Source organism: Acinetobacter sp. ANC_7511 (genome assembly GCF_056779975.1).
In genome coordinates, this window is record NZ_JBWYIY010000016.1 from 1 (window position 1) to 57,671 (window position 57,671).

The window sequence follows — 57,671 nt, forward strand, 5'->3', positions numbered from 1 at the left end:
TGCGTTTTGAATTATAGAACATCTCAATATATTCAAAGATATCCGATCTTGCTTCAGTTCTAGTTGCATAGATTCTCTTTTTAATTCGTTCTTCTGCAATCGTGATGGTGGACCTCTCGATTATCGTCTGGTAAACAAGCGTGTTTGGCATCCCCTGCTACGCTTTTTATGGCTAAAGCCACGTCGTGCTTATCAAACACGCCATACAGCAGCAACACTATGGCTGTCGGCAGGCGAGAACCCGGAATGGATCGCACGCCAATTGGGGCATTCAACCACTGAAATGTTGTTCCGGGTCTATAGCCGCTACATTCCAAATGTGACACGTCGTGATGGCAGTGCATTTGAAGCCATGCTGGAGAGACTAAATTCAAAGGAGCTAGCACATGAACAGTAAAGCTTTCTTTGGAGGCGTGGTCGTCAGCCCTGAAGTAGATAAGGTTGCCCGTGAACTCATTCATGAGTTACACATTCCTAGACTGCACAATCTGGCCTTTTTACTGGAAATCATTAAATGCTTCGATGATCATCAGGCGTTAAGACTCTGGTTACAGCGAATGCTGGATGAAGGACAAGCCCATTATGATGATTTGGCCCAACAGGCCCGTCTCCGGTTAATGAGTCTCGCTCACTAATAAAACAAACATAGAAGGTCATCCAATCAATGACCTTAGTCCCTCTATACCTATAAAAAGGTGAACATATGCATAAAGATATTTCAATTTGGATGCCACTCTATATTGGCGACCTACAGGCGAAATTTGCACGAATGACAGCAGAACAAATTGGTGCAGCACTGCTGTTAATGATGGATTTCTGGAAAAATGGTGCCATTCCTCACGACCTAGCTACTGTATGTAGCATCACGAAATTACCGCAGCACACCAAGGCTAAAACTTTGTTAAATACGCTGATGGCCCTGGAATTGTTTGAAGTCGAGTCTAAACAGATTCATTCAAATTTTTTAAGCAGTTTAAAAATCCAGGCATTGCAAAATCAGCAAATGAAATCTGATAAAGCTAAAAATGCAGCTCAAGCACGCTGGAATAAGTCCGCAAGTAATGCTCAAGCATCAAGTAAGCAACCAAAAGTAAATGCTCAAGCAGCTTCTGAGAAGAGCCCGAGTATTACTCAAGTCATGCTTGAACCATGCCCTTCATCTTCATCTTCAAATTTTGAAGAAAAAAATGAGGATTTTTTAGAAAATTCCAAATGGATTTAGGAGAGTGATCATGAATATCATGCTTAAAACACTCCAGTTTCACGCAAAATCAACGGAAATACTCTGTCCTACCCATCATATACCCCTGATGGAAATTGCAGGTCACAGGCTCTGTAAATTGTGTGCCAAAGAAACTGTTCATCACTCACATGCAGCCTATAAGGATGAACTGCAACAGCGATTGCTACAACAGAAAATCAAAAACTCAGGGCTCAATAAACGCTATCTGGACCGTGGCTTCAAGAATTTTGTAGTTGTATGTCCTGCTCAAGACAATGCCATCAAACTATGTCAGGCTTTTGCACAGCAGATTATTTCTGGCCACAATCCGAACATGTTGATGATTGGTACACCGGGTACAGGTAAAACCCATCTGAGTGCATCAATTATTCGCAACATTCTGCATAACAGTACAAAATCTGCACGCTACTATACCAGTGCAGAAATTGCTCAAAAAATGATGGACACCTGGTCAGATGCTTCACGCTCTGAAAAGGAAGTCATCGACCATTTCTCCAGTTTTGATTTATTAGTGATTGATGAATATGGTCTGCATGACCGGCATGAAAAACGTCTGGAGATGGTACAGAAGGTGTTGTATAGTCGTTATGACAACATGAAATCTACCCTTCTGATTTCCAATTTCACAGTCCAAAATATGCAGCGGGATTTAGGTGTAAGATTATGGTCACGGTTACATGAAAACAATCTGATTATAATACCGTGCTATTGGGATGATCAACGAAGAATAGGACAAGCTTAACTCTCAGTTAAGCCAATTATCTTGCCGAGATAATTGGCATTTATTACAAGAATTACTTACAGAATATCTCACTTGCATAAGTATAACTGAAAATAATACTTCTAAGCTGCCTATTCGGCAGTGAACACCTTTCGGGAGTAGCGACATGCGTGGTTTTTTTTCTAAGCTGCCTACATGGCAGTGAACCAGAAGCAAAGCTGATCAGCTACGATAACAAATTTCTAAGCTGCCTACATGGCAGTGAACTTTGGTTCTGAGGGTGTGTCATCAAAGTTAAATTTCTAAGCTGCCTACATGGCAGTGAACTGATCTGATACAGGGATTAAGATTCTCTTTTTTTTCTAAGCTGCCTACATGGCAGTGAACTGGCTAAACGAACTTGCGATTCACCTGTAAACTTTCTAAGCTGCCTACATGGCAGTGAACGATCAGTTGATTTTATACAGTCTTGGTAAAATTTTCTAAGCTGCCTACATGGCAGTGAACTATGATTTCACCTCCCGAATTTTTTATTCTTTTTTCTAAGCTGCCTACATGGCAGTGAACTTGAGGGCATGAAGCTGATATTAAACCATCATTTTCTAAGCTGCCTACATGGCAGTGAACCAGCATTATTCAACGATGTGGAATACATCAAATTTCTAAGCTGCCTACATGGCAGTGAACCTTTAGTAATATTCGGCATTGATATTCTTCTATTTCTAAGCTGCCTACATGGCAGTGAACGCTAACTTGGCACATGACGGAATAATTTTTAGTTTCTAAGCTGCCTACATGGCAGTGAACTTTGAGCCAACAACCTAATGCATCTTTAATGATTTCTAAGCTGCCTACATGGCAGTGAACACCAAGACCTACAGATGGAATGGCTTCTAAACTTTCTAAGCTGCCTACATGGCAGTGAACATAGCTTGCGATACTTGCCGTAATTCCTAGAATTTCTAAGCTGCCTACATGGCAGTGAACGGTGAATACACCCAGTGATAAATCAACATTAATTTCTAAGCTGCCTACATGGCAGTGAACATCTTTTATGAAGGTTAGAGCGTGCTCTAGATTTTCTAAGCTGCCTACATGGCAGTGAACTATTACCAGCAAAGTAGCTTTTTGGCTTATTTTTTCTAAGCTGCCTACATGGCAGTGAACGTAAAATTCACCTTTTTTAATTTTATCATTTATTTCTAAGCTGCCTACATGGCAGTGAACTTCAAGGCCCTCCTGGTCCAAAGGGTGACAAATTTCTAAGCTGCCTACATGGCAGTGAACCTTTGGGAATTAAATCAGTCTCCAAGCTATATTTTCTAAGCTGCCTACATGGCAGTGAACATTTCGCATGGGAACGCGCGGTTTTATCCAAGTTTCTAAGCTGCCTACATGGCAGTGAACCCTAGTGAAAGCGCCAAGCTAAAATCCCTTAATTTCTAAGCTGCCTACATGGCAGTGAACCACCGTTCCCACCATTTTTTATATTACTAGATTTTCTAAGCTGCCTACATGGCAGTGAACTCATTTAAATACATCAGCTAGTATTCATGATTTTTCTAAGCTGCCTACATGGCAGTGAACCCTTCATGATGCAACAACTGGAGAGGTTGAAATTTCTAAGCTGCCTACATGGCAGTGAACCAGTATCGAAGTACTGTCCACCAGATACAGAATTTCTAAGCTGCCTACATGGCAGTGAACTCAAAGAACATATGACGAATTATTTTGCGAATTTTCTAAGCTGCCTACATGGCAGTGAACCTTAATATCTTGCCTTTTATACTATTGAATATTTTCTAAGCTGCCTACATGGCAGTGAACGAAAAATTTGTTCAACTAGATAAGCGCCCTTTTTTCTAAGCTGCCTACATGGCAGTGAACGTAGAGCGTTTGGTGTGCCTCCACAGTTAATATTTCTAAGCTGCCTACATGGCAGTGAACTTTCTAACAGTGCTGGGGGATTAAGTTCTTGTTTTCTAAGCTGCCTACATGGCAGTGAACGCTTGCTTTGGAGAAAGGTCAATTGTATTAATTTTCTAAGCTGCCTACATGGCAGTGAACATGATGTTTTAGTGAATATGGCATCATTTAATATTTCTAAGCTGCCTACATGGCAGTGAACGGTTTTTGTATTACAGGTCTTTTCCGTCTATAGTTTCTAAGCTGCCTACATGGCAGTGAACTGCTTGCCCTGCATGTTGCTCAGAAATTCAGGTTTCTAAGCTGCCTACATGGCAGTGAACTGCGGAAGTTGATGCTGAAGGGTTGAAAGGGTTTTCTAAGCTGCCTACATGGCAGTGAACAATGACTTTAACGCAAAAAATAAAGCTATAACAGTGATTTAACGCTTAAATCCCCTAAAAGACCCAAGTTTTAAACCACTATTATAAGCTATTGATTTTATTAAACTGTTAAAGAGTCAAAAAATATTGGGTTAAAATTCGGGTACAGATGATTCCGAACTTAATCCATAAGTACTAAAAACCTGAGTATCAGATTTTGTCGCAGGTTGCTTTTCAATAAACAATTTAAATCGTTTTTCACTTTGCTGTTCAGACGTACTTAAACTTTTCATTTCGATATACGGTAAATTGGTTGTGGTCACCACATTACTATATCTTGCTAATGCTTCATCAAAGCCAATATCACCACGCTTTACACGGTGACGTGCCAAACGCTGTGCATTGGTTTTCACTTGTTTGCGCTTGTAAATGGAATAGCCCTTAATATCGCTAGGTACTTCACGAATAGAGGTGATATGTACATAATCATTTAAGTCTAAGTCTTTATACTGCATCCATTTTCGAATATCCAATTTTTTGAAATCGGCTTCAGACTCAGCAAACAAACGTAACTTTGTACCAATAAATCCTATCCCTTTATCTTGATGAAAGCGATATTGAGGAAATGAAAATCCAATGTTTACTTTATTGTCGGGATTTTTAACTTCAACCAAAGCAAGATGTAATTGAGGGTAAAGCTGTGACCATAACTCATAAGGGGAAAACTTTTCATTTTCCATTAATGTCACTTCAATGTAATAGTTCATATTTCACTTACCGAATATTAGCAACATAAGCCAATCCCTTTTTACCTAAATAAAAAGAAGACACACCTGCATCATGAATCATTTGCTCCAACTCTTCTGCTCTTTCTCTAGATATGTCTAGATTGATTTCCAAGATGCCACTTGCTTTAGTTACTTTAGTCGGGGTACCAAGTGTCTTTTTTTTACCACCAGTTAAAGGATTCATAAAGTCACGAATACCATTAAACCCTGATGGATGAAATCCTGTAATATTTTGTTTTTTAGTCAAAAATTTTGAAGTATCTATACCAAGCTCTTCCAATTTTTTTAAAAACAAATATAAACAACCTGCATACAGTTTAATCGGGTAAACTACCCCCCTATCAATATATTCGGCATTTGGAAAATAAGAGTTTAATTTTTCAATTACTTGAGTAATTTTCTTATCTAGTTCAATAACCTGTATATCATTAAGATTTGATAATTCAGACTGTAAGGCATCTAATTTAGCAAGCTCCTTAGCCGTTGGGTTTTTACCAGCATTAATTTTATCTAAATAATTTTTTTCATGCTTTACAATTTCTTTTTCTAATTTATCTTTCCTAGAACTAACAAATTCATAAGATTCCATTTGAGCAATAATATTTAATCTTTGTAAAATATACTTTGGAGAGGCTACTCCTAAATCTTTATCGAAAATAAAATCATTATTTAAAATCTTTTCAATAAGTGAATTTAAATCAAAATTAAATCCTTGCCATAAATTTTGTGCATATGGACTAAAAAACAATGCCACCTCATTTGAAGGAACACCTAAAAAACTACTTTGACCAATTTTCTTAGCTGATTTATTAACTACAAAATTAGTTTCATATGTAATTTCATATTTATCATTAAATGAAATTTTATCTTCAATATCCTTAAAGTAATAAGGGTCATCATATTGTTCAGCACGAGCTTGATAAAGCTTACGCTGATCACCAATCAAGCGAGAAAGAATCCCCATGACAGTAGAAAAAGAAATTTCTCGCTCATCATATTCTTTAGCTTTTGATGTTGCCTTAAATTCACGAATATTATTCTTTCCAATAGGTAAATCATCTCTTCCTGTTAAAAAAGAATTCCGCCAAGAAGATTCATAGACAATTTGAATTTGCATCATAAGAATCACACCTGTCTAAAATATTGAGCATACTTTTCATTTTTAGAAGGATTAACTTTGCTTGGAGAATGTTTAATTCTCATCATATCCATAGCTTTTTGTCCATTATTATAATCAACTTCAATACCCTCTACATACATATAGCCTTTTGCTTGGCGGAAACTAAAATTTGTTAATATCTCTGTAAATGCATCAACTAATACATCTAAAGCTTCATCATTAAGTAAAATTCCAGCCTCCCCGCTATTAAAAATAGAACCATTACGAACATAATTTTTATGGTAAACGGCTTCAATATTAGGTCTATCATCAATTGATTTAATAAACTCGACTAATTGCTTAGCTAATTTTTCTCCATCTTTATCATTATCAATTTGTAAAGCTTTTCGCCCATGCTTTTCAGTTAAAGAAATAAATTGTAATTGCTCAATACTTAAACTCGCATAGCCAATATATTCGGTATCTCCAAAAGTAGTTTTAGAAAACATTGATGTACTTTTTTTTTCACCTGATTTAGTTTTCTTTTTTTCTTTGTTACCGGAGTTTCCTAACTGCTCATAATTCCCATTATGAGTCTGCTCGATAAAATCTTCAATTAACAACGGGCTTGTACGTTTATGCTCTGTTGAAGTAATAACATAGCCTCTAATTAACCCTGTAATGGAACATAATAATTTATCCATATTTTCTAGAAGTTCGGGGCTTTGTAAATCAACATATTCATCTCTGAATAAATGATGACGTAAACAATTTGTACTAATATATAATTCTGTTTTTTCAAAATTTACATCTTCAGGACGCTTAAACTTTGGATTTCCATCTTCCCAATAACCACGAATATTAGAATAACCTCTAAGTTTTGGCATTGAATGATTAGTTACTTTTTCCGTTTTACCATCAACAATTATCTCTAGTTCAGTTGAACCATTCCAATTAACAACCCCAAACCCTTTTGCTTTGATTTTAAAATCAACGCTTTTAATACCTTGTATTTTTACCATTTTATTTAACTTCCTTTTGCTTTGTTAAAAAATTAATTGTTTCCAATGAAAGTGAACCTATCGGTTGCTGATCACATACAGCGTAATAAATTGAGTGAGTATGACGTGCAGAATTTACACCTACTTTATCTAAATGCTCAGGTATATAACTTAGATAGATAGGAAAATCAGGATCTCTAGCTAAGTTAATAATTACATCATCACTAAAGGCTTTTTTCTCACCCATGATTTTATGATGTTTTTTAAACATATGTGCAACTAAGTCTTTATCACTTTTACGACTTCCATTTTTTGATTTCCCTTGTATTATATTTAGTGACTCAGTTAGATTATCGTATTCAGTTATATCATCTAAAGGTGGCTGATACGCATATTCATTTTCAAATACAGGCTTGGCATAATCGTTTAGGTTTAACTTAGCTAACTGTACAAAACGGCTATCCCCACGTAATGAATTTTTACTAATTTTCGTTTTTTTAGTGTCATTACTTTTACTTTTCAAAATTTTTATTGGTTGCGTCACTTTACTGTTTAAAAATTTAATACTTTCCTTTAAAGCCTGATCCATATCTTGTTTAACTTCAGATTTAAATCCTTTATTCTTCTGATAAGAGTAAAAATCTTTATATAACTTATAAACTTCCGATAATCTAAATACTTTTTCATTTAATTGATCTACCAAAAATTCATACCATGCTTTTGTTGTTTGTAAGCAATTTAAATTATTTAAAAATCTCCCTGAGCCTACTTGTTTACCTCTTTTGATATTTTCAGTAATCGCTACTTGTAATACATTGACTGTTTTACTATTTCCAAATCGATCCAACCTTCCCATTCTTTGTAACATGTTTTCAGGCGATGTCATCTCTGTCAGCATATGTTTGCTTGTGATATTTAATGATGCTTGAACAATTGGCCCACTACGTAAGACCTCAAACTTCTGTGTACCATCTTTCTTAAATGATTCATATACTTCATTAAACCAATGTTTTTTATCACTGCGTTTAAACTTTGCATGAAATAGTACGCTATTCTCATGTTCCTTTTGATAAATAAATCCTAACTGTGCTGTTGTAGCTGTATTAGAAATGATAAATGTTTGGTTTTTATAATTTTTATAAAATGGATTCCCATCTACTATTTTTTCGTTATAGTCAATAAATTTAATTTGGTAATCACGATCATTAAAAGAATCCATATTAATCAATTGATTTTTATTAAATTTTTCCTCTATTTCAAAACCTAGGACCTCATCTAAATAATGGTAATGAGGGGTTGCTGAAACTAATAATGCTGTTCTGTTCTCAATTTTTTGCATTCTTTTGTTTTTAATGAGTTCTGCGAATAATAGATTAAAAATTTCCATCCCTATATATTCATGATATTCATCAAAAATAACATGTGCCTGCATGAAAGGAATCAATGTATTTACATTGTTATGCGTTACGATTGACCCTAAAATTTGATCAATTGTAGTTACCACTACATCACCTGAAAATGCTAAAGGTTCTTTGATTAACTGCCCTTTTTCACTGAGATATTTGAACTCACCTGTCAAAATTTCCACTTTTGCATCTGGTAAATAGGTCTCTGTTAATTCTTGAAAAATTCCCTGACATACCTGAACTCTAGGACATATCCAAATAATTTTTTTTGCATCTTTTAATTTTGCCCACTCCAATGCAATTTTGGTTTTACCACAACCTGCTGGACCTGCTAGAACTGCAATATCACGCACATCTGCCAATTTCTGTGCAACTTGGTCTTGTTGAATAGATCGCTCACTACTTGGAAACTTGCTTTTTACTTGTGCTAGATGCTCAGTAAGATTCGATAATATTTCTTGTTCTTGTAACAATTCATCTAAACGTTTTTCAGCAATATATTCTAATAAATTTTGAGCAGATACTTTTTCTTTATTAGATATAATTCTATCAGCACTGATTACACAAGCTCTTAGAATGTTCATTTCAGCTGAAATAGTTATGGCTGAACGAATTTCTTCAGGTTTTGCTTCATTTATATCGTATGCTTTAAATTTTGGTAAATTATGCTGTTTAGCTAAAAAATCTGAATGTAGTTCTTGATCATCTACAGACCATGGTAGTAAATCAAATATATTAATATTATCCTTATCATAATTTTGAGAAATCTGATTTATTCTTTTTAATACAGTTAAAGCACTTTGAAAGAATTGATAAAATCTTTCATCATCTAAAGACGATTTATAGATACTATAAATGCTCTTAACATCTGTGAATTTATCATCTTTTCTATAAAATTTAGCATGATGCCAATAGATAGTATGTTTGAGTATATTCTTATTTGTAGTATTCATTTTTTTGTGTGAAATCGAATCAAAAAAATGAAAAATCAATAAAGAAAGCTCATTATGTGATGGGTTATCTTCTAAGTAATGCTTTTTATTTTTCACAGTATCAATATGCTGCCCATCTTCAGCTTCATAATCTTTATTTTTAGGATTTCTTAACCAATCTTGAAAATTGATATCAATTTTCCCTAAATCATGCAGACAACCTGCTAAAAATGCAACTTTAGATAAATCGTTATATTCATCGTTATCTACAACTTTTTTAAATAGTTGCTGTGCCAAATAACCAATTGCAAAACTATGTTCTGCGAGCGGTTGTAAATGGGTATTGGCATAAAATTCATCTTGTTTTGCTTTCATTGTAACTACATCCATAAATACATCTTTTTGCGTGCTATTTACTGGCACGACCCCAATGTTATTAAACCTATTCCGATTCCCTACAATCCACAGCAATTCACTACGACGTCTGCCCCGTATCCAATGACAACTGACCGCTGTACTTTTAGTCACAGTCTTACGGAGTAACTTCTTTACTGCTATTAGGCCTTCTTCGGTAATTACCGTTTGCCACGTGTTATCCCCAATCCGATCTGCAAACGCATCCAATACACGTCGGGTGCGTGGAATGGCTTTCATTTCACATTGGCTAATAAAGGTCACAATCATAATGCTTACTCGTCTACACCATGATTTCTGCAAGCTTGTGCTTTGGCTTCATCAAACCAAAATTGCATCCAACCTTGCATATACTCAGTTGGACGGTATTCACTTTGTGGTGTCATCCATTCAATTTCACAGCCCATAAACAAAGGCGTGCCACCTCCACCTGCAAAACCAACCAGAACACCTGCACTTGCGAGCATGCGCATTGCTGCTTGAGTAATTGATGTGCCTGTACCCAATAGAATCACTGTAGTATTGGCAATCGGAATATTCCAGTACTGATTTTCGTTTTTAGCCTCGGTCAGATAAAGAACTCGACCATCTTTCTGCATCACACGGCAATGTTCAAGATAGTACAAATTGGCACGTTTCGAATGTAATATTGCTTTTAGATCTGATGGATTAAGCTGTTCCATTCTTATCATCAATTATGAAGAAGAGTTGTCCTTAAAATATCCTTTTCCAATAATTATTTAAAGAAATTTCAGGAAATTAACGTCACATATTGACGCAGTCTTTTTCAAGAATTTGTGTGATTCATATAGCTAAAAATATTTTTAAAACTTAATACACTGGGGCAAATATCTTCTTCTCTTCCCCCCTAACCAAACTAAATACTCATTCTCTATTGCCTGCTTATACGCCCAGTCGGCAACCCGATACGAACGTTGCAGATCAGTTAGAAAACCTAATTGAGAAATCTCTCGAATAATGGATTGATCATGCAGATGATTACGCTCCTGCCACTGCTGCAGGAATTTTTCTGATGCCAAATAATTACTTTTTTGTGAGTTGCATTTTTCATCTGCCAACACAAAGTTATGTCCGGTATCGGCAGGATATAAAGACCATGGAATAAAATGATCCACTGCATATTTGGTTTTTTTTAGGCTTTTACCGCAATAAAAACACTGGCATTCTTGCAAATCAATCAGAAAGTCTGCGACCCGTCCGAGTTGGTTACGACTCGGTGCAAACATGAATTCATTCAGGTCAGGTAACCCATCTAATACAACTAAGTTCTGCTTGTTCAGTCGGACAAAATCAATCCAGCGCTTCTGACACAATTCTTCAATAATTTCACTGAACTGTCTCAAACAATACATCACTTTGGGTAAAAGCTTGAGGGACTGTTTGGAGTCTTCAAGGCAATAGAGAAATTCTACCGTTTGACCATTCAGATTCTGCAAATATACCACCGCATTTGCTTTACCGTTGTCGCAACTGTTCGCTTCAGCCTGTTCCAGTAAAGTACATCCTTTCTCAACGCGGCCAAGGTCTTGAATTGTTGCTGTGCATTCTGAATTTCACTGATGATCTTTGCCTGCGTACCAGTGCTTTGATGAATGGTAAAAGGCTCATACGGGTTAAACTGAAATGGTAGTGACTGTTTCCAGTACAGGTCAATAAACTTTTCAGCGATATCCTGATATTCCAAATGCAACACAGCACCGGTATCTTGACCCTGTTCAATAGCCAGACGCGTGATACTTATCAACAAAGCAAACTTATATGTCGAAGTAAAAGTCCCTGACTGCAATATCTGCTGAATATACTTCAAGAATTTCAGCTGTTCTTGAGGTGTTGGTATTTCAGCTGTACTAAACAACATGGCTAAGCCTGCATTTTTCTAATCAGGATATTCAACCACTCTTCTGTACGTTCTGGACGTTTATCTACTGTAATCCATTGCTGTAAAAGTAAAGCCTGGTCGATTTGTTTGAGTAAGTCATGAGCTTGCTGCTCATTTAGATCAGTAAAGCTACGCCCCTCTTTCTCACGATCTGTATTTCCATATTTAAAAGACATATAACACACACCATTTGGCTTTAATGCTTTAAGTATGCGCACCAGCACTTCAGTCAGGCGATCTCTTTCACAGTGCAAAAGAGAAGCACAAGCCCAAATCCCATCATACTTAGCTACTTCATTCAGCTCATAAAAACTTTGCTGACGTACCTCGATGCCTGTCAGCTCTCTCGCCTTTTCAACCAGCTCGGCAGAATAATCAATTGCCTCAACTTGATAACCTTTTTTCTTAAATGCCAAAGTTTCCCGCCCCGAGCCACAGCCCAAATCCAGGATCAATGCCTGTTCCGGCAAATATCTTAGAAATGGTGCGTATAGACTTTCCATTTCAACCTGATAGGTATTTTCAAAAAATGCTTGAGCATGTTGATTGTAATAATTTGATGTTTGATTCATTGTCTAAAAGCCAATATCTTATGTCAAAGAACATACTGATATTTCACTAGATAAGTCAAATGATCAGTCCTATGAATGAATCAAACTCTTATTTCACTGTATCCGGACAACTGAGATAGAAACCAAACTGGTCTTGTAAATGGAAAAAATATGGGCTTCAGATTTCGCAAGAGTATTAAAATATTACCTGGATTAAAAATCAATCTGACGCATAAAGGCATCAGCAGTGCAAGCATTGGCAAACCTGGTGCTTCTTTAAATATTGGCAAAAAAGGCACCCGAACCAGCGTTGGTATTCCAGGCACAGGCCTATCCTATTCCAAGCACCACCCCTATAAGAACAGAGCTGGCAACCAAGAGAATCCTACTCAAGAACAACAACCACTCTATACATCACATACCGAGCAACCCAAATCGAATGTCTGGATTTGGGTGATTTTTGGATTATTTTGTTTTATTGTCGGGGCAATTATTTTTTAAATTTAGCCATTCTTTGTACTCCATAATATCCACTGCTAGGCAAAATTTAATTCATTCATTACTATGGACGGATGTTAAATACAATAAAGGCTGCCGCTGATGTCTGATAATGACAATACTCTGGATTATGATGAAAATGATTTAATCGACTCTCCCTTATCTCAAGTTTTACAACAGGATAATGAGCAAGTTGAAATTCTCATTTATCGATTACCTGATAGTAAATGGACATTGGAAGTGGTAAACCAAAATGGTACTTCTACGGTATGGGATGAAACATTCCCGTCAGACCAGGAAGCTCTATCTGTCGCTTTAGATGGAATTAAAGCCGCAGGCGGTATTCAAGCCTTTTCCGAAATTAGTGACCTCGAAGCAAAGAAAAATATTTTTCCTGAATCCCTTACTCGCCATTAAAAATGAAGTTGCTGGCGTGGATCTGAATCATTATTTTCTGGATTCTTAGAACCTGTCGCGATGATAGGTTCACTTCACCCCAAACCCATCTAGGGTTGAAGGGTCAAAGTTTTCATCAAACATAAACTCATCTGCTCGCTCTTTTCTTAATGTCGCTAAGGCATAAAAGAAACATTTCTCACATAACTGCAATTCATATCTTTCCCCGTCATGCTTGGAACCATAGCCCCAATGCGCCGATAAAGTTCCAAACTCTAGTTTCGTTGATTGGTTGCATACATCACATAAAACATCAGTAATGACTTCTACCTTTTTCAATTCTTTGATCTCCATATGCAATTCCTTGTAAATCCAACTTAAACATTCTAAATATTTACTAAAAACATAATTCAATAGGGTTTTTAATTACCGCTAAAAAGATTAAAAACACTATATATAGTGAAATTTACAATTTAATAACACAATATAGGGTGCATAGCCCTTGACTCCCCTATAAAAAGTACGTGAATATTATAGTTTATTTTTAAGCCACTTGGCATAAATATGGGGAGACATCAGCATATTGTCTATAAAAAAAAGCTATTGAAAGTCATCGTGTATCTTCAAAAAACTTAAAATTAATGTGTTATCCAAAATGTATGCATGCGTACCAAATCTGGAAAGCTTTATTTTTCCAACTGAGTGATAAACAGCTAAGCTATCACTTGAATTTAACTTTTAAACAGAATATCGAAATCCCGCTCCTTACCACTAAAACACCTGATCACTATTTTTTAGTAGTCATTTCAGCTGGATCTATGCTTATTTTTACAATAAGAATAAAAATGAATTTAAGTTCAGAGCTTATGAGAAAAATAATTCCTACCAATTCACCATCCAGGCTTTAAGCGAAGTTAGGGCCTTACTGTGTTCCGGATTACATCACTCAATTCATGGCTTAGATATCATCGCATATTGGCTAAATGAACAATACTTAGTCGCACATCTTCAGGAAGTTTTCGGTCAGGAAGTTTTAACTATCAATCATCTACGAGAATTATCAGGGTTATCTAAATCCAAAAGTCCAGTAAGTTCTATTTCAAATTATGCTGGTCCACTTTCATTAGAAAAAATTCTGGCTGGAATATCATCATGAACGGATATAGTTACTTAGAAGATACTCAAGAATTAAAGCTTGAGCCGTTTCGAGAATTCTATCAAACACTAGCAGAAGCAAAGCTAGAAAGTTTTCAAAATTTAATCAAACTCAATGACTTAATTAAACCTACTGAAATTATTGAACTTAACAATATTATAACTCAAAAACTTGCAGACAAATCAATCAGTGAATATCCTCTTGTTCATTATCTTATTGCAGTCATTAATACGCCTTCAGCATATCAAGCTAATGCCCTGAAATGGGCCATTTTCAATACTAGATGTATTGAATTGCTTGATAGCAAAGAACATGCAGCCACCGTAGCAAATCTTTGTATGCGTTTTCGTTTAGCCAGCAAAAAAAAAGGAATACCATTGGCTTTATAACTCTCATTTTAATTGGACACTCTTTACATCTAAAACGAAATTTAAACGAAAAAAGTAAAATGATTCCTATGAAAAAAGCGGTTATTGCATTGAGTTGCTTAAGTATACTTTTGATGGCCTGTTCCTCGCTTCTTAATCTAAGTATTCAGAATTCACTAAAAGAAGTGAGAACATCAAAATTCCTAAAAAATGAAGATAAAACAAAAAAACATTGGTGGGATTGATGCAAATAGTAATGGTGTGCGTGATGATATTGAGGGATACATAAAGCTCAAATATGGGAATCACCCTGAATTTGTTAGCGTATATATGCAGTATGCACAAGAATTACGAAGAAAGCTGACTTTGGCTAGTGATGATCGTGAAGTCTATCGTAGAGCGTCACACGAAGTTAGTAGAAAAATGGTTTGTGCTGCGGAAATTGACTATAAAGTTGAGCCTGAAAAAATGTATCGGGACACAATGATCATTTATGCCCTGTCGGTGAATACCAAGCAACGTAAAGCTGAAAGTAATCGTATTAGCTCGTTGGTGAGTGGCATGGTATTCACATTACCAACTGAGGAACACTGCAAAATTAATGAATACGTTTATTAAAGTGTCCAATTTAAAGAAGAATGGACACTTACTATTTACTTGTTTGGTGTCACTTTATGCCGTAAAATGGCATTAGAAAGATCAAGAGGTGTTAAATGTCTAAGCTAATTAAAAAAAGAGTTCAATATACTGTGGATGAGGCAATCTCAGAATCAGCAGAGTACATAATCAAAAAAGTTGGGCTAACCCCTGCATCTGTTTTTAGTATGGTTATGGCTGAAATTGCTAAAACAGGTCGAATTCCTGTGAGTAATCAAATAAGTGATGATGATTTTAATACAGCACAACTCATAGCCCTGAGCCATAATATCCCGAGTGTAAAAGTATCCGATACAAAATCTGCTCAAGAGTTTTTAAATGATGATGGTGGATACTAATGGCAAAGGACTTGTATTGGGCTTACGTTGGTTTTACAGACATAGCAGATGGTAAAACCCGTCCTGTTTTATTTATTCGACAAACAAAAAAAGATTACATCGTATTCCGTTTAAGCAGTCAATATGACAACAAATCTGACTTTATTAAAAGTAAATATATTGAAATTACAGATTGGAAATCGGTTGGACTAAGTAAAAAATCATGGATTGATACCGTACAGACATATCAGTTGCCAATTGATAAAACAAAATTAACTTACATTGGTAAACTTTCTAAAAATGACTATGAACTATTAATTAATCACTTAGATTCTCAAATGAAGTGCAACAGAGATTAAATTATTGGAAAGAAGCAAGATAAGCTAGCATTGAGTGTCCGTTTTAATTGGAGGTTAATACATTTTGATAGTCAAGTGAATGAGATTCATGCACGCGTAGATGTCTTAAATAAATTCACAGAATTAGGTCGCCCTCATACCCAAGTTGTCACTTAAATATAAGTAGGTATGGTAGATTGTAATTTTTAAATATTTGTGCAACACAGCCGTTCCGATGATGTACAAGTTCGTTCTTTAATATTCCCCAGAAACTTTCAATTGGAGCATTATCGAAGCAATCTCGGTCTGAATAGATTAACGGAATTAGGTAGAACTTACATCCAAGGTGCCACTTAAATCTGAATGGCTTAGGGAAAACTCAGCTTTTAAATATTTATACAACAAAGCCATGAAAAGATAAGAAAAATTTTACAGCTCCCTTAATATGATTGCTTATAGCCAACTTAAAGAATTCAAGATCATATTTTGAAAATTCAATAAATATTTACTATAATAAATAAATATAGCCAAAATAGAAACTAATCTTTTATTTTAATACATATATGAATCAATATTGCACACTTCAAATTTTTCAAAATAACGAATGGCAAGATTGCGCTATCGTTGAATTAACTACTAATCAAGAGCAGGGCTGGAGAGCATCTACACGAACTTCATACTTATTTGAATATGCTATTGAACATATGGATTTAAGAGATGGTTATGCTCTATCATTCCAATTTCCAGTCAATGTACAAAACAACTTAGAAAACCAATGGCCAGCATTTCTCATGGACTTGCTACCTCAAGGCTATGGGCGAAAGGAGCTTTTAAATCAGCTGGGTTTTTCAATTAATGCAGAAGAACAAGCTGATTGGCCCCTACTGAAATCTGGGGCAGGTAATCCTATTGGTAATCTGCGAATTAAAGAAGCTTATGACTGGCTTCAAGATCATTTTCCGACAGTGAAACCTCGTGGATTTAGCCTAAGCGAAATAATTGAAAGGAAAGAAGATTTCATTGAGTCACTTGCATCATATGGCTTATTTGTTGCTGGTTCTTCAGGTGTTCAAGGTGAATGGCCTAAACTATTACTAACACAAGGATATGATGGTCTGTTTTATTTAGATCACAGTCTTCCAGATGAACTAGCGGCAAAGCATTGGCTAGTTAAATTTAGTCGTGGAAATGATCAAAAATTGGAAAAAATACTGTTACATGAAGCAATTTACATGAAAATAGCTCGGTATTTAGGTCTAAGAGTGTTCAAGGACTTGGAGCTTCACCAGAGAACGCTATTTATTCCACGTTTTGATCGCCAAATTATCAATGGTAAAGTCGAAAGAATTGCACAAGAAAGCCTAGCCTCTTTAGGTGGTAAAGCTGGCTTCGGCGTTAAAATGACACATAATCAAATCTGTACATTGATCATGGAATGTTGCTCATCACCAAAAGCTGAAATTTTTGAATATTTGAAACGAGATATCGCTAATGTTGCATTAGGAAATAAAGACAATCATACCCGTAATACCGCAATTCAACGTTTAAATGACGGCACAATTCAATTAACACCCCTCTTCGATTTTGCACCAATGTGGCTTCATCCTGACGGAATTGCACGTACTACACGTTGGGAAAAAGATGACCATGGAGGAATGCCTATATGGGGATCTGTCATAACGCAAATAGAAGAATGTACAGGAATAGATTCAACTGAAATTAAACATTCAATGATTCAACAATTGCCACTGTATGAAAATTTGCTCGATGAAATGAAAAAAATAAATATAGATTATGAGATTCTACAAAATAGTCATTATCGTATATTGAATATATGCCAACAGATTCAGGAGTTTTCTAATGGATAAACGTTATAAGCCTATGACGGCAATCGAGCAAATGAATAAACGCTTACAAGTCTTAGAAAATATAAATAACAATCCTGAGTGGCAAATTTACCAGATTGCATCATACATTAGAAAAGAACTACATTTAACATTAAATGAAATGAGTAAAATTACTAAAATAGCACCACAGACTTTACAGAAAATGGAGCAACCTGATAGTAATCCAACCTTAGATTCTATAAATAAGTTGTTAAATGCATTTGGTTTAAAATTTATTATTAAATCAAAATAGTTTAATTTAAATTACCTATAAACTAGATTTTGATTTATTTTCTAAATAGTCACCCCACCACTGCATCATATCAGCTCTTTGTTGAATATAATCTGCATGGTTATAACTAGCACGTGTTTTATTCTTATCTACATGTGAAAGCTGAGCCTCAATCCAACTATCTTGAAATAAGCCAGAATCATTTAAAATAGTACTGAATGTTGATCTTAAACCGTGTGAGGATAGCTCATTTGTTTTATATCCCATCTTACGAATGGCTGAATTTATTGTGTTAAAATGCAATGGCTTGTCTTTAATTTTTGGGCTGGCAAAAACATAACGATCGCCTTGTGACCACTCTAGTGCAGATCTAACAATGCTCACCGCTTGCGATGATAACGGGACTAAAAAATCTGGAATATCATAACCTGCTATCACTTTTCGACGATATTGCTTGATATGTAAAGCAGGTATTTTCCAAATTTTGTTGTCAAAATCAAAATGATGAGGTTCTGCAGACAATAACTCTGCCCCCCTGACTCCAGTATATAATTTAAATAGGATTGCTTTTTTTATAATCGGATCTGTATTTAGTTGAGTTATTCTAAGAATAAAATTAGAAATTTCTACATCTTTTAAATAAGGATAATTTTTCTTTAATTTCCCTTTCAATAATATTTTATTGAGACCATAAGCTTGATTATAATCACAGTATCCCATTGCAACTGCAAAATCATAGATTTGATTTAAATAGCTATACGCTTTTTTTACAGGTTCCTTAACTCCCCTATTTTCAATCTGCTTAATGACCTTAACTAAATCAGTTCTTTTAATTTTACTAAAATCTATATCACCAATAACGGGATAAATGTCATTTATTAAACATGTATTCGCCAATTGGATTACACCACCACGTGGTTGATCTTTAAATGAATTATTTGTTTTAAACTCTAACCATTCTTCACAAACAACTTTAAAAGTTTGAATTTTCTCCTGAACTAAATTTTGTGTAGAAAATTTAGTTGCCTTATAGGAGTCTCTGGCCACTCTAGCCTCTTTGAGATTCATCTCAGGATATGTACCTAGAGTGACTCGTGGTCTTTTACCCGTTTCTGCAACTGAATATCGATAACTCCAAGACTTTTTTCCACTAGGATCGACTTTTAAGCTTAAACCATCATCATCAGCTAAAAAGTAAATTTTTTCTTTTGGATATGACTTTCGTACTTGTGTTTCCGTAAGACTCATAAATTTTTATAAACCAGCATAATGATTCCCATTATCTTAATTATATCAAAAATAAGCATTATTATGTGATGCGTATATTACGCATCACATAAATATTTATATATATGTTTTTTATAAATATTTTTGTGATATTCTACATTGTAGTAACCAAAAAAGTAACCACTGTTAAAATCTGTATTAAGCAACAAAAATCAGTGATAGTTAAACACTATTCTGCAATGGGTTTGTTTTACAGACTTAGTAACCGAACCTTAATTATTTGAGGTAATATTTCGGTTCTGTCGCATTAAGTCGATCTTCAGCTACTATTGAATTTTGTAGGAGCTGAATATGTCACTAATCCAAGCTGATCCTAGACAGTATCGTGGACAACAAATCCCTCTAAATTCTTGAAATATTTCTGTTCAAAGGCTTCTGGGCTTAACCAGCCGTTTGCAGAATGTCTTCTGCTTCGATTGTAATAAATCTCAATAGTGCATAATCAATCGCTTGCTGTTTAAATTCAGGACTTGCTTGCCCTTTGCTTGTGCATACTACTGAGTTTTTGAATCAAACCAAATGGCAATATTTCCACGATTAATAAGTGCGCGGTTGTATGTAGACCAATTGAGAGCACGGTAAATTTTAGGTGTGGGCTTATTCATTTGAAAATTATATTGTGGAATAAGCCCTTAACGATAGGTTCGTGCAACAAAGCCAATTGAAACTGAAAGATTATACTGTAACTGATAATTACTGAATCAATTTTATGTATCCATCATAAATCAAAATGAGCTGTTTATCATAATTATTTGACTCAAAATTTGAGCCGAATATACACTATATTCTCATCACATTATTTAACTAGAAGAGTAATCATTATGTATGATGATTGGATATGGAAACAAGTTAACTGGACAGCCTTCACATGGGATGACTATAAGATCCTCCCTCTAACGAGACACATCCATCAAAAGGTCGGTATTTTACTCGGGCAAAGTCAACATAATCCTGAAAAAGAACACTTAACATTGGATAACTTAATTGCCAATCTTGTTTCTTCTTCTGCTATTGAAAATGAGACTCTCAATGTCTACTCATTACGATCGTCTTTAGCAAAACGCTTAGGTGTATCTCTAGAACAGCCTTATCCAAGCTCTGAACGTTCTGATGGATTGGCAGATATTATGTTCGATGCACTGAATAACTTTAACCAAGATTTGACGATTGAAAGATTATTCCAGTGGCACGAATGGCTCTTTAATGAAACTGATTGGACAATGCAACGGATTCGTGTTGGTCAGCTACGTGGACATGAGCCAATGCAAGTGGTTTCTGGTCGTATTGAGTATCCAACTGTACATTTTGAAGCCCCACCACGAATTGGGCTAGAGCAGCGACTTAATGAATTTATTGAATGGTTTAATGCAAGTAAATCCAATCATTTGCTTGATCCAATTATTCGAGCAGGTATTACTCATTTGTGGTTCGTAACTCTCCATCCTTTTGACGATGGTAACGGACGTATAACACGAACACTAACCGACCTTGCCTTAGCGCAAATGGATCAACAAAGTATCCGATTATACGCAATGTCACCTGTTATTTTGAATAAGCGAAAAAGCTATTACGAGGTACTTGAAGCCACGCAAAAAGGTGATTCTAATATCACTGAATGGCTATTTTGGTTTTTAGAAGCTCTTAATGAAAGTCTAGAGCAAACTTTAAAACGTATTAACAGAACACTTTTTAAAAGTAATTTTTGGAAAAAATACTCTGAAATTGACTTCCATGAAGGACAACGTAAAGTCTTAAACATACTGCTAGATGGTGGTGAAAATGGCTTTGAACATGGTATCAGTGCAGCACAATATCAAAAAGTTGCGAAAGTCAGTAAAGCTACAGCCACTCGCCATCTTACTGATTTATTAGAAAAAGGCTGTATTGTGAAATTAGAAGGTGGTGGGCGCAATACCAGATATCAAATTCATGCTTCATTGAATTAAATATGTAAGCATCCGGTGAACCCCATTGCCAAGTTTTAATGAGATTCATATGCCTTACAAAAAAAATCTGAGGTGGTGTAAGTTGAAATCAAAGGTAACTTCATCTTTATTTTGATAAAAATAAAGATGTTTAACCCATTTCGGCATCACGGCTTCGGTTGCGATTTTATTTTCTTTATTGGTTGCCCGATTGCTCACGCCAATGATGGCAGCTTATATGCTAAAACCTAAAAATAAGAGGGATGAAACAAAAAAACAGCCGGATGGCTGGGTTATGCGACACTATAAAGCCATAGTAAAATTTACATTAAATTGGCTTTGTTGCACAAAGATTTGAAATACAAAGCCCTTAATTGAGCCAAATTTAAGGCGTAACTTGGGTAAGTGGTCGACCTAATTCCGTAAATCTGTTGAGGACTGCTACACGTGCATGAATTTCATTCACCTGACTAGAAAAGCTTCTTGCCATTAATTTATCGCCTAATAATTTGATGCAATGCATCTTGGTTTCCACCAAACTGTGGCGATGATAGCCTGACCATTTTTTCCATAATGTCCTGCCTAAACGTTTAACTGTTCGAAGTAATTCATTTCGCGCTAGCGAACTGATCTTTGTATCTTTCCATGGTTTCGCATTTTTTCTAGGTGGAATCACCGCATGCGCTTGCCGATCTGCAATGACCTGACGACATTGCTTGGTGTCATAAGCTCCATCGGTATAAACAGAGTCAATCTGCTCATCTTGTGGAATCTGATCGAGTAAATCACCAAGCACTTGTGAATCACTCACATTATTTGTAGTGAGTTGAATGGCGCGTATTTGAAGGGTTTTGGCATCTATACCAATATGAAGTTTACGCCATTGGCGACGATATTCAGGTCCATGTTTCTTGAGTTTCCATTCGCCCTCACCTAGAAACTTCATGCCTGTAGAGTCTATGAGTAGATGCAGCCCATCGCTACTTTTTTGGTAGCTGATTGCAATATCAATATGCTTTTGTCTTCTACAAAGCGTACTGTAATCTGGTGCGGTCCAATTTAATCCGCAAAGTTTAATCAGACTTTGCACAAAGCCAGTGACCATACGTAAAGATAGATGGAATAAGGATTTAATCATTAAGCAGCATTGGATAGCTGCGTCGGAGTAGGTTTGATTTCGCCCTTGTTTGCCTTTTGATGGAGCATGCCATTGCGTAGCAGGATCAAACCAAATGGCAATATTTCCGCGACTCATGAGTGCTCGGTTATATGCGGGCCAATTGGTTGTGCGATAGATGTTGTGTGTAGGCTTCTTCATTTGAAAATTATATCGCTGAAAAAGCCTTTACAAATAGGTTTGTGCAACAAAGCCAGTGGGAACTAAATTAAGGCTTATAGGATAGCTTGGTAAGATGAGTTAGCCGAATTCTTACCTATAACTGTCTTTAAATCCATAAATAGGTGTCCACTTAATTTAGTGGACACTATCGCGATATTAATGGGTTAGAAAAAGTGGGGTTCAGCGGATGCTTACGATCAGGGGATCTAAAATTTTGAATAACAGTTTTAAGATTCTAGCAAATACATAAATCAAATAACTTTTGCATCATTCAACTGAATCTACTTCTTAAACATTGGACCAAAACTTATCCCATTTTCCTCTTTTGGTCGCTGCCAAGCATCAAACAAATTCACCAAGCAGTTTACCATACTCTTATTGGTACTCATTGAACCTATTGGAAAACTGGTCAGGTATTCAGCTTCTGAATCTAAGACATGCAAAATTACCACTGCAAATTCGTTTTCTACAACAAGCATTTCAAAGTTTCCAGCTAGCAAACCCTCTTTAATTCCATAGAAATATTTCTGATGGTCTTTTGCAATGATTTTGCGGTAATTAATAATGGATGCTTTATCTTGCTCATTATTCATAGGCAAAAAGCACTTTAGCTTTAATTCAACATTTTGTTTGTTCTTGAGCTGTCCCAAAGCACCAACAAAAGTGTTAAATCTAAGTGATTTTCCCCAAAAGGCATCATCCGGTGCCAACCAATAAATATTCTGAACTAGACGACCGGTTGCAATAATCTCTTTAATTTTATTGAGAATAAGTTTTGCGTTACCTTGGCTATAACATGGTCCTATAAACTGATGATTACTTTCATCTCCTGAGCTTTCAATAATATTTAAACTATTGAATAGTGCTACCGATGCCAAGAAACGCCCATCTTTAAAATATTGTTGTAAGTTAAATTCTTCAAATCCATCTAGATTATCTACGATGTCTTTAATATTGTTCCCTTTCTTACTTTGACCTAAAACCTGATAAGTTTTTTCTCTAAGTTCTTCACTCATAATAGAGTCAAAAACTTTAATTGCTTGTGGTTCTGCATTGGCATCAATATTAAGGTCAAGGGATTTACGTACCGTGCAGTCTTTGACTTTCTTAACCGTACCCATCTTATAGATGCTTGGTCTACCATCCATTTTTTTTAGTGTTATGACCTCATCTTCTACAAGTTGGTAAAATTGCTTCTGGAATCTATCACGCACAATGTTTTCACTGTTTGCAGCATTCGAGTTTGAAGCGATTAATTTCAAACCATACATATTATTGTCAGGCTTTTCCGGAATGAAATTGAAATTAGTTAACTCATACATCAAATTTTGAGTATGCTCCAGAATTGATGCCACTTTAGGTATTGAGTCTACAGTTGTGAAATATTTCATTGATTTATTTGTTAGATGGAATAAATCGTCCTTTTTTAGTTCAATTTCATTATTTGTAATAAGTTGATCCAATACTATTCTGGATTCTCTTTGATTCAACCCTAAAAAATTGGCAACACTATCTGCTGACATTGGGCTAATACGAAGTAATCTCATAATCATTGAGTCAATGAAATTTGGCATTTGACTTGATGTATAATTAAACTTAACTTCAAAGCGTTGCGCAGGGATTAGGATATCCACATCATGATATGGAATGCTGTAATTAGTCATGAGTGATTCCTCTACGTGAATTATTTCCAGTCTTAGCGTGTCGTCTTGTTTCTAATTTAGGATCAGCTATATATTGATAGTGATCTTTATCTCCTAATCGCTCATTGATATAGCTAAAAACTTCACCCAATGGAGTTTCTTGATGCTTTGGCATATTCCACAATCTTGATGCACCAAATATAACTAATCTATCCATAGCTCTTGATAAGGCAACGTTGATTCGATTTGGCATTTTCATGAAACCGATTTTGTTATCTTCACTGTTACGAGTAATGGACAGAATGATTATTCTATTCTCTTTACCCTGATAGCTATCTACCGTATCAATTTTCACTAGGTTCCTAAAATCCTCATTCCAAGACTTAGAGTTGAACTGCTTCCTCAAATGACGTTTTTGTTCCCCATACATACAGATAATGCCGATCGGTGGCTCATTCGGCTTAGATCTGTCTTTTAGCTCTTTCAATAATTGTTCATCTGCATGTATACGCTCTAACAAATCAATAATTTTACGAGCTTCGTGTTTATTGAAGAATGTAGTACCCACTCCATCACTGAATTTCTCTGAGGTATCTACCCATGTGACAGTTGAGCGTAATTCTTTAACAGTAGATTGCTGATAGATATGTGGCACCATGCGTACCATATCTTTTTGGTGAGAATGACCTAAAGGTTCGATAACACCAGTATTTAGTTCATCATCATAGAAACAAGCAGATACCATTTCCCCAATTGCCGGTGCCATACGGTATTGAACCAAAAGCTTTCCTTGAACTGTCTTACCATAAGGTGAGTTAAACAATCTCTCAAAATCACTTTTTAGATTAGCCTCAATACGATTTTTAGAGACCCCTAATTTACGACCAAGTGCTTTTGCATGTTCCGGTGAATAGAGTGGCGGTAATTGTTTATGATCACCAACTAACAGGATTCTTTTAGCCGATTGCATTGCAATAGCTAATTCAGACGAAATTGATCTCGCTGATTCATCAATAATGACCCAATCAAATGATTGGTTAGCGATGTCTATCGAATGATGTCCTATTCCCACACATGTACCACAAACAAATTGACGAGTTTTTGAAAGATATGTTTCATAATTTGCATTTGGACTATCTATTAACTCATCGTAATCAAACGCAATTTTTACAAGTGCTTTAGCGTTACTGGCAGCTTTACCATGCACTTCAAAAGCATCATCTAACATCTGCCAAATTTGATTTTCACGATCTAAAATTTGACGGCTATTTAAACCTACCAATGATGAATACAGCTCAGGTGAATAGCCCTTGAGTCTTTCAATAAGCTTGTCGGCTAGTTTATTCCACTCAGTTTTTGAGATTAGATTTTCTTCTGGCAATTCGCTTGAAACCAACATTCTTGATAAATGCCCAAATAATTGCACTTTTAAGAACAAGGCACATGCTAAGTATTTTCGATCAACACCAATGGACTGACTTAAAGATAAAATCCGTTGCTCCATTTCACTTAAAAACAGATTTTTATGTGTTGAAATGATCGAGTCTGAGTAAACATCTTTTAAGTTATTCGATACAGCACTTTCTCTATTACTGAAACGAACAATCTCCAACGGCGTATTCAAGCGGTTAGAATGTTTTCTAATTCGCTCGGCAGCTGTATTCACAGCTTCGTGTGATTGACTAACCATCAATACATTATTGACGTTCTGCTTCTCGAATAGGTAATGAACGAATGCAGCAATAAACTCCGTTTTACCTGTACCTGGGGGACCTTGGAGAATAGAAACTGGACCATAGTTGATAAGTTTACGAAAAGCTTTTCGTTGTAAATCATTCAGACTAACAACCACCTTGCCCGTTTGATCTGTTTGATCATATCTCTCAAAATCTTGGTCTGTTACCTCAATGTCATAACAAATAGGATTGATATTTGAGTCAGGTTCAAAATAATCAACTAAATTCGGTATATCCGATTGCCGTCTGAGAATCTGTTCTAGAGCATTTTTTCTTTTTAAGAATGATGACTTATCCGCTTTCGTGCGTAGGTATAAGACCTCACCTACTTTAATTTTATCCGCATGTTTAACACCCTTTACTCGCAACTCACCTGCTAAAGAGTGTTGAATATCAATGTCCCCTACACGGAATTCTCTGTCGTCACCATTAAAATCAATAGTTTTATGGATCAGGCTGATGATTGAGTCTTTAGGGAATTTGTCTAATACATCATTGTCATCTTCATAGCGTGCGATATAAATTTTATTATCAACAAACTGTAGTGGTTGCGATAAAATGATATAAGGTAACGCCTCTGTCTCCGTTTCTAAAATTGCTTTCCATAGCTTTCTAGTATCAATATTCAATGCAGCTAAATTTTTAACCTCATCAGTGAGGTCATTTGAATATTGATCTAAAATTAACGGTACATCAGGATTAATATTTTGTTCTAAACCCGATAAAATTTGAGAATCAACACTTTCTTCTTGATCATTTAATTGACTTGCAAGAACATCATCAATAGCAGTTACAAATTCTTCAAGTCCAAAAAGAAAATTAGAAAGATCTGAATAATCTGAACGGCCAACTGCATGTTGTACATCTAGAGCTACATTAATCTCTAGTACAGCTTGATCTACAATGTAGTGTGGCACCACATCCGACTCACGGACACCAGTGATAAATTTAATACTTTTACTTTCAGGATCTAAAATAAATTGTATAGAGCCACCAATACCTTGCATTTTAACAACAATGTCTTTGGCATTACGACCCTTTTCTAATGACACATATACACGTTTATTGTCGCCGTAAATTGTAAGTTCATTAAACTTATCTGGCACAGGCACTCGAATAGTTGGCGTATCACTATTACCTTGAGCAGTTTCAATACTATCCAATAACCGGTTAAGATCCCCTAGAGGATATTCATTTTCTTCAAGCTCTAATTTAACAGCGTCACTAATCCATCTAAAGTCAGTGCTATCTTTACCAATTTCGAAATCTAGGATGTCACATACTAATTTCATGATTGCGAAGTTTTGGCACTGTTCACTCGTTGGGTTATCAATGTGATCAGGATAGTATTCACATTCAGGATCTACTGTATGGTTTATATCTATGATGTCGTTAAATACAAAACTGTTTTCTTCTAAATTGAATAGAACATTGAAACTAGAAATTCTACCAATAGGTAAACCAAGTTTCTGCAAATGAAGAATTGCTTCAATTAAGTTGGCAGCCAACAATAGTCGGGTCTCATTTGTCGTATTAATTTCATTGGCTCTAAAACCATCTTGATATTCATTGACGATAAACAAGGATCTCGACTTAGTAGAAATGCCAACTCTTACAAGCTTTGGTAAATAAGGTAAATTCTGCTCGACTGTCTCATTAATACGTTCAAAGAAATGCTGATATTTGAGAATGTCACTCGATGTAAAATCCTCTATATGTACATCCGACCATTCTTTAACGAGCAAATCACCTGAGCGATATAAAATAACGTCAGGTTCCTCATCTTCATACAGCTCATAATCCTCTGGATAAGCTTTATGTATTCTATCCGTCGTAATGTATTGTTCTAATAATGTCGGATCAGCGCTAAACTCAACTGATTGTACTGGTCTATTGGTATTGAACAGGCGTAGCAATTGGGTTGCATCTTCAACTTCTAGATTGATAGCCTTTTTAACTAGATCACCTATCCAGTGTGAACTTTCAACACTAATATTGCTCAGTGACTTAGACGTTAACCGAATATTCGACCATAAATGCCATGCTAAAACAGCAAGCATATAAGTATCTTTCTTAAACATTGAAACATTCTCAAACTTTGAGCAAGACGTATCATTTAAAAAAGACAGTTCGGGTTGTAATTCACGAATATTATTATCAATACTTTTAGTATCAGCTGTTAAAAAGTGAGAAATTCCTACCTCTTTTTGAGGTGAGATCCAAATACAATGTGCATTAATATCTCCATGTGAAACGCCAATTTTGTGCATTTCAGAAAATTTGCTTAATAAAATTTGTATTAAATCTAGTTTATCTTCTTCACTTAGATTGTGGCTAATTGTAGTTATGAAGTCATTGAATCGAAGGTGACTTTGGCGATATTCAACCAACTCATTGTATTGTTGAGTGATTTGATCTTCCTCTGGCATGATCAAAGGAACAAGTGCCGTGTTATATAAATGGTTACTTTGCTTAAACTCAGCACTGATAACACGCTCATGATTCAGTAAATGAGCTCTAAGTTTAGGAGATTGAATACTCAAATTATGAAAATTTGCGAATTGCCATTGTCTTATAATCGCTTTGTCAGAACGAGATATTGTAGAGGTCGCCTCATACTCCACATAAAGCTTCTTAGGGTGAGAGATAAGCTCATCGTCCTGTTTATATTTATGCACAACAACCTTTTTAGGCGGGTTGTTTTTGCTTGTGAAAATCTTATCGATTAATTCAAAATCTTTGTATAGATGTTGAGCTTGTGGGTGTGGTTTGAACTCTTTATTAAAATTATTTTTGGTGGCAAATTTTAGAAACTTTTCTAGGCTTATTACGTGATTTAGATCTTCATCAGGCAAGCCAGAGAAATTAACTTTTCCGCACATAACAACATAAAAATGAACTCTAGGTACAAAACCTGGATTACCCTGAAATTTGTTTTTTAATACCTTTAATTTATTCATAAGAATGAATTGTTTTTGGCGTGTCAAAGAAACTGGTGACACACCCATATCACGATCATCCATATACCAATTGCCATCAGCTGTCTTGATCGACTTTCCATTCCAGTCTTTCAGTTCAACAATAATCAGGACACTATTGGTCACTAAAATTAGATCGAATTCCCCCTCTTTTTTTGAGATTTGATCCACCAAGGTATAGCCTGCATAACCATACCAAGGACTCACTTTTCTCATTTCATCTTCTACGCTAAAAGCTTCTCTAATCTTAGTTAATGCTTTAGTTTCGTGTTGATGAATACCATTTGCTTGAGTTTTAATAATTAAAGACATAAATATCCCACAAAAAACACATAAAAAATCAATCAAATTCAATAATTTAATTAGATTTAGATAGTTCTGAATATATAAAGTTTGGTATATGGTTATTGGCTTAGAGCAATACATATTGCTTTAGCTCAAAAATTAGGTGGTTTTTTTAATATCAGCCCTCAACCCTACTGGGTTTATTTTTTGTATGTGTGAAAAATATTCAAAATCAAATTAAAAGTAAAGTATTATTTTAAATATCTTTTATTTGGGTTATTTAGTTTTAACAGATTTGGTAATCCCAGTAATCCTCCCATAAATCACCGAAGTTAAAAGGGCTTTGTTGCACAAAGATTTGAAATGCAAAGCGCCCCTAATTGAGCCAAATTTAAGGCGTAACTTGGGTAAGTGGTCGACCTAATTCCGTAAATCTGTTGAGGACTGCTACACGTGCATGAATTTCATTCACCTGACTAGGAAAGCTTCTTGCCATTAATTTATCGCCTAATAATTTGATGCAATGCATCTTGGTTTCCACCAAACTGCGGCGATGATAGCCTGACCATTTTTTCCATAATGTCCTGCCTAAACGTTTAACTGTTCGAAGTAATTCATTTCGCTCTAGCGAGCTACTCTTTGTATCTTTCCATGGTTTCGCATTTTTTCTAGGTGGAATCACCGCATGTGCTTGCCGATCTGCAATGACCTGACGGCATTGCTTGGTGTCATAAGCTCCATCGGTATAAACAGAGTCAATCTGCTCATCTTGTGGAATCTGATTAAGTAAATCACCAAGCACCTGTGAATCACTGACATTATTGGTTGTGAGCTGAATAGCGCGTATTTGTAGGGTTTTGGCATCTATACCAATATGTAGTTTACGCCATTGGCGACGATATTCAGCTCCATGTTTCTTGCGTTTCCATTCGCCCTCACCTAGAAACTTCAAGCCTGTAGAGTCTACGAGTAGATGCAGTCCATCGCTACTTTTTTGGTAGCTGATTGCAATATCAATATGGTTTTGTCTTCTACAAAGCGTACTGTAATCTGGTGCGGTCCAATTTAATCCGCAAAGTTTAATCAGACTTTGCACAAAGCCAGTGACCATACGTAAAGATAGACGGAATAAGGATTTAATCATTAAGCAGCATTGGATAGCTGCGTCGGAGTAGGTTTGATTTCGCCCTTGTTTGCCTTTTGATGGAGCATACCATTGCGTAGCAGGATCAAACCAAATGGCAATATTTCCGCGACTCATGAGTGCTCGGTTATATACGGGGCAATTGGTTGTGCGGTAGATGTTGTGTGTAGGCTTCTTCATTTGAAAATTATATCGCTGAAAAAGCCTTTACAGATAGGTTTGTGCAACAAAGCCGATAAAATAAGTCATTGATAAATAGAGTTTAATATATAATAATCGAAAATAACTTTTAAAGCTACCTTCTTATATAATGTTAAAAGATCAGTTAGAAAAAGAACTTCCTCAAATTTTATTATCATCTGTACAAAACATCATTCATGGAAATCATGTTGAAGGTAAAGAACTCATTCTTGAACGTTCTGCTGTTTATCCTTTTAAATTGACAGTGACGATTGATTGGAACTTTACATCCGAATGGAATAATGAAAGGATTGCTGGAGGTAAACCCGCTTCAATACATAGTGGTATTCGTTTAAGTGATTTCGAGTCTATTCATGACAATCATGTTCATGATGCTGCTAATAATAAAATTAGACGCTTAGATTTTATTAATGAGTATAAAAATTTTGGATCTAAAGGTTTAGTTTATAATCAGAAAAAAACTATTCATGAATATCCAACACATTCTTATCAATATTATTGCGATAATTGTGGAGGAGATGGGGAATGTAACTGCTCAAATTGTTCAGGAAATGGACGTGTACAGTGCAACAATTGTTGGGGTGCAGGGCAAGTTCAAGAAAATTACACTGAATATAATAACTGGAATAAAACCTATGAACAGCATTCAAGATATGTATCATGTGCCCGCTGTGGTGGAGGGGGAAGAACCACCTGCTACAGTTGTAGTGGCTCTGGACGTCAGCAATGTTCACCTTGCTCTGGTTATGGTTATTTTACTTATTATCGTAGCACTTATTTAGTTGCTGTTCCTTATAATCAGTATCATGTCAATTGCCAAGAACATGCGCAAAAGTTGGTAGATCATCTTGCTGGATGTAATCATGATCATTTATATCAACATATATATTTTAACGGTTTTAATTATGAGCCAAATGGTCAATCTCATGAAAGATTTACTTATTATGGCGATAGCTTTATTACAGAGATTTTTACAAACTTACGTTCAATTCAACATCATATAGTAGGGTACAGTAACCCACCTTTGCCCTTTATTCGTTCAGGGATATTTGATCAGCTATTTATTGAAGAAATCACGGCACTTGAACAATATCAAGATAAGGGGGAAAAAATTCCAAAAGAAAAAGCTTTAAAATTTTTTAATGAATTTTCTGGACAACCTGTATTAGAACGTTCATTACGTGGTGTAGCAAAAGATCGTACATCAACATCGCAAGATCATACTGAGATGATTCGAGAGTTATGTTCTTATTTTATTACTCAAAATTCTGCACAGCGGTTATCGGATGGCATTAACGCAATTCTAGATAAAGTATCTCCTGCATATAATGGTCTTGTTTGGATTATTGCAGCATTAATTTACTTTGTTGCAGCAGGCATTTATATTGAATATTTTTTAGAAACATTCAATATTTCAAGTATATGGGATTTAATTCTTGAACTTGTTATTTTTTTATTTTTTACATTATTATACTATTGTGCATATAGTATTATCACATATTTACTCAGTATCACTGTATGTACTTATAAGAGTCGAAATATACCTGTAGAGTTTCGTCAAAAATTTAGGAATAATGAACCTTTTCTTGCTACTGCCTTCATAGGTTCATTTTTTGTGATCATTATGGGAATCTATGGCTATGCTGCTCATCATAAGACATGGTTGCCGAATGCTGGTCCAACACTTTTAAATTTATTATTTAAATCAGTTAATTATATTGTGCCTGATCAAATAGTACACAAATATTGTAAAGATGAAGATCCAATTTTACCTTATAGAGATAAAAAATTTATTTGTGGATCTAAATACTTTATTAATATAAATCAGTTAACAGATGGCACATATATTTTTGGTGATCCTAAAAGTAGAATTCAAACACTTCTTAGAAATGATAATCCTGAAATTATTATAGATGGCAAAATTGGACCAAAAACGAAAGAGGCAGTTGTAGAATATTTTAAGAAACGTAATATGAATTTTGATGGGAATTGGTCATATAATAAAATTGCTATACATATGGAGATTGATAATAGAGAATATTAAAATTATTCTTAAATAACCCGAATCCTGTTTAAGCCAATGCTTCACTAATTTTGATCATTGGCTTATTTTTATGGCAGAGCTGATAAGCACACAAAGTTGCATAAATACCTGCCAAATAGCCTTCAAGGCTTCTCGCTTTAGTCGTCACTAAATGATATTGACCTTTCAGTAAACTAAATAACCCGAATCGCGGATAAGGTTTTTTCTTTAAAATCATAAAATAACTATAATTTTATGATTAATTTTAATCAGTTTTTAGTGTTATCAGATCAAATCATAGACTTTTTTATGCTCAAACTGATGGATAAGTCTCAAGATGAATGATCTCACTTCCTTAAGCAGGATTCGGGTTAAATAAAGTTTCTATTTTATTCCGCTGCTTTAAATTGTATTCATCTGCTTTGGATAAACCCACAGCTTGCATGTTTTTACGATGATATGTAATTAAATCAATAGCTTTGTTCTTCAACTTGGATTTCAATTCCTGACTGATATATCCACGATCCGCATAGAGCTTTGTTTTTAATCCGTCTACCAACTGTTCAACTATTTTAATATCTGCTGTATGCCCATTGATAAAGCTATACGGACAATCTCTCCTGGTTGATTCATGATTAAATGCAGCTTACAGCCATAGAACCAGCCCATAGAGCTCTTGCCTCTAGATGCAATTTTAGCTAAAGATTTATGTCGCTGAATGCGTTGATTTTTACATACTGGCAGTGTGGTTGAATCAACCCATAAATAAGCATTTTGCTGATCTTTCATCAAAGCAAAATGCAAAGCATGTAATGCTAATTGATGTGATTGAATCAGATGAATCATGCATTGGTAACAAGGTAGGCTTTTAAATAAATGACTATTATCTTGTCTTAAAGATGCAAATAATGCTTTAAAGTTGTTGAAATGTGAACATTTATACCAAATGGCAATAAAGACGATTTCAGAAAGGCTCAATACGGATGAGCGCACTCTTAAGCGTTTTTTTCCTTGTTTTAGAAAATTCCAATAAGTTGATTCAAATTTTTGAAAGAAATCATCAATTGCACAGAATAAAGTAATAAAATCAAACATGGTGACTAGAGTTGTGAGTTTGGTGTGGTAACTCAACTGATGGCTCTAGTCATCTTTTTTTCAAGTCAATTTCTTATCCAAGATTCAGGTTAATTTAGGTGTGGGAAATATATGTGAAGTATAAGCTTTTACTATAGTTATTTGATTTATAAGCAGTATATAATAATAAAATTAGCCTTTTAGATTATACAAATAAATTTAATTAAAAACGATTTTAAAATTCGGTACGGTTCACTTATGAAAATTCAAAAACTCGTTCTAGCTACGATCCTTGGGGTTACATGTAGCATGTCTGCTCAAGCAGCAATACAGGTAAAATCAGGGAATAGCACAGTTGAAAAAATCCAAGCCCCTTTATTGAATTTACAAGCAAAAGCGACACTTTTAGGCTTTGCTAAGAATGAATATGAATTAGGTATGGCTTATTACGAAGGGAAAATTGTTCAACGAGATCCACAAAAAGCAGCTGAATGGTTGTTAAAATCAGCTAACAAAAATTATGCACCTGCAATGTTTGTGGTCGGTAAAATGGCATTGATTGGGGATGGCATACAACAAAATATTCAAGCGGGTAGTCAATTGATTCAGGCTGCAGCAAATAAAGGTGACAAACAAGCGCTGGCCTTTATTAACGAAAGTAAGCAATTAAAGGCAGTAGATCAAAAAAATAACGCAGTATCCAAAAATCAGAATATGCATAACGGAATGTGCTCATATCAAGATTTTTATATTCAATCAGCAGGTGATCACGATCGTGCAAAACAGCAGGGCAAGAAAGTTAAAGATATCGAAGAATATGTGAAAGGACCTTGTAAAATTAACATCACGTATAGCAAAAATAATCGTGTTGAAATTAATGCGAATTTCCGTGCAAATAATCAAAATTATGATGCCTATATGGTCACTAAATTAAATGATTCCTGTGATGACGGGATCTGTGGTATGGCGATCAATAGTCCTAAACAGCATCTTACGGAATACGATAGAATCACGTCATACAATAAAAAAGGTGAAGCAATAGATACCAATGAAGATGATGATAGACGATTATTAAAAACTCGATTTAAAAGTCATCAATCCTACTGTTTTGAGGCATTCTGGGCACATAGTGGAACTGTGTTCTGTATGAATTTGGAAGGGAATGATGTTTATCAACATGAAAGAGCTGTGCCATAGTCGATATTAAACAGAGTCAGATCCTGCATATACTCCGATATTCGCATAACCCAGTCCCAGGATGCTCAGCTACTTCATATTTTAGAACGTCACATCAGACGTTTACTGCAAAAATACAAAGCTCAAGGCCCAGCTCATTAGTCCATGCTGCACGTGGCCAAACCAGCAATTCTAGGCTTCCTGAAGAGCTCAGACTTAAGTGCCTCAATCTGGTCGCTGAACAATTCCATGGTTTCGGACCATATCATGGCTGCTGTAGTGGCTTATTGCTTGAATCCCAATAAGCCAACTTTCCCAAATATGCTAAAAGGCTAAGTGGATTTCATCGAACTCAGGTTAAGTTATTTCAGCTCTTCAAGAATTACAGAAGCTGCTATATCGTTCAAATCTTGACAGTCATTACCAGTCATTGTATTACCACGTACAAATTCTACTTTGCCATAACGTGAAATTTCATAATGACGTCCTTGAATTAAAGTATATCCGATAAGAATGTTACTTATATTTTGTAGATATCCCTGCATTCCTTGAAGATCATTAAAATTATAGGTGGAATCACTTGCTACTCTTCCCCATCTACTTTCAAGGTCTTTTTGTAAAGGAGAGTTAATTGGATAGGTATTTAAGTAAAAATATTCTTGATTATTTTCAACGCGTTGTAATTGTAAGCACTTTGAACCTGCAGGGAATACTTTATCCTTAACTTTTTCATAAAATTCATTATAAGTTAAGTTATATGGATTTTTAACTGTGCCATTCCATAAGCTAATATCTGTTGCTATATCTGGAAGCGTAATATCTGAAGAAAATTGATCCATATATTCTGTGACTTTTTTATGACTCAAATCAATTACTTTCCATGTAATAGTATGCTCTAACGTTGTTGGTTTAGAAGTTGCTGATAAAGGCTGTTGAATCCAAATCTGTTGATCTGGTGAAAGATTTTGTATTTGATAGTTTGCAAGATATTCTCCATAAATTGGATGAGTTGTGCCTGATTTATATAAATTATCATTTGTTACAGCGACTAACGGAGGTTCTCCTGATAGATCCATATAGTTTAAGTCAAGTCCAGAAACAGTTTTAAAGTAGCCTTTGCCATCAAAAAAGGTGGTTTGTTGATGTTCTACAATAGTTTTTAAGGGTGCTTGGCTATTTTCTTTATATGGATAAGGAAGGAAAGCTGACCATGTGGTCGTGTTAGAATTATTATTACCTGTATTATCAGCAGAGGAATTACCGCCTCCACCTCCACATGCAGTGAGTATAATTGCACTTAAAATTGCTAATGAAGTATATTTAATTTTCATAAAGAATCTCTAAATTATTAATTTATCATGTGAAATTTCTAGCATTTATATCTTAATTGTTTTTATCAAAAAATAAAGAAAATTCTTAGATTAGCATTTGAAGTGCAACACCATGTTGTTTGATCCTAGACAGTATCGTGGACAACAAATCCCTCTAAATTCTTGAAATATTTCTGTTCAAAGGCTTCTGGGCTTAACCATCCGTTTGCGGAATGCCTTCTGACCCGATTGTAATAAATCTCAATATAGTCAAACAAGACAGTATTCGCCTCTTTTCGAGTGGCAAACATACTGCCATGGACCACATGACCTTTCAATGTATGAAAGAAGCTTTCGGTCACTGCATTATCCCAACATGAGCAGTGTACTGTGCAAGACTGCGTGACATACTTTGAATACAGTTATTCGTTAATAATAGCGCCCTAAAATCACGACTACAGTACTGTGAGCCTGAGAAGCACTGCTTCGCAAGATAACCATTTCTTGGATCTCCAAAGATTAAAGTTACGTTATCTTTAGAGGGACGTGCTGTCCATTATTTTGGCTAGGATCAAGATATTTGTGCAACAAAGCCGTTCCTGAAAGGAAAATTGGTTTATTTGCGATATATTTTATTTAGGGTTTGTTGCATAAACATATAATACAATGATTTTAATAAGTTTTAATTTTAATTTACAATTAATCAATCGTTAAAATCATATGGTTATGAAATTTTTATGCAACAAAGCCCTTTTGACTTATTTCTTCATGTGTTTTTCTAGGCAAAAAATACTGCTTTAGACCAGCTACGGCGCTAAAACAGTATTTTTTAGAACAGAGATCTAGGTTAATCTTTGTGGAGCTTCATGATCAGACGCATTTGCTGTTCAGCAGGACTTGGTTCACCATGTTTCGCAATATATTCAGCCCTTCTTTGCATGAACTCCGCTTCTCTTTGTTGAGCTCGCTGTATTGATTCATCAGGCTGTTGTCGCGGTTGTGTCGCCTTATAATTATAGAGGCCGACACTACAGAGAATGAGAATAAAAAAAGCGATTTGTTTTTTAAGAACTTTATTCACTTGCACTCATCTCTATAAAATACCATCGCTTTTTCAGGCAGGAAAATTCCATTCTTTTTAAGAAAAATGACTCTGTTATCTTATTCATCAATATATTGATATTGTTAAATATTTACAGAGCCATTTCCTCATCATCTTAAAATACGACTACATTCAATCCACCCCTAGCCCCTTAAACACAGCATCCACCGGATCTGCATAGAAACTGGTCTGGAACTTGGTAAACAGTTCCACAGGAATCGTAGGGATATCTGCCGCACTACTCATTGGCAAAGCAACCTTCTTGGCACCAGCATCAAAAGCAACTTGCAGACATTCGGCAATACTTTCCACCGGAGTCACAGAGCCACCCAAGCTCATATCACCCAGTACCACCATCTGACTCTGTACCGATCGTCCTAACAGGCCAGAAGCGAAAGCCACTAAACTTGGTAAGGCAAGATGGCTGAGCGGTCCGGTATTCTGTAATTCAACCACATGTAAGTGGAAGTCATGTTCCAACACCTTACTGCCACCCGATATTCTGGATGCATTGGCCTTGAAGTAGTCAAATGCGATCTTGACCTGCTCCTTGGCACTGCTTGAATTCCATAAGCCTGATGTCGCCAATTTTCCTGAACCTTTGGTCACTTGAAGTTCTAACCGGTATAACCCCGGCATGCCTTTATTACTGAGCCCGATGGTATATAAGAAACCTGGCTTGGCTGGACCTTCGGGAATCAGTCCGCCACCACCCTGCTCTTTGACTGATACAAAATGTTCTTCGAGCGTCTCATTATCAATGTAGCTGAAATGAACATCATAGAATTCCATACCACCAATTTTCTTCAGCTGTTCTTTGACCCGACGGCGCACCTGCAGTGCATATTCCAGGCATTGCCGTACATCTTCTTTGTTAAATTGACCATGTGGGTAGAGCAGCTTCATCAATCCAGAAACCGTCTTGCGAACGGCAATCACATCGCGCTGATTCAGGTTATTCCCTAGCTTGAAGTACTTCTCAATGGCATCCGCAAAACTACGCTTACGCATTTCCCGGAAGAATTCAGCAAGATAATCAACGATTAGACCATAACGGTTGGTAAAGAATTCCGGACGCATTTTTGGAATTTCCCAACCCGGGATATAGGCATGAAAGCGATCAAAGAATGCTGAATCGATCATTGCTTCAGGGAACGGCGCCAAGAGATGGCTGGTTTTAACCAGAGATTCCACACTTTGGTTGATATTACCCACAAAAACCATCGAAGCTGAGGCTTCCATCTGTTCACGGCCACGGGCAAAAGATCCTGAGGCCATGTAGTCTTTCATGATCTGTACGCCATCTTTGTCCTTAAAGGAAATACCGGCAACTTCATCAAAGGCCACCACATCCCACAACCCCACCAGACCAATACGGCGGCTACTCATGTTATAGAACAGATTGGCGACAGTGGTTTGCCCACCTGAAACTAGAATACTATTCGGTGAACACTCTTTGTAAATATGGCTTTTCCCGGTACCGCGTGGTCCAAGTTCACAGACGTTATAGTTATTTTCAACGAACGGAACCATACGCGCTAATAGGTGCCATTGCACGTCCTCTTTTAACGAAGCCGGTTCCATGCCGATCGAACGGATTAAACTCTCGCGCCACTGATCAGTTCTTAATGTTGCTCTGCCACTGAAAAGTTCATCCATATTCATATTCGGCATTTGAATCGGCTTGAGTAAACTCACCCCAAATGGAGAATTGGTTTGTCCTTCTTCAAAATAGTAACTGAGCGTAGCAATGACCCAGATACCACCAACAAGTAATTTTTCATACTCTTTGACGATGCCTGCCGAGATTTCGGCATCTTTGATGCCCAGATTACTAAATGATGCTTCGTATTTGTCTTTACGCTCATTCAGTTTTACAGTCACCCGATCAATGACCTTATAACTGCCCCGTTCACGGACCAGGGATTTCACCTTCTCGGCTTCATCCGGTCGGACGTAGTTCTCAGCCAGTACGGTCTTTACGTTACGTAGTCCCTGTTCAATGATCTCTGGATCATCCGAGGCACAGTACATCCCCAGCAGGTATTCGAGTACATAGACCGGGACATTTGCCCCTTCTTTGATCAGTTTAGTCAGATCCTTACGTACCACCCGCCCAGCAAAGTGTTCATTCAGCAGCTGATCCAGTTCTTTATCGTTAGCAGATTCCATGTAGGCTACGCTCTATCGTTAATTCGTTATCAGGAGAAGTCATCGGTAAATGCCAGATCAATGGTGACCTTATAGCGTTGCATTTCGATATTCAGGTCTTTGTCCTTCAGTACCAGGAAGTAATCCTTCTTACGGTCAAAATCAGTACCGGATAATGACAGTCTGACCTGTTTGACCCGATCGGCAACAGAGTCGGTACTGCTATCAAAGGTCAAGGTTTCTTCACTAGATACTTTGATATCCCCATCATAAATGGCAATCGACAGGGTCACTGGCATGACCAGCTCACTGACAGCTTCAGTTTGCATCAAATCAAACTTCTGGATGTTATTGACCATTTTCAGCGTGGATTTGGTAGAAATGACCTCAACTTTACGCTTGGTCCGCTGTCCAGCCTTTTCACCACGCAGCTGTTTTACCGTTAGTACAGGCACTACGATTTCCTGAGGCATGATGCCGCCATGCACGAAACGTGAGCCTCCTACAAAATGGAAACGGTTCGCCCCTTTTGGAATCCAGAAATCAGTCGCAGATCGTGTGCCTGCCGTAGCTTGGGTTGAGCCTTTCCATGCTTCTTTGCTCTCTGGTAAACCATGCCCAATCACATAGCGTTTTTTGCTTTTCAATGTATTCGCAGGTTTTTCAGTCAAGCTTGAACGATCCGCAGATTCTAGTTTACTTTGCTGGAACAAGAAGCCATGGTCGGCTGTGATCAACAGGGTAGAAATATTGAAATGCATCAAGATTTTACGGCTAAGTTCGGTCAGTTCTTCAATGGCATGTTCCACCGCCATAAAGGTTTCTGATTCTGTCGAGGCACTGTCTCCCCGAGCATCAATCACGTTGTGATAAACGTAAATCAAATCATGGTCTTTGAGTGCTTCACGGCCTTCATCACGCGACCAACCTTTTACCGTTTCAGCGGTAACCGCCAATCCATTATAGGCCGCCAGAATTTTGGATCGTGCTGCAGTCCCTTTGCTGGACTGTCCATCTACTAAAACATCATCCCCTGCGGCCTCTTTGTACTCCAAAGTCTGATGCGGCAACAACGAAGCCATGCCAAGTGTGGTGTAACTTGGGACAACACCCAGCTGTGAAGACAAGGTCGCTTCAGAATAACGCTTTTCATTGATACGATCACGCAGCTCTACTGCAGCTTCATAGCGGAAAGCATCACTGATAATTACCACAATACGGCGTTTAGTTGCAGAATTCAGCAAGGGTTTAACATGGGTATCATAGAAATTCTGCTGATTTGGGATATCTGCCATTTTCCAGACATTCAAGCGTTGCTCAGCTTCTACACGCTCGCCCCAGTTTCGTGCCAAGTGGTCAATAAACCAGTAGGCATAGCAATTTTCGACTTCTTCATCGAGTTTTTTCAGGATATCGACATGCGCTCGCTGAGAGGCTGCACTGTAATGGCGATAGGCCATATCAAAACGATACAGCTCCTGCTCGTAGGCTTTATACAAGGCTTCGCTCGAGTCGAAATAGAAACCGGCATCAAACTGTAGTCGTAAACTGAACAGCTCAATCGCTGCCTGCAACGCTGTATAGACAGTGCGATATTTACGGCGTGTTGCATCATCCTTATGTTTGGAAGCCCAATAGCCATCCAGACGGGTAGAAATAACCGTTCTGAAATGTTCCAGTTCAGCTTTGGTTGCTGCAGGGATCTGGCTGGCCAGATCAACAATGATCTTTTGTTCAATCACTTCAAAGGTCATGACATCGAGCAGCTGCTCCAGATCAAAAGTCCCGACCTTCTCCTGGATCCGCAGTGCATTGGCCACGGTCTGGGAGAGTGTATCGAAGGTTGGGTAGTATTTGGAGCTGTCTCTCCAGCGCGACAAAAAGGCTCTGGCTGTTGCACGGGAGCTGACTGATGACATCACCAGTTCCTGAGCCCATAGCGGTATATCGCCCAAGCTTTCACAGAAACCTGTAGTCATCAAACGGATAAAGAACGTACCGAGCTTGAATGGTGCTTCCCCATTCAATTCTTCAACCGATGCGGGATAACCAATTTCCGCCTGTAATGCTGTGACTAAAGCTGGCACTAGTTGGAATTTTTCCAGTTCAGCAAAGGATTCCGGATTCACTTCCAGAGCCAGATTCTGCTGTACCATTTCATCTGCCAGTGCCAGGACAATATGCATCAGCTCGGCACTGTCGGCCTTGACCACAGCTGCAATCATGGCCATATCTAGATCCTGTGCATCTGCATCAGGCTGGATGTAGCGTTTCAATGTACTCAGACGGGCTTTAGCTTTAAGGAATTCTTCACGTTTGGCCAGATGTTCTCTTAGACTCTGCTGCTGTAAACCCAGCTCATTGAAAATAATCGAGAAACGATCGGCATAGAAGCTGCGAGAATATAGCTTGATGTCCAGTAGCCAGTCTTTTTCGGTTTCAGGCTCAGGGTATGGGAAATACAGCAAGTATTTGCCCTGCTGGTCTTGTAGTTCCAGTTTGAGCTTGATCGCCAGGCTCGACTCTTCTGCCATATTCAGAATCTGGACATCCCCCAGATTTAAAGCTTTTACTTCTTCGTTAAAGGACTGTTCAGCATCGTACCAGAAGACAATTCGGTGCTGTTCAGTATAAAAGGCTTGTTCCAGACCTTGCTGAAGTTGACTTAAATTCATTGCAGCACCTGTGAATCCACTTCTTTTTGCTTTTGTTCCCATCTATCCAATAAGTATTTTATTTTTGGATATGCTTTTTCAGAATTTTCTAGAATATCTTGTTCAATTGCTTTAAGTTGCTCGAGTTCGAATTTGATTTTAATTTCAGAACATTCAAAAACACTAATTAAATCAAAAACTTTATAATCATCATCAGAAGCAAAAATAGGCTTTAAAAGAGGATGATCTTCATTAGATTTTATTAAATGGTCATACGCATTTTCAGAAATGAGCACTCTTGGATAGTTCGCCAGTTTAGACTCTATGTAATAAGCCTCATTCATTGCTGGGCCAAACAATGCCCCTCCTTCCTCATGAATTAATTTTCCTAATGCAATTCCACCACGCAACATCATTCCTAAATTATAAAAAACCATAATTTTTATAAAATAAATGCATTTAAGTAGCAACAAACAAGATCCTGAGTCACTACTAGGACATGAAATAACCAATGAGTCTGAAAATTGAGTAATATCTAATGGAAATAATTCAGAGAGTTCATCGATGACATTTTCACCATATACATCAGATGCTAACTGAAATGGTTTATCAGGGTGAGCTAGAAAAACTGGAATCGTCCCATATATTCCTTTTTTTAAAGTGTGTTCTTTTAACGTATGAATAACCCTATAGAGTGCTTCTATCACTTTGCCATCATGTAATGACTGATCTATGGCAGATTGAAAGCCCAAGAGATCAATAAAACAAACTAGGCGTTCTTGATAATCCATTACTTGTCCCCCGTCACAGCTTTCACTTCAGCCAACAAGTCCCCAAACTTGCCGTAGTTCACTTTCACCCCATCATCTAGATCCAGTGATATACGCTGATCGGCATAATGACGCAGCTTTTCTTCAAAAGTACTGAGTTCAGCCTGTTGCTTATGCAAGTCTTGCAGTTTTTTCTCGATGCGTTTGATTTCAGCCGCAGAGTCACTGCTTTCTTTTGCTGTTTCCAGAGAATTAGCATAGGCGGACATTTTGGAAATCAGTGGCATAACGTATTCGGTACGCATACGCGCCAAGGTGCTTTCGTTATAACGATGCAAATACACCAACGCCTGGAAAGCCCCCTGTTTACCACTGCTGAATAGCCAGTAGATCGGGCGCTTTTTATAAGTCTGCATGTGATCTTTATAGAACTTGCTGGCGAGGTAACGGCGAATGGTGTCTTCAGCCGTTTCACTGGCTTTTTTATCTAAGCTTTCTGCGAGCCACTGCATATTGGCATCCAGTGTCTCTTTCCCCCAAACGGCAGTTAAGAACTCTCGAATACGGTGCGTTGCATCATCTTCAAACCAGTGCATTTCGGTCAATGGAATAATACCGTCAGCATCTGCCGGGAATGTTTGATAACGGCTAGCATCAAAGTCTTGATTACCTACATGGGCATAGATCAGACCTGGTTCATCCAGACTATAACGCCCCATCATGCAGCCAAGTGCATAAGAGACTAAACGCTGGCTGTCTTTTTCTCGGTCGGCACGGGTTAAAGTGATTTGTGCATCCGGTACATCTGGTGTCAGTTCATCCTGTAAACCATAAGCGTCAATAAACAGCTTATTATTTTCTTCTTCCAGACGTTTCATCTCAGCCACGGCGTCAGCATTTTGCTGTTGCCATGTGTTAAAAGCTTGTTCTAGAGTTGGTTGTTGAGTACGAATAATTGGATATTCATGAAAGTCGATTGAAGTTTCATAATGATCCCAATCTTGCTTTGAAATGTGCAAACATTTTTTAACAATATCATCAATTAATCGATTATAGGCTCCATCTTTTCCGCAGACAGGTAAATTTCTGATATCTCTTAATTGATAGTTTAATGTTTGATTAAAAACCCCTATCAATTTAGTTGCAACTGGTGTGTTAAATAGACCTAAGAAAAAGTTTAAGTCTTTTTCATCTTCAAAGAATATTGAACTTCCACCAACATCAAAAACAGCATTTTCAGGTAAGTATCTAAAACTTGGTAAAGAAGAAGTTATAAACCCCCAAGTAACTCCTTCCTTGTACCATAAATATTCAGGAATAATCCTTGGTACTTTTGAGGTTCTATAGTGGTGGATAGCCTCAGGGCTCCAATTCACTAAATTATCTAAATTTCCATACCATCTTCTAAAACCTCCTCCTTTTGCATAAAAAATCCATTTTTTATTTTTGCCAATTTTATTAGCATCGACTTCCCATAAAAATCTCAGAAATTTATTATTATCACCTGTTAAACATTGGCTACTTTCTTGTACAGAATATTTTGAAACAGAAGTATTTGAAAATATTTCTTTAATAGTAGAATTTGCCCAATAAGCAATTGGACTTCCAGGGATTTTCTTAAAGCCATCTGGTTGCGTATTATAAAACCATCCACACTTGGGATTTTTAATAGCTTCTAAAGTCTTCGGTGCTTGATTTTCTGAACCTTTAAAATCAGATAAACTAATGTATGAACCAGTAAATTCTACGATATGTGCTTTTGCTAATGTAAATGTACAAATTGGAACCGTTGCACCATCAAAACCAGAGTACTCTAACTGAATCAAGCTGGTAATTGTTGTATGATCAATAAAATATTCACGTAAATTTTCATAAGCAGAAATAAACATCCATACAAAAGGAGACATAAAACCAAGCTGCCCACTTTCTTTTGTTAGTTGTAAGTCTCGAATCATAAAAGCTGAAAATAAATCTCTTTCATAACCTTGATAGTTCTTTTTTAAATAGGTTTTAAGATTTGGATTTAAATATTTATTACCCATATACGGCGGGTTAGCAATCACGGCATCATACTGCTTACCGAGTAATTTAGCTTGCTGGACTAAAGGTAATAACTCTTGTGCTGACTGCTGCGCAAAAATATCCCCTGACGCTGCTGCTGTATTCAGCTTGCTTTCTAAATCAGGTAGTTTTTTAGCGAATGCTTCAGGGATTTGAATTAAAGAACCAAACGTTGAAGCATGTGCAAATAAATCTAGCAGTTCTTTTAAGTCTGCCTTCTCTAGACCTGTGCTTGCCAAATCCTGGCTAAATGCATCTAAACGTTCCGGCTGGCTATCCTGTAACGCAATGATATTCAGTTTTGGTGGATTGCTAAATAAACGGCGGTCATCCTCACGCGCTTTCATCAATAACGCAAAACTGGCCAACTGTGCCGCACGGGTATCAATATCAATGCCGTACAGGTTATTTTCCAGAATCAAACGTGGAATATCCCGACTGCGGTAGCCACGCTCTAAGTAAATTGCTTTTAAGCAATCATAGGCTTCCACCAGAATATGCCCCGAACCACAGGCAGGATCCAGCACCGTAATGCTTTCAGGGTTTAAAGTATCGCCATCTTCACTAATCCGCACATCAATCAGCTGTTTTAACTGGGCATTGACTTCATCGGTCTGTTCCGCTGGCTGAATATAGTATTCCCATTCACTGGCCAGCGTACTATCAGGCTGTGCCATCATCCATAAACGACCGACACTGTTCTGTACCAGATACTTCACAATCCAATTTGGCGTGAACAATTGCGTCGCAGCAGGAATGTCTTCACTTTTGACGACTTTACCAATCACTTGATCTTTCTTTTCAGAAATATAGAACTGATACAGCCAGCCAATAATCTGTACATCCGACCAGTCTTCTTCTGGAATGCTGCTGACCAGATCACGGATCAAGGAATCGGTTTTGGTCAAATTGTCAGGTAACAGCAACTCAGATTCATCAGAAACCTGTTCAAACAATAATGGCATGACCTGATTCAACGCATGACACTGCGCCAGTAACAGCTCTCGGTACAGCTCTTCGTCTTTGTTGCCATCCAGCTTTAACTCAGCCACACGGCTGGCATCTAAACCTGGTAGGTCAATATCCAGACACTCTTCCAGAATCTGTGGCAAGCCTGCACTACCATCTGCACTACTCAGTACACGGCGACCATGATCGAGTAAGCCTTTGCATTCCATGTAGCGAATCGCACAGAGACGGTTAAACCAGCTATAAGCAATATAATCAATCGTCTGCTCAAAACTGCTGGTTTGAATGCGTTTGATCAGCTTCTCACGAGATTTCATGACGGATAGCGGAAAAACCTGATCGCCAATCAGTAGCAAGTCGCCTTTCTGTTCTGCCGGTAAAATGCTGTCTGCGGTGATGCCGTATTTGGCGGCCTGCTTACGCATGGCTGCGATAAAATCGTTACGTGCTTGCGGTGCGTATTTTTTAATATTACTGGTATTCATCTTTAAACCTTTAATTAATGACTGATGCCGATATCCCTAACCCAAGTTAGCGAATACGCACACGCTTTTTATCACTCACAATTTTTTTCAATTCAGCTTTGAGTGCGTCTACAAACTGATCCACTGATTCTTCTGTTTCCAGGTAGACACTACTTGAACTTTTGCTGTAAATGCTGGCGACATCGACTTCCACCACAGGTTTCGGTGGCACTACGGCTATCGCAGGCTGTACCGGACTCGCAGCAGGTGCTGATGTAACTGGGCTGGAGGTGGTTGCAGTGTTGGTTACACTCTCTGCTTTGCTCTGAGCCAGTTGTGCTGCTTTGGCCTGACGCTGGATTTCCGCCTCAACTTCGCTCTCCAGCTCATACAAGGCTTCATCAAAACGCTCGACGGCGGTTTGGGTTTGCAGCATATAGATGGTGGAGAGGCTAGTTTCCACTTCAATATCCGTTTTCAGCAGTTGTAGTGGGCGTAATAGCTTGTTACTCAGCTCAGCGCTAACGATGCCACTGTTTTTAATCTCGGCTTCTAACTGTTTGATCTTGTCATCAATGTTTTCTATCGCCTGGTTGCGCTTTTCAGTCAGCAATTGCTCATTGACGCTTTCCACTGTGCGCACCAACTCTGCCACTTTATTTAACAGGCCATAGGGCGATTCAAGAGTGGCAATACGATGTAATTCAGACAGGGCTTTTTTTGCCACCTCATCACTGCCCAGCGCCTGTTTGTTTTTCTCAAAATGACGTAAGGCCTGTTGCAGTTGTTGCCAGCTTGGCATCTGATTACTGAAGAACTCATGAATGTCACGATAATCTTCTTCCAGATCCAGATAGTCGTCCTTGTTCTCGACCACGGCCTTAAAGAAATCGAAGCTGTCGCTATTGGCCAGCAAGCGCTCCAAAGTCAGAATCGACTTTTCAATAACCTTCTTGCCCGGGAACTGCCCGACATCAGTTTTACTCTTATACGCCTTAAAGTTGGTTAACCAAGTCTTAAAATGCTGCAAATAGAATTCAAATAGCTCTTTCTCAGTCGCTGGTCCCATGGCCGAGAATAGGTCTTGGGTGAGTTGGCGTGCCTGTTTCAACACCTGATCATCAGTCTGGCGCTTTTTAATGATCGACACATCACGGCGACGGCGACTGTTTTGTAAAGGCTCAAAGGCCTCTTTCAACTGTAAGCTGCCGCCATTTAACTGCAGAGAAATCCGCCCTATCGCAGCCAGCTGACCTACCAACAGTAAAATCTCAGCATCTGGCCAGCCATAAGGACGTTTGGCAAAACGATCCACCACATCTGACACCAGAATACGTTCGGTACCCGTTGCCCGTAGTGCAATGTACTGTTCCACTTCTTGTAGTGCTTTCGGGTTCGTCTGCCCGCCATCCAGAGACAATCCGAGCTGCGCCATATCATCCACAGTCAAGACGGCGTTCAGTTCACGCCAGGCATCCTGCTGATAGACTTGCAGATAGCTCAGTTTGGTATAAGTGTTTTCCAGCAAATAACGACAAGCCTCATCCAGCTTGGTGGTTGGACTTGAAGATGAAAGTTGTAGATGTTGACCCAAGGCATAACTTTCCGCGTCCAGCAACATTTCTTCGACCCGGGCACGCAGGCGTTTTTTACGCTCCTGATTCTCACGACCACGGTCTGCCAGAATACGGGAAATATCGGACTGAGTGCCATCATCATTTAAGCGGATGAATTTATTGGTTTTCAGCCAGCTGCGCAGTTCATTAAAGAACTGTTTATCGTCTGCCAGTTTAAATAGCACCTGCCCTTCGGCCTGAGTACTTTTACCAATACAGTAAGCTTCAGTATAGAGGTTGTATTCCGTATCCAGCGGAGAAATGATTTCAACTTTCAAATCGCTCTCATACCTGCCATCCAGGCTATGGCTATCTAGGAAACGACCAATCTGATAGTCCATCTTGTTGGCTTGATGGCGGTATTTGTTCTGATCGCGCAGTAAATCTTTAAAGATCAGATTGGCTAACTCTTTATTTTCTTCTGAAGCAGCTAAGTCAGTGGCTTTAATTTTTCGGGTGATATCGCGTTCTTCATTGGTCAGGAACAGGAACTCATCGCCATTGCGGGTAATCAGGCTTTCCTTTTCCAGACGCAGCAGGCTTTCTTCAATCCGCTTGCGTAATGCCAGCTTGTCTTCGTCAATTTTCTCAATCGACAAAGTCACCAGGTTATCCAAGGTCCCTTTGATGATATCGACATAGCGGATCATGAACAGGGTACGCAGCATCTGCACATCAAAACCATCCAGGGTCTTATTTTGCCCTGCCTGGTCGATGGTACGCTTCACTGCTGTATCCAGGAAGCCTTCCACTGAAGTATAGAAGCGGTGGAAAGGAACCAGGGCACCGACTTCATCTGTAGCAATCGCATTCGCGGCCATCTGGAACGCATCCAACATGGACCGTTCACCATAGGCCAAGTGTGCACCGGTCGCACCGACCTTACGAATTTCTTCAAATACTTTTTGCACCAGCTGGAAATGGTACGGCGCAAAAGGATAGTTATGGATAAAGCTGTCTGGACCCTCATAGTTCTTGAGGGTTGGGCCTGAACGGTCAAAGGTAATCTGATTTTTTAAGATATCGCCCTTTTGCTCAAACACCGATCTGAGCAATGCTTCAGCTTCTGGGGTTTTACGTAATAAACGTTTCTGGATGACTTCATCGGTATTGGAACTGGACAGTGATAACCGGGTTTTAAAACGTCCAGCAATCTTGGAGAAATCATTGGCTTTGGAAGAAGACATCTCACCTAAAACAGCATCGATGTCTGCCTGTGAGGTCACGATAATCCAAGCGCGGCCTTTACAGATCGTACCCAGGTTTTCAGTAATGGTTTGCAGTGTCAGCATCAAGCGGGTATCGCTGCCAATAAACTGCCCCACTTCATCGACCAGGAACAACATGCGTTGCTGGGGTCCTTTGCTGTCCAGGTATTCTTTCACCCACTGACAGAAGTTTTCGACCGAAACACTAAAGGTCTGCTCAGAATCCTCAAACCACTTGTGTGCAGCTTCTGCTGATAGGTTGAGTGCCTGAGAAATCGCAGTTTCGACATCATCCTGATAGAACTGATATCCGTCACGCTCCTCTAACCAGGACATGCCGCTGGATTCTTCAAAAGCCTGTTTAAAGCGTTCATAGACACCTTTCTGGCTCAGGTGACGTTCCATATGGGCAATATGTGGATGGTCAGCACTAAAACCCTGATACTCGTTAAACACACGTAAAAACACATTCAGGATCGGATTGCCATCATCGTTGGAGCTGGCTTTACTGTCGATGTTAAACAGGATGACATCGGCATGATGGCTGACCGCCTTGCCAATATCGGCACGGATAAATGCATCGCGGATTTTAGTTTCATCAAAGAATTCTGCAGCACTGCGTTCGTTACCTTCCGCGTCGCGTGCTACTTTATTGGCCAGAATATACGACAAGGTTTTCAGGAAATGTGATTTACCTGAACCAAAGAAACCTGAAATCCACACACCGACTCGGTTGGCAATCGAAGGATCGCTTAGATCTGTGCCATAAGACTGGAAAAAGTCCCGAAAATGCTTTTCCAGTTCATTGGTGACCACGTATTCATCGAGTTCCTGATATACCGTGGTATTGTCATTCTGGTCTGCCTTGACCACCCCGTTTATCGCACGATCTAATGGCTTGTAAAAAAGTTCTTTAATGTTCATCTCAATCCATTCCCCCGAATTCTTATTTCTATTTGTCGTGTTTAAGGCACTAATCTGAATGCTCTGTAGTAATTGTTGCTTGGAATTTTTCCAAATAAACTCATCGCTTGACCGTCGTAATAGCCTGGGTAAAACAGCACCACTGGCTTATGCCCCAGTAACGAATGCAAACTATTTAATAAGTGATGGGCACGTAACAGTGGCCAAACCGACCCTACCCCAGTCATCAACACAATATCTTGCGCATTGGTGGCATATTTACTCACCAGATACGGCGCGAACTTATCCATATGCAGTGGGCCCTTTAAGGCTTTGAGCAGCGCTTCATCGCCTTTGGCTTTTTGCATTTGAATGGCTTTATCGATGAAGTTACGCTCAGCCAGATAATCCACCACAGCTTGCAGCAGGTTGATATTCACCACCTTCAGCTGACTGTGTTTTTTCTCCAGCATCCCGTCTAGAAAATGCAGATATTCGCGCACTTTCAACTCATCTTCAGGTGCATAATCAAAAATCCAGAAGCCAATTTCATTGCCCAATCCTTGACCGGTGAGAAACTCGGTGGAAAGTATTCGCTCTGGAATCTGATTTAGACGCTCATGTATTTTTTGACTCATTGCTGCCCCTCTACAACTACCGCGTCCATAGCGACACTTCCATAGATCTTTTAATGCGTTGTTTATAATGTTCTTCCAACAGGCTACGCAGCTCTGCTCTGACGATCACACGCTGCAACTCCAGCTTACGGGTACTTTTTAAGTAACCGGCTTCTGCCAGCATGCGAAATACCACCTGCCCCATTTTTTTCTTGCTGGACTCTTTCCAATCACAGATATCCGGATCTCGTTGTGAACGCTCCTCCAAAAAATCGGACCAGATATAACTATCCAGATATTGAGCTTGAGAGATATAGGCATCCCTTATCACCGTTTCCATAAACTCAAGTAGCAAGAGATTGCGTTCCAATGCGCCACAAAAAGCCACCTGAGTCGCCAGCTCATCATCCCCATCCCGCAAAGCTTTCCAGAAATCAGGCTCTAAGCGCTCCAGACGCTTACGAATAGCGGTGGCATTGCGTTGAGCTGAAGCTGCGGTTCTTTTTTGCAGAATATTGTCAACCTGAATGGCCTGATGCCATTGTTCTGGAGTCGCCTCTCGTAATAACAGATCCGCGATCAGCCGGCTTTCACGCACCATCAGTGAGCCACCAATTAGGTCACTGTCATAATGAAATTGTTCTAACATAGCCAATCTCCTATGAAGCTTGATCAAACAGGTAAGACGACAGCTTTTCGATATCTGAACCTTGTAACACCAAGGGATATTTCAAGGCATCTTCCGCCTCAGCCAGCGTGATCGTGGCCTGATAGCGCTGCAAAGTATAGTGAGCCAGGGCTTTTTTCACCGGAATCTGTAATCTGCCATCAGGCATGCCGAAGTCTTTTTCGACTAGCGCTTTTTGAGCTTCATTCAATTTTGGATTAGGGATCAGCGTCAGTACAATTTCTTCATGCCATTGCTGATCCTGAGTAGGGTCTACTGACTCAATCGCCACCACAACAGGTGTGCGATCAATTCTGGAGAGTAAAAAGTCCTTAAACTGCTTGCTCTGATGGCAATAGGCACGGACATGCCAGCGAAAACCTGTATATACCAGGGTATGTGGGGAAATCATGCGTTCATGCCACTGCGGATTCTGCATGGAGGCATAAATCATTTTTAAAGTACTTTGGTTGCGGCAGGCACGCAAAACTTCCCGAATCACTTCAGGACGTACACTGCGATCAGGTAATTGAACTGCTGCAAGATTCGGTTCTGGCATCGCAATCAGGGCATGTGATTCACTGACCAAGCCCGAGAGCATATTGAGATATTCATTGATATGCGCTGTAGTCAGTACAGGCTGGAAGCTGGCTTTAGGCACATAACCCTTGACTGAGGGATCATGAATCAAGGCATCGGGGTTATACAGCGTATTATAGCGCTTGATATCCGCAGAAGCCTGCTGTCGACTCAGTCCAAACCAACTCATCAAACGATTGGTAACCAAACGACCTTCCCAGTATGCAAGGAGTTCAATGGCTCTCATTCTGAGAAGGACCTCATGCTTATCTGTCGTCATATACCAATCAGTCAAAAAATAGTAGTTTTAAGATTACCCTACAGCAAATATACAGTAAAGATTTTTGACGGTATTTTAAGGTAGTATTGCAATCACCAGATAAAAAATATACTAGTATCCTGATGATAGCCGTCAAAGTACGATCTCTAGCAGATCATGGATCCTGGTATAGCGCGTGAATTGAGCTAAGTTTTAGAATGAGAGTAATATGGGTTTTAGATTTCGTAAAAGTATTAAATTATTCCCGGGTTTTAAAATTAATCTGACCCATAAAGGCATCAGCAGTGCCAGCATTGGCAAACCTGGTGCTTCTCTAAATATTGGGAAGAAAGGTACGCGAACCAGTGTCGGCATTCCAGGTACGGGACTATCTTACTCTAAACACCAGCCTTACTCTAAAAAGACCCGTGTTCCACAACCGACATCGCTAGAACACACGGAATATAATCCTCAGAATTTAGAACAACCGAAGACAAAGATCTGGCCTTGGATTATTTTTGGAATATTGTGTTTTATGGTGGGTGCCGTCATTTTTTAGCAAGAACAGCACTGTATTTTGATCAAAAAAAATGCCCAGATGGATGAATGGGCAAACTAAGGAATTAATATCCTTCAGAAACTCCAGCGCAATTCTCGCTACTTTCAGTAAGCGACTCTGGCTCAATCATGATAGTCTGACTCAATCGAATCGAGGTAAATCGATCCATCACAATTGGAGCAGAAATTATGCTTGAATACATTCTTGAATGATGCTGAAAAGTCTTTGATTTTTAATTAATAAATAAGAGTATCCATGTCTACCCTCAACTTTACTTATTTTCAGATAGCAACCAATCGAGAGCGTTCATTTTTACAATACCATTATAATTCGCTTCAGTCCCTATCGTGTCTAAGGTAAGCAAATACTTGGGATACGAATCAGAAATTTTCTGTAATGGACGTAACTCTCGGCTGAGTGTCTCCTCATTGAGCGTTTCTAATGCCACTTGATAATAAGTTAAATTCTGTAAAGTATCGACAGCAACAAAATCAATTTCATATTCATCAACCCGCCCTACATAGACCGTATAACCTCGTCTGATAAGCTCAAGATAAATTACATTTTCTAAGATATGACCTTGATCAGCATTAGCATCAGGCAACATAATCCGGCGCAATCCGACATCAACTAAATAGTATTTTTCAGAGGATTGTAATAACTCACGCCCGCGTACTTTAAATTGTGCGGCACTATAAAATAACAAACTGTCCTGTAAGCCCTGAATATAGCGTTTTACTGTTTCAAATGAAATTTTAACCCCACTTGAAACAAAGGTATTTTTAATTTTATTGATTGAAATAGGTGAGCCTGTCACGCTTGCCAAATATCTTGCGACACGCTCGAGAGAGTTAATATCGGCAGTATTCAAACGGGGAATAACATCTTTAAACATTACACTGGCATAGACCGCTTGCAAGTAATCATAAGTTTCCTGCTGGCTAGTCATGGCAAGCGTATAAGGGAAACTACTGTGCGTGTACATGGCATACAAATCACGATTGGATAGTTGTTGGATGATCGGATTATTTTCAATATGCCACTGTTTAAATTCTTGGAATGACAGAGGTAGAACATGTTGCTCGATATAGCGTCCTGTAAGTAAAGTCGCAAGTTCTCCACTCAGAAAGAATGCATTTGAGCCTGTAATATATAAATCGATATAATCTCGAACATATAAAGAGTCGACTACTTTTTCAAAATTAGTAACATGTTGTATTTCATCTAAAAAAACATAGTTTTTTTTGCTTTTATCAACTTTAGACAGTACATAATCATGTAGTTTACGGTAATCGGTGAGTTCTTCAAATTCCATAAATTCGAAATTGATAGCAATGATGTTTTCGGCTTGTACACCCTGTGCTTTTAGGTCTTGTTGAAACATCGCCAATAAGGTGGATTTTCCAGAGCGACGCACACCTGAAAGTACTTTAATGACATCACGGTCTTGCCATGTATTCAGAAATTTTAAGTAGCCATCACGTCGAATATTAGCGCTTCTCATTATTTACACTTTGAATCTAAAGTTTTAATAAATTCTATCAAAGTTTAGAACCTAGATGTAAAAATATTCAATTTTAAAAAAAGTTTAAAGTTTAAGTGAAACATTCAAAGCTACTGTTGAAGCATGCAAACAGTAGATCTGATAAAAATCTAAATTCTGTCTTTTTAATTATTTTCCATGTCATGTTATGTCATTGATGCTGCGACTTAACTGCTATATAAATTAAGTGAAAAGTAAAATGAATTAATATGTTAACTAGAGTGGAACTCATTTTTGTTGTGCTGATGGTCTCAGCCTTAATCCTAATTGCTTATGAAATGCTAAAAGGTTTATTTTAGAGCATCTATACATTTTTTGATCAAAAAAAAGCCCACAGAGGGAATCTATGGGCGAAACTAAGGACCTTGACGGTCATTCAGAAACTACAGCTAGTTTCTGGTTGTGATTCTAGACTGAATTAAAAATAACCACATTAGCTGAATGTATCAAAAGTTAAATCATGTGATTAATCATTGATACATCTGCAAAAATGAGCTCATCGCTCTGTTGATTAATACAGTAATTCACCAAACAAATCCGCTCTAATCTCTTCCAGACTCAGATCTGATTTCATTCTATTACAGATGGGATGAACCAGCAGACCATTCTCTAGAACACCTTGCCCACCTACGGCTTTGGCAATCCGATGATCCGATTCAGTAGAATCAAGATAGATCAATCCATCACAAATGAGGCAAAAGTTATGATTACCCACCACAAAATTGTGCTTAAGCAGACTCTTGGTTAATGCCGAAAAGGCCTTTGGCTTTGACCGAGAAATTGGACTAATCGACTCCACATATCCCACCACATTCTTGACTACTGCATCATCATAACCACCCAAAAACCTTTCGACATAGAACTCGTTAAAGTTTATGTACTTGAAGGCCTTAGACATGGACTGAATAAATGTATTCAGGCATTTCTCATCATCAAAATCAACCTCCATTTCCAAGCTTAAGCAAATAAAGGCTTTATAGACAATTTGTAGCCGATCATAGCCCTTGATACCACTGCCGAACTTACCGACCGTTTCGGTGGTCGCCACGGGGAAATTGGCGATCAAAAACTCAATACTACGGCGTACCCAGGTGAAGTCCTTGAAACTAATCTTTCGATGATGAATCTGCATGCGGCTTTCATGAATTTCATACACAATTGAAAACCATGCAAGATCCGTATATTCGAGTGATAGACTCTCACCTGAATCTTTACCTTTTTCAATAGCTAATCGGCTTAGGCTAATCAGCAACGCAAATTTATAGGTGCTACTAAAACTACCCGACTGTAAAATCAGCTGAATATTTTTCAAGAATTTAAGTTGTTCTTGTGCAGCAGGTGTATGCGCATTAATCCTCTACTAAATAGATAATATAATTTGGATCATTCATTAAACATAGTCAAAGTATTCACCAAGTTTAATTCACGACAAAGCATGAAATTTGTCTGCTCGAATAACCTTTCAAACACTGGATGCCCTGATAATTGCTGAGTACCACGAAATGGATGATCTCGATATTCTGGCATTACCGGAAACTCTGCATTCCTCACTCTCAGCTCAAAGCTCAATGCATCAAACCAGTCTTTATCAAAGCTCTTGTCTTGAAGTTTAACCAGCTCGTTTGCCGCTACCGGGTACGTCACCCAGAGCTTACACATCATTCCCTGTTGCTCAACTTCCTTTGTATAGCTATCCGTTTCTGATTCAAGAACAGAAGAAATCATATTCGTGATCTCCCTGATATGCTTTTGAATGTTCTTATAAGCATTCAACTGAGGGTATCCCCTCTGCAGGGCAATTAACTCATTTAGGAACTTCCTTAAAGAATTTTGTGAGAGATTGTCATTGGCAATATCAAACGACTCCTTGTTACCGAAGTTTGAGCGATCTTCCATAATCATAGGCCCACAGATATAGATATTTTCAGGAATGGTCAAAGCATCTTCCTGATCGCTAATGGTGAGTAATCTGGACTTAAGCGAATGATTATCCCGGCACCATTTCTCGTAGAACTGAAGTTCTTTTAACTCAGGCGTTAATGTAGGTGTGTAAAAACTTCGGTATTTGTTGGTCTTAGTGCTATAGGTGGAACTGAGCTTATTTGCTGAGTAAACCGTTTGGGCCTTCTCTACCACAGCCTTAAGCCTACCTACCAACTCACCTTCAGTAGCAACAATTTTATAAAGAACACTATTCACGTCCTTCATAAAATCCCTAATCAAAGAAGCTAAACCCGGTTTATCACTGGCTTTATCCTTCACCTCACCAATTGGGATCATGGCGATCTGAGTTTTTTTGAAGCCAGCATCCCCAGTGATACGAGTATATAAAGTCCCACGAATAAGCATGAAAATTGAGAGCATATCCAATGAGCTCTTAACTTTATATTCAAGCTCTGTTTGAGTTTCATCATTAGATACTAAGTAGAAATCTTCTACCAGAATCGTCAGCAGACGATCACGTTCATCACCGTTGACCCACTCATTTTTCTCTTTATCCAAATATCCACCACGTCCCCGATAAACAAGCTGGGCGATTTCCATTAAAGAGGCTTCAATTGCGAAACGAGGCATGGCAGCAATAATTGAATCACAGTTCGGGAATGAAATACCCCGAGCTGCAGTCGAAGTAATCAGTACGACTTGCAATGTCTCTTTGCGATCGAGTAACTCTGTACGGTGGTATCCCATTAACTGGCTATCAAAAATGCCAATCTTAGAGCGTTCAACCACTCCTTCATCGACTAATGCATCTCTGAGTGCAGCCAATGCATTTTTATCCTGAGCAAAGTAGATAACTTGCTTTTTACCATCTTCAAGATTCTTTTGAATAAGCTCGATAGCAGTCTGTTGAGTCCTTTCCCCGGCTTTCTGGCGAAATAGATGAGTCAGGTTCTTATCCAATCCAAAATCATCTGTTTCAGGGACTACGGCGTATTGCTTGAGCATATATTGGATTTTAAGATCACTTGCCGGGTAACAGTTCGCCATGATATGGATACTAGAACGAACACAGTTACCATCATCCAGATCTGCAGTCTGCATCTTGAATGGGAAATTACCCAAAGATGGAGAGATGAACATTTTTGCTGGTAACTGATCCTGTTTCTTCATGTAATTCTGGATTGCATTCACATTACTGAGGGATGCATCAGCAAGAATCACAGTCACCGTAAATGGTGAATTACCTTGAAACGGTTCAATGAAGTTTTTGGAAAGGAATTTCAACATCTCATT

General features: G+C 37.9%; 39 protein-coding genes, 14 pseudogenes and 1 CRISPR repeat array (1 of these 54 running past the window's edge). Of the genes and pseudogenes, 21 read left to right on the top strand and 32 right to left on the bottom strand.

Annotated elements, in window-relative coordinates; genetic code table 11:
• Positions 1-100, bottom strand: a pseudogene (locus AC1M9L_RS11455) (IS3 family transposase); the annotation flags it as partial.
• On the opposite strand from AC1M9L_RS11455, the pseudogene AC1M9L_RS11460 reads away from it, so the two are divergent.
• The 4 genes and pseudogenes from AC1M9L_RS11460 to AC1M9L_RS11475 all read left to right on the top strand — a co-directional run.
• Positions 92-397: pseudogene (locus tag AC1M9L_RS11460) on the top strand (site-specific integrase); the annotation flags it as partial. The pseudogenes AC1M9L_RS11455 and AC1M9L_RS11460 overlap by 9 nt on opposite strands.
• Positions 387-635 (top strand): hypothetical protein, encoded by a 249-nt coding sequence (locus AC1M9L_RS11465; RefSeq protein ID WP_481592191.1) that lies wholly within the window; start codon positions 387-389, stop codon positions 633-635. The pseudogene AC1M9L_RS11460 and the gene AC1M9L_RS11465, both read left to right, overlap by 11 nt.
• A 68-nt stretch (positions 636-703) precedes the next feature.
• A complete protein-coding gene (locus AC1M9L_RS11470) occupies positions 704-1,222 on the top strand; it encodes a DUF1376 domain-containing protein (RefSeq protein WP_481592192.1) in 519 nt (172 codons plus the stop codon).
• A 10-nt stretch (positions 1,223-1,232) separates the two neighbouring features.
• Positions 1,233-1,985 (top strand): ATP-binding protein, encoded by a 753-nt coding sequence (locus tag AC1M9L_RS11475; protein ID WP_481592193.1) that lies wholly within the window; start codon positions 1,233-1,235, stop codon positions 1,983-1,985.
• A 98-nt stretch (positions 1,986-2,083) separates the two neighbouring features.
• Positions 2,084-4,273: a CRISPR direct-repeat array (repeat unit 28 nt; unit sequence TTTCTAAGCTGCCTACATGGCAGTGAAC).
• A gap of 131 nt (positions 4,274-4,404) precedes the next feature.
• Here AC1M9L_RS11475 and cas6f read toward each other — a convergent pair.
• The 7 genes and pseudogenes from cas6f to AC1M9L_RS11510 all read right to left on the bottom strand — a co-directional run bounded on the left by cas6f (position 4,405) and on the right by AC1M9L_RS11510 (position 12,364).
• Entirely contained in the window at positions 4,405-5,019 is a 615-nt protein-coding gene (gene cas6f / locus AC1M9L_RS11480) for a type I-F CRISPR-associated endoribonuclease Cas6/Csy4 (protein WP_481592194.1), read from the bottom strand.
• Between the two features lie 7 nt (positions 5,020-5,026).
• Positions 5,027-6,160 (bottom strand): type I-Fv CRISPR-associated protein Cas5fv, encoded by a 1,134-nt coding sequence (gene cas5fv, locus AC1M9L_RS11485; protein WP_481592195.1) that lies wholly within the window; start codon positions 6,158-6,160, stop codon positions 5,027-5,029.
• A 5-nt stretch (positions 6,161-6,165) separates the two neighbouring features.
• On the bottom strand, positions 6,166-7,161 hold the full coding sequence (gene cas7fv / locus AC1M9L_RS11490; protein WP_481592196.1) for a type I-Fv CRISPR-associated protein Cas7fv: 996 nt from the start codon (positions 7,159-7,161) through the stop codon (positions 6,166-6,168).
• A gap of 1 nt (position 7,162) precedes the next feature.
• Positions 7,163-10,162 (bottom strand): CRISPR-associated endonuclease Cas3'', encoded by a 3,000-nt coding sequence (locus AC1M9L_RS11495; protein ID WP_481592197.1) that lies wholly within the window; start codon positions 10,160-10,162, stop codon positions 7,163-7,165.
• Positions 10,163-10,203: 41 nt separating this feature from the next.
• Positions 10,204-10,575, bottom strand: a pseudogene (gene cas1f / locus AC1M9L_RS11500) (type I-F CRISPR-associated endonuclease Cas1f); the annotation flags it as partial.
• Positions 10,576-10,716: 141 nt separating this feature from the next.
• Positions 10,717-11,771, bottom strand: a pseudogene (locus tag AC1M9L_RS11505) (HNH endonuclease).
• A 2-nt stretch (positions 11,772-11,773) separates the two neighbouring features.
• Positions 11,774-12,364 carry a class I SAM-dependent methyltransferase gene (locus AC1M9L_RS11510; protein ID WP_481592198.1) on the bottom strand — a complete coding sequence of 197 codons (591 nt, stop codon included), beginning with the start codon at positions 12,362-12,364 and terminating at the stop codon, positions 11,774-11,776.
• A 150-nt stretch (positions 12,365-12,514) separates the two neighbouring features.
• On the opposite strand from AC1M9L_RS11510, the gene AC1M9L_RS11515 reads away from it, so the two are divergent.
• Positions 12,515-12,844 carry a DUF4236 domain-containing protein gene (locus AC1M9L_RS11515; RefSeq protein ID WP_035269591.1) on the top strand — a complete coding sequence of 110 codons (330 nt, stop codon included), beginning with the start codon at positions 12,515-12,517 and terminating at the stop codon, positions 12,842-12,844.
• Positions 12,845-12,943: 99 nt separating this feature from the next.
• Positions 12,944-13,258, top strand: a complete 315-nt coding sequence (locus AC1M9L_RS11520; protein WP_035269587.1) for a hypothetical protein — start codon at positions 12,944-12,946, stop codon at positions 13,256-13,258.
• 69 nt (positions 13,259-13,327) lie between these two features.
• Here AC1M9L_RS11520 and AC1M9L_RS11525 read toward each other — a convergent pair whose 3' ends face one another.
• Positions 13,328-13,591 (bottom strand): hypothetical protein, encoded by a 264-nt coding sequence (locus AC1M9L_RS11525; protein ID WP_035269586.1) that lies wholly within the window; start codon positions 13,589-13,591, stop codon positions 13,328-13,330.
• A gap of 305 nt (positions 13,592-13,896) precedes the next feature.
• Here AC1M9L_RS11525 and AC1M9L_RS11530 point away from each other — a divergent pair.
• The 8 genes and pseudogenes from AC1M9L_RS11530 to AC1M9L_RS11565 all read left to right on the top strand — a co-directional run bounded on the left by AC1M9L_RS11530 (position 13,897) and on the right by AC1M9L_RS11565 (position 18,212).
• Positions 13,897-14,393 (top strand): annotated as a pseudogene (locus AC1M9L_RS11530) (hypothetical protein).
• Positions 14,390-14,783: pseudogene (locus tag AC1M9L_RS11535) on the top strand (hypothetical protein); the annotation flags it as partial. The pseudogenes AC1M9L_RS11530 and AC1M9L_RS11535, both read left to right, overlap by 4 nt.
• Positions 14,784-14,971: 188 nt before the next feature.
• Positions 14,972-15,379: a hypothetical protein gene (locus tag AC1M9L_RS11540; RefSeq protein ID WP_481592199.1), complete on the top strand. Its 408-nt coding sequence runs from the start codon at positions 14,972-14,974 to the stop codon at positions 15,377-15,379.
• 95 nt (positions 15,380-15,474) lie between these two features.
• Positions 15,475-15,756, top strand: coding sequence for a type II toxin-antitoxin system RelB/DinJ family antitoxin (locus AC1M9L_RS11545; RefSeq protein ID WP_481592200.1), 282 nt, complete (start codon positions 15,475-15,477; stop codon positions 15,754-15,756).
• Positions 15,756-16,094: a hypothetical protein gene (locus AC1M9L_RS11550; protein WP_481592201.1), complete on the top strand. Its 339-nt coding sequence runs from the start codon at positions 15,756-15,758 to the stop codon at positions 16,092-16,094. The genes AC1M9L_RS11545 and AC1M9L_RS11550 overlap by 1 nt, the downstream gene beginning before the upstream one ends.
• Before the next feature lie 60 nt (positions 16,095-16,154).
• Positions 16,155-16,250: pseudogene (locus AC1M9L_RS11555) on the top strand (IS5/IS1182 family transposase); the annotation flags it as partial.
• Between the two features lie 386 nt (positions 16,251-16,636).
• Positions 16,637-17,941: a type II toxin-antitoxin system HipA family toxin gene (locus tag AC1M9L_RS11560; protein ID WP_481592202.1), complete on the top strand. Its 1,305-nt coding sequence runs from the start codon at positions 16,637-16,639 to the stop codon at positions 17,939-17,941.
• Entirely contained in the window at positions 17,934-18,212 is a 279-nt protein-coding gene (locus AC1M9L_RS11565; RefSeq protein ID WP_004871362.1) for a helix-turn-helix domain-containing protein, read from the top strand. Before AC1M9L_RS11560 ends, AC1M9L_RS11565 begins: the two co-directional genes overlap by 8 nt.
• Positions 18,213-18,227: 15 nt before the next feature.
• Here the strand turns inward: AC1M9L_RS11565 and AC1M9L_RS11570 are convergent, their stop codons facing one another.
• From AC1M9L_RS11570 to AC1M9L_RS11580, 3 genes and pseudogenes are all read right to left on the bottom strand, one after another.
• Complete coding sequence (locus AC1M9L_RS11570) at positions 18,228-19,439, bottom strand: tyrosine-type recombinase/integrase (RefSeq protein ID WP_481592203.1); 1,212 nt, start codon at positions 19,437-19,439, stop codon at positions 18,228-18,230.
• Between the two features lie 352 nt (positions 19,440-19,791).
• A pseudogene (locus AC1M9L_RS11575) lies at positions 19,792-19,911 on the bottom strand (IS3 family transposase); the annotation flags it as partial.
• A 64-nt stretch (positions 19,912-19,975) separates the two neighbouring features.
• Positions 19,976-20,083 (bottom strand): annotated as a pseudogene (locus AC1M9L_RS11580) (IS5/IS1182 family transposase); the annotation flags it as partial.
• 216 nt (positions 20,084-20,299) lie between these two features.
• Here AC1M9L_RS11580 and AC1M9L_RS11585 point away from each other — a divergent pair.
• Positions 20,300-21,424 (top strand): Fic family protein, encoded by a 1,125-nt coding sequence (locus AC1M9L_RS11585; protein WP_481592204.1) that lies wholly within the window; start codon positions 20,300-20,302, stop codon positions 21,422-21,424.
• Positions 21,425-21,614: 190 nt separating this feature from the next.
• Entirely contained in the window at positions 21,615-21,761 is a 147-nt protein-coding gene (locus AC1M9L_RS11590; RefSeq protein ID WP_481592205.1) for a hypothetical protein, read from the top strand.
• 27 nt (positions 21,762-21,788) lie between these two features.
• Here the strand turns inward: AC1M9L_RS11590 and AC1M9L_RS11595 are convergent, their stop codons facing one another.
• From AC1M9L_RS11595 to AC1M9L_RS11610, 4 genes are all read right to left on the bottom strand, one after another.
• Positions 21,789-22,721: an IS5 family transposase gene (locus tag AC1M9L_RS11595; protein WP_481592206.1), complete on the bottom strand. Its 933-nt coding sequence runs from the start codon at positions 22,719-22,721 to the stop codon at positions 21,789-21,791.
• A gap of 302 nt (positions 22,722-23,023) precedes the next feature.
• Positions 23,024-24,406, bottom strand: coding sequence for a hypothetical protein (locus tag AC1M9L_RS11600; protein ID WP_481592207.1), 1,383 nt, complete (start codon positions 24,404-24,406; stop codon positions 23,024-23,026).
• Positions 24,399-29,411: an AAA domain-containing protein gene (locus AC1M9L_RS11605; protein WP_481592232.1), complete on the bottom strand. Its 5,013-nt coding sequence runs from the start codon at positions 29,409-29,411 to the stop codon at positions 24,399-24,401. The genes AC1M9L_RS11600 and AC1M9L_RS11605 overlap by 8 nt, the downstream gene beginning before the upstream one ends.
• 364 nt (positions 29,412-29,775) lie before the next feature.
• Positions 29,776-30,708 (bottom strand): IS5-like element IS17 family transposase, encoded by a 933-nt coding sequence (locus AC1M9L_RS11610; protein WP_481592208.1) that lies wholly within the window; start codon positions 30,706-30,708, stop codon positions 29,776-29,778.
• 130 nt (positions 30,709-30,838) lie between these two features.
• Between AC1M9L_RS11610 and AC1M9L_RS11615 the strand changes: the two genes are divergently transcribed.
• A complete protein-coding gene (locus AC1M9L_RS11615) occupies positions 30,839-32,773 on the top strand; it encodes a hypothetical protein (protein WP_481592209.1) in 1,935 nt (644 codons plus the stop codon).
• 28 nt (positions 32,774-32,801) lie between these two features.
• Here the strand turns inward: AC1M9L_RS11615 and AC1M9L_RS11620 are convergent.
• Positions 32,802-32,954 (bottom strand): annotated as a pseudogene (locus AC1M9L_RS11620) (IS982 family transposase); the annotation flags it as partial.
• Between the two features lie 168 nt (positions 32,955-33,122).
• Positions 33,123-33,847, bottom strand: a pseudogene (locus tag AC1M9L_RS11625) (IS982 family transposase); the annotation flags it as partial.
• A 237-nt stretch (positions 33,848-34,084) separates the two neighbouring features.
• Between AC1M9L_RS11625 and AC1M9L_RS11630 the strand changes: the two are divergent.
• The 3 genes and pseudogenes from AC1M9L_RS11630 to AC1M9L_RS11640 all read left to right on the top strand — a co-directional run.
• Complete coding sequence (locus AC1M9L_RS11630) at positions 34,085-35,023, top strand: tetratricopeptide repeat protein (protein WP_180042279.1); 939 nt, start codon at positions 34,085-34,087, stop codon at positions 35,021-35,023.
• A gap of 3 nt (positions 35,024-35,026) precedes the next feature.
• A pseudogene (locus AC1M9L_RS11635) lies at positions 35,027-35,265 on the top strand (hypothetical protein); the annotation flags it as partial.
• Positions 35,237-35,338 (top strand): annotated as a pseudogene (locus tag AC1M9L_RS11640) (IS982 family transposase); the annotation flags it as partial. The pseudogenes AC1M9L_RS11635 and AC1M9L_RS11640, both read left to right, overlap by 29 nt.
• Positions 35,339-35,364: 26 nt before the next feature.
• Here the strand turns inward: AC1M9L_RS11640 and AC1M9L_RS11645 are convergent.
• The 11 genes and pseudogenes from AC1M9L_RS11645 to AC1M9L_RS11695 form a co-directional block, all read right to left on the bottom strand.
• Complete coding sequence (locus AC1M9L_RS11645; protein WP_481592210.1) at positions 35,365-36,333, bottom strand: hypothetical protein; 969 nt, start codon at positions 36,331-36,333, stop codon at positions 35,365-35,367.
• A 125-nt stretch (positions 36,334-36,458) separates the two neighbouring features.
• Positions 36,459-36,784, bottom strand: a pseudogene (locus tag AC1M9L_RS11650) (IS3 family transposase); the annotation flags it as partial.
• 375 nt (positions 36,785-37,159) lie between these two features.
• Positions 37,160-37,393: a hypothetical protein gene (locus AC1M9L_RS11655; protein ID WP_423090444.1), complete on the bottom strand. Its 234-nt coding sequence runs from the start codon at positions 37,391-37,393 to the stop codon at positions 37,160-37,162.
• Between the two features lie 153 nt (positions 37,394-37,546).
• Positions 37,547-39,586 (bottom strand): protease Lon-related BREX system protein BrxL, encoded by a 2,040-nt coding sequence (gene brxL / locus AC1M9L_RS11660; protein ID WP_481592211.1) that lies wholly within the window; start codon positions 39,584-39,586, stop codon positions 37,547-37,549.
• A 29-nt stretch (positions 39,587-39,615) separates the two neighbouring features.
• A complete protein-coding gene (gene pglZ / locus AC1M9L_RS11665; protein WP_481592212.1) occupies positions 39,616-42,240 on the bottom strand; it encodes a BREX-1 system phosphatase PglZ type A in 2,625 nt (874 codons plus the stop codon).
• Positions 42,237-43,010 (bottom strand): hypothetical protein, encoded by a 774-nt coding sequence (locus AC1M9L_RS11670; RefSeq protein ID WP_481592213.1) that lies wholly within the window; start codon positions 43,008-43,010, stop codon positions 42,237-42,239. The genes pglZ and AC1M9L_RS11670 overlap by 4 nt, the downstream gene beginning before the upstream one ends.
• Positions 43,010-46,504: a BREX-1 system adenine-specific DNA-methyltransferase PglX gene (pglX, locus tag AC1M9L_RS11675; protein WP_481592214.1), complete on the bottom strand. Its 3,495-nt coding sequence runs from the start codon at positions 46,502-46,504 to the stop codon at positions 43,010-43,012. Before pglX ends, AC1M9L_RS11670 begins: the two co-directional genes overlap by 1 nt.
• A gap of 46 nt (positions 46,505-46,550) precedes the next feature.
• The gene (brxC, locus tag AC1M9L_RS11680; protein ID WP_481592215.1) at positions 46,551-50,231 is read right to left on the bottom strand and encodes a BREX system P-loop protein BrxC; all 3,681 of its coding nucleotides are present in this window, start codon (positions 50,229-50,231) and stop codon (positions 46,551-46,553) included.
• A 41-nt stretch (positions 50,232-50,272) separates the two neighbouring features.
• On the bottom strand, positions 50,273-50,848 hold the full coding sequence (locus AC1M9L_RS11685) for a DUF1788 domain-containing protein (RefSeq protein ID WP_004281985.1): 576 nt from the start codon (positions 50,846-50,848) through the stop codon (positions 50,273-50,275).
• 16 nt (positions 50,849-50,864) lie between these two features.
• The gene (locus tag AC1M9L_RS11690) at positions 50,865-51,476 is read right to left on the bottom strand and encodes a DUF1819 family protein (RefSeq protein ID WP_481592216.1); all 612 of its coding nucleotides are present in this window, start codon (positions 51,474-51,476) and stop codon (positions 50,865-50,867) included.
• Positions 51,477-51,486: 10 nt separating this feature from the next.
• Positions 51,487-52,353 carry a BrxR family helix-turn-helix transcriptional regulator gene (locus AC1M9L_RS11695; protein ID WP_481592217.1) on the bottom strand — a complete coding sequence of 289 codons (867 nt, stop codon included), beginning with the start codon at positions 52,351-52,353 and terminating at the stop codon, positions 51,487-51,489.
• Between the two features lie 208 nt (positions 52,354-52,561).
• Here AC1M9L_RS11695 and AC1M9L_RS11700 point away from each other — a divergent pair, with 208 nt between their 5' ends.
• Complete coding sequence (locus AC1M9L_RS11700) at positions 52,562-52,891, top strand: DUF4236 domain-containing protein (protein WP_000506885.1); 330 nt, start codon at positions 52,562-52,564, stop codon at positions 52,889-52,891.
• Between the two features lie 271 nt (positions 52,892-53,162).
• On the opposite strand, the gene AC1M9L_RS11705 is transcribed toward AC1M9L_RS11700, so the two are convergent.
• From AC1M9L_RS11705 to AC1M9L_RS11715, 3 genes are all read right to left on the bottom strand, one after another.
• Positions 53,163-54,395 (bottom strand): ATP-binding protein, encoded by a 1,233-nt coding sequence (locus tag AC1M9L_RS11705; protein ID WP_481592218.1) that lies wholly within the window; start codon positions 54,393-54,395, stop codon positions 53,163-53,165.
• 550 nt (positions 54,396-54,945) lie between these two features.
• Complete coding sequence (locus AC1M9L_RS11710; protein ID WP_481592233.1) at positions 54,946-55,788, bottom strand: HNH endonuclease signature motif containing protein; 843 nt, start codon at positions 55,786-55,788, stop codon at positions 54,946-54,948.
• A gap of 29 nt (positions 55,789-55,817) precedes the next feature.
• Positions 55,818-57,671: the 3' portion of a hypothetical protein gene (locus AC1M9L_RS11715; RefSeq protein WP_481592219.1), read on the bottom strand. The gene runs 2,130 nt beyond the window's last position; 1,854 of the gene's 3,984 nt are visible here — the last part of the coding sequence; its start codon lies off the right edge, out of view; its stop codon occupies positions 55,818-55,820.

What these genes read in the sequence shown, in the direction of transcription:
- AC1M9L_RS11465 (WP_481592191.1), top strand. Translation starts at nt 387, where the DNA reads ATGAACAGTAAAGCTTTCTTTGGAGGCGTGGTCGTCAGCCCTGAAGTA.
- AC1M9L_RS11470 (WP_481592192.1), top strand. Translation starts at nt 704, where the DNA reads ATGCATAAAGATATTTCAATTTGGATGCCACTCTATATTGGCGACCTA.
- AC1M9L_RS11475 (WP_481592193.1), top strand. Translation starts at nt 1,233, where the DNA reads ATGAATATCATGCTTAAAACACTCCAGTTTCACGCAAAATCAACGGAA.
- cas6f (WP_481592194.1), bottom strand. Translation starts at nt 5,019, where the DNA reads ATGAACTATTACATTGAAGTGACATTAATGGAAAATGAAAAGTTTTCC.
- cas5fv (WP_481592195.1), bottom strand. Translation starts at nt 6,160, where the DNA reads ATGATGCAAATTCAAATTGTCTATGAATCTTCTTGGCGGAATTCTTTT.
- cas7fv (WP_481592196.1), bottom strand. Translation starts at nt 7,161, where the DNA reads ATGGTAAAAATACAAGGTATTAAAAGCGTTGATTTTAAAATCAAAGCA.
- AC1M9L_RS11495 (WP_481592197.1), bottom strand. Translation starts at nt 10,162, where the DNA reads ATGATTGTGACCTTTATTAGCCAATGTGAAATGAAAGCCATTCCACGC.
- AC1M9L_RS11510 (WP_481592198.1), bottom strand. Translation starts at nt 12,364, where the DNA reads ATGAATCAAACATCAAATTATTACAATCAACATGCTCAAGCATTTTTT.
- AC1M9L_RS11515 (WP_035269591.1), top strand. Translation starts at nt 12,515, where the DNA reads ATGGGCTTCAGATTTCGCAAGAGTATTAAAATATTACCTGGATTAAAA.
- AC1M9L_RS11520 (WP_035269587.1), top strand. Translation starts at nt 12,944, where the DNA reads ATGTCTGATAATGACAATACTCTGGATTATGATGAAAATGATTTAATC.
- AC1M9L_RS11525 (WP_035269586.1), bottom strand. Translation starts at nt 13,591, where the DNA reads ATGGAGATCAAAGAATTGAAAAAGGTAGAAGTCATTACTGATGTTTTA.
- AC1M9L_RS11540 (WP_481592199.1), top strand. Translation starts at nt 14,972, where the DNA reads ATGAAGATAAAACAAAAAAACATTGGTGGGATTGATGCAAATAGTAAT.
- AC1M9L_RS11545 (WP_481592200.1), top strand. Translation starts at nt 15,475, where the DNA reads ATGTCTAAGCTAATTAAAAAAAGAGTTCAATATACTGTGGATGAGGCA.
- AC1M9L_RS11550 (WP_481592201.1), top strand. Translation starts at nt 15,756, where the DNA reads ATGGCAAAGGACTTGTATTGGGCTTACGTTGGTTTTACAGACATAGCA.
- AC1M9L_RS11560 (WP_481592202.1), top strand. Translation starts at nt 16,637, where the DNA reads ATGAATCAATATTGCACACTTCAAATTTTTCAAAATAACGAATGGCAA.
- AC1M9L_RS11565 (WP_004871362.1), top strand. Translation starts at nt 17,934, where the DNA reads ATGGATAAACGTTATAAGCCTATGACGGCAATCGAGCAAATGAATAAA.
- AC1M9L_RS11570 (WP_481592203.1), bottom strand. Translation starts at nt 19,439, where the DNA reads ATGAGTCTTACGGAAACACAAGTACGAAAGTCATATCCAAAAGAAAAA.
- AC1M9L_RS11585 (WP_481592204.1), top strand. Translation starts at nt 20,300, where the DNA reads ATGTATGATGATTGGATATGGAAACAAGTTAACTGGACAGCCTTCACA.
- AC1M9L_RS11595 (WP_481592206.1), bottom strand. Translation starts at nt 22,721, where the DNA reads ATGAAGAAGCCTACACACAACATCTATCGCACAACCAATTGGCCCGCA.
- AC1M9L_RS11600 (WP_481592207.1), bottom strand. Translation starts at nt 24,406, where the DNA reads ATGACTAATTACAGCATTCCATATCATGATGTGGATATCCTAATCCCT.
- AC1M9L_RS11605 (WP_481592232.1), bottom strand. Translation starts at nt 29,411, where the DNA reads ATGTCTTTAATTATTAAAACTCAAGCAAATGGTATTCATCAACACGAA.
- AC1M9L_RS11610 (WP_481592208.1), bottom strand. Translation starts at nt 30,708, where the DNA reads ATGAAGAAGCCTACACACAACATCTACCGCACAACCAATTGCCCCGTA.
- AC1M9L_RS11615 (WP_481592209.1), top strand. Translation starts at nt 30,839, where the DNA reads ATGTTAAAAGATCAGTTAGAAAAAGAACTTCCTCAAATTTTATTATCA.
- AC1M9L_RS11630 (WP_180042279.1), top strand. Translation starts at nt 34,085, where the DNA reads ATGAAAATTCAAAAACTCGTTCTAGCTACGATCCTTGGGGTTACATGT.
- AC1M9L_RS11645 (WP_481592210.1), bottom strand. Translation starts at nt 36,333, where the DNA reads ATGAAAATTAAATATACTTCATTAGCAATTTTAAGTGCAATTATACTC.
- brxL (WP_481592211.1), bottom strand. Translation starts at nt 39,586, where the DNA reads ATGGAATCTGCTAACGATAAAGAACTGGATCAGCTGCTGAATGAACAC.
- pglZ (WP_481592212.1), bottom strand. Translation starts at nt 42,240, where the DNA reads ATGAATTTAAGTCAACTTCAGCAAGGTCTGGAACAAGCCTTTTATACT.
- AC1M9L_RS11670 (WP_481592213.1), bottom strand. Translation starts at nt 43,010, where the DNA reads ATGGATTATCAAGAACGCCTAGTTTGTTTTATTGATCTCTTGGGCTTT.
- pglX (WP_481592214.1), bottom strand. Translation starts at nt 46,504, where the DNA reads ATGAATACCAGTAATATTAAAAAATACGCACCGCAAGCACGTAACGAT.
- brxC (WP_481592215.1), bottom strand. Translation starts at nt 50,231, where the DNA reads ATGAACATTAAAGAACTTTTTTACAAGCCATTAGATCGTGCGATAAAC.
- AC1M9L_RS11685 (WP_004281985.1), bottom strand. Translation starts at nt 50,848, where the DNA reads ATGAGTCAAAAAATACATGAGCGTCTAAATCAGATTCCAGAGCGAATA.
- AC1M9L_RS11690 (WP_481592216.1), bottom strand. Translation starts at nt 51,476, where the DNA reads ATGTTAGAACAATTTCATTATGACAGTGACCTAATTGGTGGCTCACTG.
- AC1M9L_RS11695 (WP_481592217.1), bottom strand. Translation starts at nt 52,353, where the DNA reads ATGACGACAGATAAGCATGAGGTCCTTCTCAGAATGAGAGCCATTGAA.
- AC1M9L_RS11700 (WP_000506885.1), top strand. Translation starts at nt 52,562, where the DNA reads ATGGGTTTTAGATTTCGTAAAAGTATTAAATTATTCCCGGGTTTTAAA.
- AC1M9L_RS11705 (WP_481592218.1), bottom strand. Translation starts at nt 54,395, where the DNA reads ATGAGAAGCGCTAATATTCGACGTGATGGCTACTTAAAATTTCTGAAT.